The following is a 57,671-nucleotide window of genomic DNA, read 5'->3' as shown; positions in this document are numbered from 1 at the left end:
CGCCACGGCCCAGCCGGGGACCTCGTTGCGCGCTAGCACGGCGCCCGTCGCCGGGTCGACGAGCAGCAGGGTCGACGTCTCGTCCTGGGGGTCCGGGCCGCGGTCCGACGGGGGGACGGGGCCCACCACGCACGCGAGCCGCTCGTCGAGCGGACGGCAGAGCACCCGTTCCGGGTCGGGCACCGCGTCGAGCGCCACCGCCCAGCGTCGAGCGCCGGAGACGACGTCGAGCCCGACCAGCCCGCGCGCGGTCGACGGCGTGCCCGACACCGCCACGACCACGTCCCCGGCCAGGACCGGTACGACCGACCCGTCGACCTCGGCCGACCAGCGCACCTGCGGAACTGAGCCGAGCACGCGCACGGCCTCCGCGAACGGCGCCGGTCCCAGCACCGCGGCGCGCTCGCGGTCGTTGACCCACCGGGGCGTGGCGATCACGACCGTGGCCAGCACGGCGGTGGTGATCACGGCGACGACGACGGCCAGGACCGGCCGGCTCGCGGCCCAGGCGGCCAGCCGAGCCGAGGTGGCGCGGAGCCGCTGAGGACCCGACGGGACGGTGTCGTCCGCCTGCGCGTCGTCGTCGTCGAGACCCACACGCTGCATCGGAGGCCGCAGGCCGCCCGTGACCATGGCAGTCAGCCGTAGACGACGAGGGTGTTCTCGGTGCGGACGACGAGGTGACCACCCACGGCGTCGACCCGCCGCACGTCCTGGGGCAGCGGGACCGACCAGTACCGGACGCCGTCGTCGAGCCCCCGGCCCCACAGCTCCTGCCCACCGTCGGGCGACTCCCCCGGACCGATGACCAACGTGCCGTCCGACAACGGGTTCCACGGCAGCAGCGCCCCGGTGTCGACCTCCCACAGCACGGCTCCGTCGCGGACGTCGAGCACGCCGTACGTGCTCGCGCCCGACACGACGAGACGGTCCGACACGAGCACCCGGGGGTCCAGGACGGACCGGGTCCGCCACAGCTCCGCGCCCGTGGTGATGTCGAGTGCGGACACCTCCGGCCCCTCGTCGACGAGCAGCGTCCCGGACTGCGAGCCGTCGTCGGCCGACAGCGAGGCGGGCAGACCCTCGAGGGGGTACAGCGGCGACCCGTCGACGTCGTGCACCCGCCCCCCGCCCACGGGCGCCCACGTGGCGAACCGCTCACCGAGCGCGGCGACCTGGAGACCGCTGTACCGCGCGCGGGTCAGGATGGTGCGTCCGTCGTCGACGTCCAGGACGATCGTGGAACCCCCCTCGAGCACGACGACCGGCGGCAGCACCCGCATCGAGGCCGCGATGACGGTGGCCTGCTGCTCCATGACGTCGGGGGTGACCATCGACCACACCACGTCACCCGTGCGGCCGTCGCGCCGCTCCACCACCAGGTGGCTGTCCGCGTCCAGCGTGCCGACCACGAGGTCGTCCTCGACCCGGTCGATGCCCACGATCGCGCCGCGCAGGTCCCACGCCCCGACCCGCTCGCCGTCCCGCGCGGACAGCGGGACGACAGCGATGCGCGGCGGCTCCTGGATCGAGGCGTCGTCGGAGTACAGGACGCGCGGCTGCAGGACGAGACAGAGGATCAGCGACCCCACGTCCTCGCGCAGCGCCGGGCACGTCGCGGCCGACGACTCGAACCCCGCGCGGGACGCCGGCGCCACGGCGGTGGTCCAGCGCTCGGCGCCCGACGCCGGGTCGTGCGCCGTGACCGTCCACTCGTCGGTCCCTGCCGCGAGGACCACCAGGGCGCCGTCGGCCGCGAGCACGGTGCCCGGCAGCGGCGAGCCGGCGGTCTCCCACAGCGGGACCGGTGCCGAGTCGAGGGGGCGCACGAGACCGGGAACCGCGGCGATCCGCGCGACGAAGGCACGGTCCCTGGCGGACGCCACGAGCGCGGACGCCACGAGCCCGACGACGACCAGCACCGCGACGGGCCACCAGCGGCGCAGCATCCGGGCGGTCGTGCCGCGGCTCTCCGGCTCCGGCACAGCCGGCACGTGGTTGTCCGGCGCGCTCGACACACTCGTCGCGGTCGGGGCGTCCTCGACCTCGACGAGCTGCATCCGTGCAGCAAGGCGCCGGTCCGCCATGTCCCGACTCTAGGACACGGGGTCCGATCCTGGTGCGCGTACCAGCCGCAGGGAGCAGTCGCCGAACGAGACCGTCGACCCCACCCGCAGACGGACCTGCTGGTCCACGCGGCACACCACCTGCGCGCCGTCCGGCAAGGTCACGACCGTGCCGTTGGTCGATCCGCGGTCCGCCACCCAGACGCCACCGGGTTCGACGCCGATCTGGAGGTGGGTCTTGGAGACCGAGCGCGCCGGGTCCACGACGCGCACCAGCTGGACGTCGGCGTCGGACGCGGGGTTGCGACCGACCAGCGCCGTGCGCGCGATCAGGACGCGGCGACCGTCGGCGAGCTCGACCTCGGCGACGGTCCGGTCGACGGCCACCGAGTCCGCCGGCTGGGCGACGAGGTCGTCCCGCGGTCCCGCAGGACGGGTCATCTCGAGCTCGGGGGCGAGGCCGTAGCTGAGCGCGACCTGACGGACGACGGGGGTGGCGCGCGTGTCCAGGTCCGGCCCGCTGCGCTGCGGGGAGATCGGCGCGAGGACCAGCGCGGCAGGGCGGCCCTCGTCGAGCAGGACGTCCAGGAGCTCGGTCCCGCGGTTCGCCGCCGACGGCTCCGCGACGGCCCAGCCCGGCACGCTCACCGGGCGGCGCTCCTGTCGCACCGGCGCCGCCTCCGGGAGTCGCACCGGGCTCGGCGGTGCCTGCACCAGCGCGCGCGACCGGACGTCGAGCACCTCGTCCCGCGCGGCCAGGTCGTGCCAGCCGCGGCGGCGGCCGGTCCGGTCGAACGACGGCGACGCGAGGACGACGAGCGCACCCACCACGAACGCGAGCAGCCCGGCGGCCACCACCGCGCCGCGCAGCAGCACGCGGAGCATGCCGATCGGGCGGCGCGACTCGACGTCGAGCGTCCGGATCCCCGTCGCGAACCGTCCGACGGTCGCGCCGGTGCGACCGTGCAGCACCCACTGGACCACCACGACGACCAGGACGAGCGACGCGCCGAGCAGCGCGAGCCACGCGGTGTCCCGGATGCGCGCGGCGGGGATCAGCCAGCCGCCCAGCACGAGCAGCAGGCCCGCGTCGAGGGCGCCCGCGGACAGGCGGCGGGCCAGGGTGGCGGGCGACAGCTCGTCGACCGCCCGGTACGGGGCGTGCATCAGGGAACCCTGCTCTCTCATGACGTGCCCTTCGGGCGTCGGCTCCGGCGGTCTCTCAGGGAGGCGGTGGACACGCGCGCCCGCATGCGCCGGCGCCATCCCACGCTGTGCGTCATCGCCTCGACGGTCTCGTGGACGTCGGTCCAGTAGGCGGTCGCGTGCGCTCCGCTCGGCTCGCCGTCGCTGAACACCGCGTGATCGGCGGTCCGTGCGAGCGCGCCCACGCGCGCCGCGACGAGCGCACCGCCGGGCGCGTCCGCGAAGGACGCCGCGAGGGTGCGCGCCGACTCGTTGCGCGTGGCCAGGGAGCCGGCGGGCCGGCGCAGGTCGCGGGCCGTGTCCAGCACCTCGTCCCAGCCGCCGGCCACGCGGACCACCGGGTCCGGGCTGCGGCGCCGCCGCCGTCGTCGGCGGGCCTTGAGCGCGACGATGACCAGCAGCGGCGCGGCCAGGACCAGCAGCGGGACCGCGACGATGCCCGCGACGCGCGCGATCCGCCACAGGAGCGCGTTGCCGTCGTCCTCGGCGTCGGGGTCGTCCGTCTGCGGCTGCTCGGTGTCCTCGTCGGGCGGGGTCACCGCGGCCGGCGGGGGCGGCGGCGGCTGCACCACCTGCGGGTTGGGCTCCGACGGCTTCTCCTGGTCCTCTTCCTGGGGCGTCTGCTCCGGGGGCGGCGTCGGGTCGAACGGCACCCAGCCGTACCCCTGGAACGCGACCTCGACCCAGGCCTGGACGTCGTTGCCGGTGATCTCGACGGGCCCCTCGGGCGCCCCGTCCTCGGGGATGAACCCCAGGACGACCCGCGCCGGCAGGCCCATCTCCCGCGCCATCAGCGCCATCGCCGCGGCGTACTGCTCACCGTCGCCCACCATGAGGTCGCCGCCGAGCAGCGTGGTGATCCGGTCGGCTCCGTGGCCGGACAGCGACTCCGTGCCCGACACGTCGACCCCGTGACTGAAAAACCCCTGCTCGGAGAGCCACGTGGCGAGCGCCGAGCTGATCTGCACCGGGTTGCCGGCGTCGCGCGCCACGTCCGCCGCGGTCGCGGCGACGATGTCGGGCACGCCGGCGAGCGGCGGCTGCGCGACGTCGGACTCGGGCGAGCTGCCGACCTCGGTGTCGTCGGGCTCGCGCGGCACCACCACGTCGACGCCGTACTCGAGCCCCTCGCGGAGCCCGCCGGTGAGCACCGCGGCACCCGTCGCGTCGTTGTACCGCAGCGCGCCCGCGTCGTCAGGGTCGGCGAGCTCGATCGACGTGGCCTGGCCGACGGTCGGGAGCCAGACGCCTCCCAGCGAGCCGATCGCGATGTCGACGTGCGCCCGGTCGCCGCGCACGTTCGTCTCGATCTCGGCGCCGACCCGACGGAACTCGCCCGACGCCTGCGCGGACCCGTCGCCCGCGACGTTCCACACCACACCGTCGTAGCGGTCCATCGTGGCCAGCCGGACGCGGGCGCTCTCCGGCAGGCCGGTGACCGTGAACAGGACCGCGTCGGCGTCCTCCTTGACGAACTCGCGGAAGGCCGACAGCGGGCTCGGGTAGTCCCGCGGGTCGAACGGCGGCACCAGCTCGTCGCGCACCACGAGCCGCTCTGTCCCCCCGGCCACCAGCGGTGCGCCGAGCACGCCCGCCCCCACGGCGACCGCCGTCAGCACGCCGGTCGCCACGATGCGCCGCGCACGCAGGAGCCCCGCCCGCCACGAGGCCCACGGCAGCAGCACGAGCACGAGGACCAGGCCCGTGACCAGCGGGGCGACCGTGGGGCGGCGCGTGCCCAGGACGATCACGGCGATCGTCACCACGACCGGCACGACGGCCGCCGAGGCCGCCGCGGCACCCGTGCGGGCCCGCAGCGCGACGGACACGGCGATCGCCGACCCCACGAGCGCCAGGACGTACATCGCGACCAGGAGCGTGCCGTCGGTCCCGATCGGCGGCTGGAGCGTCAGGACCTGCTTCCACGTCGACGCGGCGGCGCGCGTCAGGTCGAGCGCCGTCTGCGGGGTCGGCACCACCCCGGCGACCGTCGTGCCGGGAGCGGCGAGCGCGCCACCGGCCAGCACGTACACGACGAGGAGCACGGCGACGACGGTGATCGCGGACCACCCGCGGACCGCCCCCAGCGCCGCGACAGCCGTGCCCAGCAGGAGGCCGCCGACGAGCGCGGGCAGTGCGGTGAGGCCGCCGTACACCTCGAGCAGGGGCACCAGGGCGAGAGCCAGGGTGCCGACGAGGCACAGGACGTCGACGACCGCGCGGCCGACAGGGCGAGGGGTCACGCGGTCACCCGCCGGAGCAGGCGCGGCAGGTCGTCGAGCCGACCGATCGTCGCGAGGCTGAGCGAGCCCTGCGTGCGCACCGACACCTCGGCACCCCGCTCGCAGCGCACGACCACGGTCCGCGTACCGGTGGGAACGTGCCGGGCGCCGAGCCGCAGGTCGGCGTCGCCGGGCACCGAGCCGGTCACGAGCATCGCGACGGAGGCCTCCGGCGCCTCCCGGACGACGCGGCGTCCCAGGAGCGTCACGCCCGCGCCACCGCTCGCCAGCACGATCCCCGAGCAGTCGTCGAGCAGCAGCGGCGGCGTCTCCACCCGGAGCCTGCCCGGTCCGGCGAGCACGACCAGGTCGCGCTCCTCCCGGATCGTCTGCACGCCCACCGACGCCAGGACGGAGACCGCCAGCTCGAGCTCGTCGTCGTCCGCGTAGTCGCGCGGGTCCGTGGCCAGGGCGAGCGCGGTCGTCGTCCGACGGGTGTCCTCGAACTGCTTGACCATGAGGCTGCCGCGGCGCGCCGTCGTCCGCCAGTGGATGTACCGCCGGTCGTCGCCCGCCACGTAGTCGCGCAGGGCGTGGAAGGACAGGTCCGAGTCGGACAGGTCCCGCGTCGACTGGCCCTCGAGGTCGCGCAGCAGCCCGGAGCTGGCCCCCGCCAGCGACACGAGCAGCGGGTGGACGAACAGCTCCACCGGCCGCGTCCAGCGCACGCTGCGGCGGACCAGCCCGAACGGGTCGCCGCGAACGGAGCGGACCGGTCCGACGACGATGACCGCGCGCCGGGCCGTCGGGATCGCGAACAGGTCGTCGTGGGCGTGGTCCGGGCCCAGCGCGGGCACGGCGAACTCGGCGACCGCGGAGCCCACGGGGAGCTCGACGCGGGACGGGAGGGACGGACGACGGGCGATGTTGCGCACCTCGACCCGCCCGAGGGCCCGCTCCCCCACCTTCACGCGGCGGTCGGCCATGTCGAGCGTGACGGCGTAGCGGGCCCGCCCGGCGGTCATGAGCAGGGACACGACGAGCACGGCGGTCAGCGCGGCGCCGACCGTCGCGAGCTCCAGCCACCCGAACCACCTGCCCAGCACGAGGCCGAGGACGGCGACGACCGCCACCCCCCACCCCACCGGCGAGACCCGCAGACCCACGATCAGACCGCCCGCAGCGCCGGCGGTGCCGTCGTCTCGAGGATCCGGGCGAGGATCTCGATGGCCGTGACGCCCGCGAACTCCGCCTCGGTGTCGAGCAGCAGGCGGTGCGCCAGCACGGGCTGCGCGAGGTCCTTCACGTCGTCGGGGATCACGTACTCACGGCCCGCTGCCGCCGCCCACACCTTGGCGGTGCGCACGAGCGCGAGGCCGCCGCGCACGCTGGCGCCGATCGCCGTCTGCGAGTCGTCGCGGGTGGCCTCCGTCAGGCGGGCGACGTAGTCGAGCACCACGTCGTCGATGTGCACGGTCTGCGCGAGGTCCGCCATGGTGCCGACGGCCTGCGTGGTGATCCGCGGGGTGAGGTTGGTGGTGCGGTCCTTGGCGCCGGCGAGGATCTCGATCGTGGACGCGCGGTCCGGGTACCCCAGCGAGGTCTTGATGAGGAACCGGTCCAGCTGCGCCTCCGGCAGGCGGTAGGTGCCGGCCTGTTCGATCGGGTTCTGCGTCGCGATCACCATGAACGGCCGGCCCACCGGGTGCGTCACGCCGTCGACGGTGATGTGCCCCTCCTCCATCACCTCGAGGAGTGCTGCCTGCGTCTTGGGCGAGGCGCGGTTGATCTCGTCCGCCAGCACCACCGACGCGAAGATCGGTCCCGGGTGGAACTCGAACCGGTGCGTGCTCTGGTCGTAGATGGTCACGCCAGTGACGTCCGACGGCAGCAGGTCCGGCGTGAACTGGATGCGGTGGTGGCTGCCCTGCACGGTCGCGGCGAGCGCCTTGGCGAGTGACGTCTTTCCGGTGCCCGGCGCGTCCTCGAGCAGCAGGTGGCCCTCCGCGACCATGGCGGTGAGCGCCAGGCGGACCGTGTGCTCCTTGCCGAGCAGCGCGAGACCGACGTTGGCGACCAGCGCGTCGAACGTCTCGGCGAACCAGATGCTCTGCTCGGGGGTCATCGGGTGGTACTCCTCAGGTGTCGGGGCTCGGGGCCCGGCGGGAACAGGTGTGTCATGGGGTGGCGCCGACAGTGAACGAGGCCGAGGCCTCGGGCCCGGTGCCGCGGAAGTTGGTCGCGGTGACGACGACGGTCACCACGTCGCCCGTCGTCGTCGGGCCGACGCGGTCGAGGCGCTCCTCGTACGGCGAGCCGGTGGTCGTCTCGCACCGTTGAGGGCCGCCGTTGATGCTGAAGCACAGCCGGTAGGAGTCGATCCCGATCCCGCCGTCGGTCGGCGCCCCCCACGCCACGACGGCGCGCGTGGGTGCGACCGGGTCGTCCGGGGTCATCGTGAGACCGGTCACCGCGCCCGGCGCCTGGCCCCAGGCCACGTCCGCGGAGCCCACGCCCTCGGTCCAGCCGATGCCGGTGCTGGCTCTGACGGTCGCGGTCACCCGTGCGCCTCGGAAGGGCAGGTTCCAGCCCGAGACGTCCACGGGCTGCGTGCGGCCGGAGAACGACCCGGCCACCCTGTCACCGCGGTCGCTGGTCAGCACCCACGTGTACGTGACCGCGCCACCACCACCGTCGGAGACGTCGCTCCGGGTGATCGTGATCTCGGTGGGCCGCCCGCCCGTCGCGTTGTCGGTCACGGCGACCGAGACGTCCGGCCGACCTGGCGCGGTCGTCGCCCGCGCGGACGCGGCGGCGCTCCAGCCGCTGGAACCCGCCCCGTTCACGGAACGCACCTGGTACGTGTACGTCGCGCCACCGGTGAGGTTCTCGAACGTGTACGAGGTCCGGTTGCCCACGTCGAGCTCTCCCCCGTCGGGCAGCCGGATGACGTACGCCTGGATCGGGGTGCCGTTGTCGTCGGCACCGGACCAGCGCAGGTCGATCCGCCCTGCGCCGACGACGGGGGTGGCCGTCACAGAGGTGGGCGCGGTGGGGAGCCCGAAGGTCGACGCCGTGGTGGTCCCGGCCTCGCCCCAGCCCACCTTGTTCCGCGCCCGCACCGAGACGCGGTACGGGTACTTGGTCTGGGCCTGCTCGAACGTCATCTGCTGCGTGCCGGCCGCCTGCGGGAAGGTGCCGCCGTTGGGCCCGTCCACCACCACCTCGTACTGCGCGACCGCGTCGCCGTTGTCCGCCGGCGCCGTCCACGTGATCGCGATCACCCGGCCGAGCGTCGAGTCGGTCGGCGTCGCGGTCACCTCCGGGGCGTCGGGGGCGCGGGCGGGGACCATCGGCTGCGACGACGCCGACCACGCGCTCGGCTCCGGCGCGCGGTTGTGGGCGCGCACGCGGACCGAGTAGGCGGTCCCGTTCCTCAGTCCGCTGAACGTGTAGCTGGTCGTCGCGGAGGAGACCGAGGCCGGACCGGCGGGCGGGGCGGGCGAGATCTCGAGCGTGTAGCTGCTCACGGGCGACCCGGCGGAGGGCGGCGCCGTCCAGGTGGCGCGGACGGAGCCGTCACCGAACTCGAGCGTCGGCGCGGCGGGTGCGTCGGGGACCGCGTCGGGCCGGGCCGTCGCGGACGGCGGGCTGGGCTCCGACCAGTCGACGGCGTTCTGCGCGGCGACCGTGAATGTGTACTCCACGTCGTTGGTGAGGTTGTCGATGGTGCAGGTGGTGCTCGCGCACTGCCGGACGATGTTCCCCGGGCTCGCCACGACGCGGTACCCGGTGATCACGGCGCCGCGGTTGTCCGGCGCGTCCCACGAGAGGACGACCGTGCGGTCCCGCACCTCGCCGACCCGCGGTGCCGTCGGCGTGGCAGGCTTCCCGCGGACGATGACGACGATGCGGCCCTCGACCTCCCTGTCCGGGTCGCCGGTGACGTCCCGGACGCGGAACCGCGTGACCATCTGGCCGATGAAGCCCTCGGCGGGCCGCACGCTCACGGTGCTCGACGACGACCCGGCCGTGCCGGCACCCGGCGTCTCGACGGACGCACCGACGACGGTCATCGGCGAGTCCGGGAACGGGTTGAACGCGCCCGCGAGCACGTCGACCGTGGTCTGCCGGCCCTCCACGCCGTCCTCGATGGTGTGCGTCAGGAGCCGGACCGTGGGCCGGGTGCTCGCGATGACCCGGACGTCGATCGTCGCGTCGAACGACCCGGCCCTGCCGTACCCGATGCGCACCGGCAGCTGTTCGGTGGTGCCCTTCTGGGTGGTCTCGTCGGCCGCGATGCTGAGGATGCCGTTGGTGATGCCGCCGGTGAAGCCGACGGGGACCGCGGAGGTGAGCGTGTAGGAGTACCGGCCGTCGGTCGGGCTGGCGCCCTCGGGTCCGGTGGTGAACGCGCGCAGGTCCACCGCGACGGCGGCCTCCCCGGGCGCGACGTCGATGACGGACGGCGCGAACGTCGGAGGGTGGTCGTCGACGGCGTAGACCGTGATCTGCAGGGTGATGACCGAGGTCCGCGCGGACGTGTCTCCAGGGCCGGACGAGTCCGTGACGGGCACGGTGATCGACGCCGGGCCGGCGTACCCGGGCGCCGAGGTGAACCGGAGGGTCTTCAGGTCCACGACGGGGTCGGACTGGTCCGACCGGACGGCCGTGACGCCGAGCGGGTCGGCGATGGTCGCCTCGCGGCCGGGGGCCACCTGCACCTGCTCGCCCAGCGGGATCGTCAGGGTCTCACCGGAGGCGACCCGGAGCTCGGGCGCCTTGGGCCGGGGCGTGGGCGGGAAGAAGCCGAGGGCCGGCACGGTGATGAACGCGTACGAGGAGGCGGTGCCGGCGGGCGCCGTGGTGTTGGTGAGCAGGTACGGGATCGTCTGGGCGTGGTCGACGAGGGTCACGACGACGTTGCCCCGCTCGGTCACCCGCGCCACGTCCGCCTGCGATCCGGGGACCGACACCCGCAGGTCGCTCAGCGGGCCGCTGGGGTTCTGCGCGACCGCGAGGACGTCGACCGAGACCTCCGTGCGACCGAGGGTGTCCAGCGCGGGGACGACGACGTCGCGGGCGATCGGCGGCAGCACCGGGGCGTCGTCGGCGACTGTCACGGTCAGCACCGCCGTGTCCCGCCCGCCGCGCTCGTTGGTGGCCGTGTACGCGATCTGCAGGACCGTGGGGGCGTCCGGCGCCTGGACGACGATCCGGCGGCCCTGCACCTCCGCACCGGTGTCGGCGGGCTCGAGGTCTCGTTCGAGCGACAGCTCGCCGCCGCTCGAGTCCACGTCGTTGGCCAGCACCCGCACCTCGACGCGCTGGCCGGGCCGGACGGTCACCGCGTCGTCGCGTGCCACGACGGGCGCCGCGCCGGTCGGACGCGGGCTGATGCCGACCCGCACGGTCGCGACCGCGCGCTGCCCCACCCAGTCCTCGACCGCGTAGGTGAACTCGTCGGTGCCGAGCTCGTCGGACAGGGCCGTGTACTCGAGCCAGTCCGGCCCGACCGCCGTGATCGACCCGCGGACGGGCGCCATGGCGGCGCCGAGGAGCGTCACGCCGTCGCCGTCGGGATCGATGCCGACCAGCGGGACGGGGATGCGGACCGTGTCGCCCTGGAACACGCGCGCGACCAGGTCGAGCGGTCGCGGCGGGGCCTTCGTGCTCGCGTCCGACTCGTGCACCCGGACCGTGACGGTCGCTGCGGTGACGTTGCCGGTCGCGTCCTGCACCGCGAACGTCGCGTGCGCGGTGAGCGCGGTCGCCGGGGCCTGGTACCGGAGCACGTCTCCCGAGACGAACAGGAGGCCTTCGCCCTCACCGAGCGGCTCCGCCAGCTCCGTCAGCAGCGTGAGGCGGTCCCCGTCCGGGTCGGAGGCCTTCTCGAGCACCGGGATCGTCACGACGCCGCCCGTCCGGACGCTCACCTCGACGTTGGGCACGACCGGCGGCTGGGAGACCGTCGACGGCGGGATCGGGTGCACCACGATCTCGCCCGTCGCGGTGCCCTGTCCGTTGGAGATCAGGTAGCGCAGCGCCACCGGTCCGTCGAGGGTGCGGTCGGACCGGATCTGGACCAGGTGGTGCTCCAGGACCGCGACGCTCAGGCCCGACCCGTCGGGCACCTCGACCGACTGGAGCACGAGCACCTTGCCCGCGGGGTCGCTGTCGTTCTCCAGCGGGTCGATCGTCACCTCGCCGCCCGCGGGGAGGAAGGCCTTGTCCCTGACCGCCACCGGCGGCTCGGGGGTCTCCGGCCAGGCGCGGACGTCGATCCGGGCCAGCCCCGTGGCCTGCTGCGGAGGCGCCGAGACGAGGAACTGCACGTAGTAGCTTCCCGGCCGGGCCGAGCTGAACGTGAACGTCCCCCCCTGCAGGTCACTGGTGATCGTGGCGCCGACGACGTCGTCCACACCCGCCAGCCGCGCAGGCTCGGCCGACGAGCTGCGCACCGCGTCGAGCGGGTGGAGGGTCACGGGCTGGTCCACGTACGTCACCGCGTGCACCGGGTCGATCTGCGGCGGCAGCGAGCCCGCCGGGCGCACGTCGACGTCGAGGGTGCCCTCGGTGGTCGTCGTGCCGTCGGACACCAGGAGGGTCACCGTGGTCCGGCCCAGCTGGGTGCCGTCGGCCTTGAACGTCACCGAGCCGTCCTGCCGGAAGCGCACCGAGCCCGACGTCGGGTCGGAGGTCGCCCCGACCAGCAGCAGGTCGTCGCCGTCGGGGTCGGTGAAGTCGGCGAGCGCCTGATGGTCCGCCTGGCCGCCCTGCTCGACCTGCAGCGCCCCGGTCCGCAGCTGCACCGGGGCCGAGTCGGTGGCGGCGTCGTGGACCGTGAGCAGCACCGTCGCGGTCGACGGCGCCGTGGTGCCCTGGCCGTCGGTGATCGTGTACGTCAGCTGCGCCGATCCCGTCGCGCCCGCGGCGACGGCCACCTGCAGGGCGCGACCACCGTGGATCGCCTCGATGCGGCCGAACTCCGCGGGCAGCGGGTCGAACTCCGAGACGACGAGGATGCCGCAGTCGGCGGACGAGTCGTTGTCGATGACCGGCAGGATCGTCGTCCGGCCGGCTCGCACGCCGAACTCGTCGTCCGCAGCCGTGGGCGGCGTCGGCTCGGTGGAGCACTCCGTCACGAGGTCCTGGGTGGTGTCGGAGGTCTCGGTCTCCTCCTGCGCCTCGTCGGGCTGCTCCTCGGGCTCCACCTGCGTCCAGTCCGGCACGCGCAGGTCGGTGTCCTGCAGGGGCATCCACAGGCGACCCCGCAGCGTGTCGTTGAGCACCACGACCTGGCGGTTCACCCGGAACGCGAGGACGTCCGCGCTCGACATGCCTTCGAGGTTGCTGACCTCCGCCTCCCCGCCCTCGCACAGCTGGACGTAGGAGCCGACCGGTGAGGCCCAGGCGCCGTGGGCGCACCGGCCCACCTGCACCGGGGCCGCGGGCAGGCCCGACCCGTCGGTCTCGTGCGCGACCGCGTCGCCGCCGCCGAGCGGCACCTCCAGCAGCGCCGTGCGGCTGGCCACCAGCGCGCGCGACGACTGCGGCCCGGCGAGCTGGAGGGTCAGGTCGTCGCCGTCGAGCTCGGTCGTGCCCTCCAGCGTGCGGACGGTGGAACCCGACAGGACCACCGGCTCGTCGCCGACGGCGGTGAAGGCGTCCACGGGGCCGGCGCCGACCTCACCCAGCGCGGACACGCGCGGGGTGCCGTCGACGAGGTCGATCCGGCTCACGGCACCGTTCTCGGGGGCGACCGCGAGCACCGCGCCGCTGCGCGCGACCACGACCGCTCCGCCCTCACCGAGCTCGACGTCCGGGGTGTCGGTGGCGATCCGGAGCGACTCCAGCCCGGCGATCGATCGCACGAAGGCGTTCCCGTCGCCGTCGACGACGGCGACCACTCCCGCCGCCATCGACACGTCTGCGCCCGGCACGGCGACCTGCGTGGTGAGCGTGACGGACGCGGGGTCGACGACCGCGAGCGAGCCCGGCTCGACGAGCAGCACGTCGCCGGCGTCCTGCAGCACGTCGAACGTGCTCCCCGACGCGGCCAGCCCGCCGTTGAGCTCCTCGACCTGCGCGTTGTAGCGGCCGAGCTGCAGCTTGCTCGTCGCGGTGAGCCAGACGCCCCCGTCGTTGAGCTCCAGCCGGGCCAGCGGGAAGCCCTGGTCGAACAGCGCGAGCACGAGGACGAGCACGGGGACGGTGACGACCGCCGCCGCCGTCGTCGCCCGCCCACGCATCGATGCCCACCTCACGGTGCGCACACCTGGGCGGGGTCGGCCGAGACCCGGCGGTCCGCGCGCACGATCGCCACCTCGACGCAGACCTGCCCCGCCGCCTGGTCCGCCGGGACGGTCGCCATGGCGGCGTCGACCAGCGCGGGGTCGGGCTCGCCCGTCACCTGCAGCACGCTCCAGAGGTACTGGTCGCCGACCTGCGGGTCGGGGTTCTCCCAGGTGAACACGACCGAGCCGTCCCCCTGGCGCGTGCCCTGCAGCCCGGCGGGAGCCGGGACGGCGTCTGCGATCCGGGTGGGGTCCGTGCCCTGCGAGAAGTCCGACGTCGCCGACGGGCCGTCGTCGGGAGCCCCGCGCAGCGCCACGGCGCCGATCGCAACCACCGCCGCCAGCACGACGACCCCGGACGCGATGCCCGCCACCAGGCGCGCCCGACCTCGCTGCTCGGTCTCGACCTGCTCGACGACCTGCGGCTCGGGCGGCGCGACGAACACCGGACCCGGGCGCACCGGCGCGGGCTCGGGAGCCACGGCGGTGACCCCGCGCATCCGCGTCGGCTCGTCCGCCCCGGGTGCGGCCACCGGGGCGGACGGCGCCTGCGGTGCCACGCTCACGATCGAGCGCAATCGCGTCGCGTCCTCCCGGCCACCGTCCGGGGACTCCGTCGGCTGCTCACGGTCCTGGACGGGGTCGGGCTCGTCGGTCAGGTCCAGCGGCGTGATCGGCAGGCGCAGGTCCGCCTCGACCTGCTGCAGCGCTCGCGCGACCGCCGCCGCGGACGCGAACCGGCGTGCCGGGTGCTTGGCCATCGCGCGCTCGAGGACGTCCTGCAGGCCCCAGGGCACGTCGACCCGACCGGTGGGGGGCAGCGGCGTCCGCTCGATGCGGGAGACCAGCTGCTGCGCGGTGTTCTGCCCCCCGGGCACCTCGAACGGGGTGCGGCCCGCGAGCAGCGAGTAGATCGTGGCGGCCAGCGAGTACACGTCCGAGCGCTCGTCGCCGGTCGGGTGCTCGCCGAGCAGCTCGGGGGGCGACCACGGGATCGACATGCCGACCGTGGCGCCGGCGCCGTGGCCGGTCGTCGCGGCGATGCCGAAGTCGGTCAGCGCCGGCCATCCGAAGTCGGTGGTGAGCACGTTCGCCGGCTTGATGTCGCGGTGCAGGATGCCCGCCCGGTGCGCGGTCTCGACCGCCGACGCCAGCCGGATGCCGATCCGCAGCGCCTCGGCCACCGAGATCCGCTCCTGCCGGTACCGCTCGGCCAGACCGGGCCGCGAGCAGTACTCCATGACGAGGAACGGGCGGCCGTCCGCGGCGATGGCCGCGTGGTAGATCGTGACGATCGAGGGGTGGTGCGACAGCTGGGCCATGAGGTTGGCCTCCTGCTGGAACCGCGCGCGCACCTCGTCGTCCAGGCTGCCGGCCAGCAGCACCTTGACCGCCACCTCACGCCGCGGGAGCTCCTGCTGGTACAGGAAGACGTCCGCGAAGCCCCCGAGGCCGAGGACCCGGAGGTACTCGTAGCCCGGCAGGCGAGGCGGCGTCGATGCTTCGCGGCGTGCGGTCACGAACCCCGCTCCACCGAGAACGTCACGCCGTCTCCGAGGTCGACGACCTCGTCGACGCCGACGACGCTGGGCTCCCCCGGGTGCAGCCGGCGCGCACCCTCTCCGGCGCGCGCGACGTGGATGCCGTTGGTCGAGTCGAGGTCGGTGACGACGACGTGGTCGCCCTCCACCCGGACCTCGGCGTGCGTGCGAGAGATGTCCTGCTGCGGGCTCGGCACGGTGATGAGCCGCGGCAGCTCGCGGTTGGTGACCCGGGCGACCTGCGGGGCACGCCCCAGCAGGACGGCACGGTCGAGCGGGACGACGAGACCCGTGGACAGGACCAGTCGTGCCGCGACGGGCGCCGGCTCGGGCACCCGGAACGGCCCGGGGACCTCGTCGGACGCCCAGGACGGCAGCTGGTCCCGGATCTCGGCGAGGTCGGTGGACAGGATCGTCAGGCCGTCGTGGTCGTCGAGGGACGCGCCGCCGACGGCGACGGGAGTCCCCGCAGCCGCGCTCGGCGTCGGCGTCGCGAGGAACGACTCCGCCTCGGCGACGACGCCGGCGGGGTCGGTGTGCTCCTCGTCCTGCCTGGTCAGGGGCGCGAGCTCGACCTGCGTGGGCTCGTCCCACACGACGGCGTCGATGATCTCGGTCGCGGCCGCGTGGGCGTCGACCGCGGGGACGGCCTGCGGCTCGTCGTCGGCCGCCTGGTCGAGCACGGGCAGCGGGTCCTCGGCGACAGGCTCGGCCACGGCCGGCTCGTCGACCGCGGGGGTGTCGGTGTGCGCCTCGGCCTCGACGACGGGCTCGACCTCGGCCGCGACCGGCTCCGGCTCCAGCACCGCGGCCGGTTCCGTGGTCGGCTCCACGGACCGCGGGGCGGCGTCGGTGCGCGCGGTCAGCCCGACGTGCACCCGAGCGGCACGGACGACCCCGTCGGCGAGCGGGAGGCTGTCCGCACCGGCCGTCGCACCGTCCACCTGCACGACCACGTCGGCCACGCCCTCGAGCACACGCTCGGTCCACGTGCTCACCTCACCCGAGCGCCACACGTCCTGCCGGCCGCCCACCTCGACGACCACCTCGACGTCGCCGCGCAGCGCCGCGTGCACGCGCTGCCCGTCGACGGACACCACGGCGAACGGCGGGAGCCCCCCGAACCCGTCGCGGGCGAGCAGGGCGAGCGCGGAGAACACGCCCTCCCCGGCGTCCTGCCAGAGCGCGCGGACGGTCGACTCGGCCGCACCGGGGCCGAGCAGCGCCACGAAGCCGGGGCGCACGACGGCCGTCCAGGTGCCGGCGGTGTACTCGGGCACGCTCATGACGGCATCTCCTCGTTCGATGTGGCCTCGTTCGATGTGGCCGTGTCCGGGGTGGGCGCCTCCGGGCGGACGCGCGGGATCGGCTGGGTCGCCGAGCGCGACCGACGCGGGACCGTGACGCCGTTGAGCATCTCGTCCCAGACGTGGGTCCCCAGGTCCGCCCCGGTGCGGGGCACGGTGATGTGGACGTCGTCGTGGGCGCCGGACGCGGTGGCGACGTCGACGACGACCGCGCTGACGTTGTCCCGCGCGCCGTGCTCGAGCGCCAGCCGGACCAGGAGCGCCGCGGCGTCCTGCGGGTCGCCCGTCTCGGCGAGGACGCGCGCGAGGTCCTCGTCGCCCACCTCGCGCGTGAGGCCGTCCGTGCAGATGAGGAGCCGGTCGTGCAGCCCGGCGGGCAGCAGCCAGTACTCGGGCTCCGGCGGGTCACCGGTGCCGAGAGCGCGCGTCAGGACGTGCCGGTCCGGGTGCGTCGCGGCCTCGGCCGGGTCGATCTCGCCGAGGTCCAGCAGCTCCTGGACCACCGAGTGGTCCACGCTCACCTGCTCCAGCTCGTCGGCGGACCACAGGTACACGCGCGAGTCGCCGACGTTGAACACGAGCCAGTACGACCCGCCGTCGTGCTCCGTCACGGCCACCCCGGCGACGGTGGTGCCACCCTGACGTCCGCCGGTGAACTCGGTGCGGATCCGCGCGGCCGTCCGGTCGAAGCACGCGTGCACGTCGTCGGCGGTGGCCGCAGCCTGTCCGGCGAGCTGGGCGAACTCCTCGACGGCGATCCTGCTCGCCAGGTCGCCCGCGTCGTGCCCACCCATGCCGTCCGCGACGAGGAACACCGGCGGGTAGGCGAGCAGAGCGTCCTCGTTGACCTCACGGACCAGGCCGCGATCGGTCGCCGACCCCCACGACGTGCGCACGTGACCCCCTCGTCCTCCGGTCGGCCCCGACGGGTGCCCGTTCAGATCATCGGCGCACATCGTGCCCCACGTGAGCGCCTTGCACACAACTTCGACCGATTTGTGGTCAGATCCCCAGCTGGAAGACGCCCCAGTAGGCCAGGACCACGAGCAGCACGACCGAGCCGATCACCCCTGCCCACAGGATCGCGGTCCGCACCACGCCCGGCGCCGGGTGCCCGCCGTCGTGCCGGACCCGGCGGCAGCGCCGCAGCAGCAGGACGCCGACGACGACCACCACGATGCCCAGCACCCGCACGGCCACCCAGCCGCCCTGCACCACGAGGTCGTTCCGCTCGTAGTCGAGCGCGAGCCGGGCGACCGCGACGATGTACCAGACGAGGCCGACGACCGTGAGGATCGCGCCGAGCCCGAGGGCGAGCAGCAGCGGGAGCACCCCGGGCGCGAACCGGGGTCCGGCAGCCGTCGCGACCGCGCCACGCTGCCGCCGCACCCGGTCCGTCGCCTCCTCGACCGCGCGTGCGACCAGCAGCGCCAGCGGCCCGAGCACGATGAGGGCGACGGCGGCCAGCGCCAGCGCCAGGACGACGTCGCCGTCCCCCAGCCACCGCGGCTCCGGGACCGGGGCCGCGACGTACGTCTGCACCGGTTGGGCCCCCGCGATGCGCGGCGGAGTGTCGCCGGTGCCGGGCAGACCGAGCACCCAGCCCTCGAGGTCTCGCAGGAACACCGCGTCCACGTCGCCGTCGACGCGGATGCCGTGGTTGGCGCCCTCGTAGTAGCGCACCGTGACGTCGTCGTTCCCGGCGACCGCAGTGTCCCGCAGGATCTGCTCGGCGCCCTGGATCGTGGGCATCGAGGCGTCGCCGGTGCCGTAGACGACGAACACCGGCTGCGTCATCTCCCGCTGGTACGGCGTCACGTCGAAGTCGGCGTACTCGAAACCGCCCCCGGGCAGGGACATGCCGACCGCCCGCGGGATCGCCCGGAAGACGCCGTGCGGCACCCCCGTGTTGCGCAGGTACGCGTCCACGGCGAACGCTGCCTGCTCCCGCGGCGGCACCACCGGCGAGGACACCAGCACGACAAACGCGATCGTCGGGTCCTGCGCGGCCATGATCGGGGCGATCCAGCCACCCTCGCTCTCGGCGTAGATGCCCACGCCGTCGGGGTCGACCCCCGGGTACGACTGCAGCACCGCGACCGAGGCGTCGTAGTCCGCCGCCATCAGCACGTAGTCGCGGTGGCGCGTGGTGTACGTGTCGAGCCGCTTGTTGGGCACCATTGCGACGATCCCCGACGCGGCCAGCGCGTGCGCCTGCTCGAGGAACGCGGTGTCGTAGCGGCCGGTCCCCGCGCCGTGCACGAACACGACCCCGCGCTTGGGGCCGTCGACCCCGACCGGTTCGCTGATCTGCGCGTCGATCGTGGCGCCGTCGAGCTGCACGGTCACCACGCTGGTCCGGACGTCGTAGGTCTGCACGGGCGCGGCGTCGCCGATCGCCGTCGACGTCGTCGCGACGGTCAGCGGGTCGGCCAGCGGGACCGGGTCCCACTGGGGGCCCATGACGGCACCCAGGATCGCCAGGACCACGATGCCCAGCGCCGTGCTCGCCAGCAGGCGGTACGACCGGCCGACCTTGCGGTCGACCGGTGCGTCGGTGCGCGGCTCAGTGCGCTCGTCCGAGCTCAGCATGGTCAGAAGCCCAGCTTGCCGAGCTGCTTGGGGTCACGCTGCCAGTCCTTGGCCACCTTGACGTGCAGGTCCAGGTACACCCGCGCGCCGAGCAGCGCCTCGATCCCCCGGCGCGCCTGGCTGCCGACGTCGCGCAGCCGGGCCCCGCCCTTGCCGATGATGATGGCCTTCTGGCTGTCCCGCTCCACGAACAGGTGCACCCGCACGTCCAGCATCGGCACACCGTTCGCGGCCGGCTCGTCGCGCGCCACGATCTCGTCGACCACCACGGCCAGCGAGTGCGGCAGCTCGTCGCGCACGCCCTCGAGCGCCGCCTCCCGGACCAGCTCCGCGACCATGACGGCCTCGGGCTCGTCGGTCAGCTCGCCCTCGGCGTACAGCGGGGTGCCCTCCGGCAGGTGCCCGATCAGCACGTTCTCCAGCACGTCCACGTTGTACCCCGAGGTGGCCGAGACGGGCACGATGTCGGCCCACTCCCCCAGCGCCTGCACGGCCATCAGGTGCTCGGCGAGCTTGCCCTTGCCCACGAGGTCGGCCTTGGTGACCACGGCGACGACGGGGGTGCCGCGGCCGTCGCGGGCGAGCTCGCTCATCTGCTCGGCGATGAACCGGTCGCCGGGGCCCACGCGCTGGTCGGCTGGCAGGCAGAAGCCGACCACGTCGACCTCGGTGAGCGTGTCCTTGACCAGGGCGTTGAGGCGCTCGCCCAGCAGCGTCCGCGGGCGGTGCAGCCCGGGGGTGTCGACGAGGATCAGCTGCGCGTCCGGGCGGTGCACGATGCCGCGGACGGTGTGGCGCGTCGTCTGCGGTCGGCCGGACGTGATGGCGACCTTCTGGCCGACCAGCGCGTTGGTCAGCGTCGACTTGCCGGCGTTCGGGCGCCCGACGAAGCAGGCGAACCCGGAGTGGAAGGTGGTCATCGGGTGGCTCCGTGGGTGTCGGTCGGGGCGCGGCCCGGGGTGGGGGTGTCGGCGTCGACGACGCTGGCCAGCACGGTCGCGAGCCGGCGGCGCCGGCCCTCGACCCGCTCGGCGACGAGGTGCAGTCCGTGGATGTCGCCGGCGGAGCCGGGCAGCGGCACCTTGCCGAGCGCCTTGGCGAGCAGGCCGCCCGCGGTGTCGACGTCCTCGTCGTCCACCTCGAGGTCGAACAGCTCGCCCAGCTCGTCCCGGCCGAGCCGTGCGGGGACGCGGAACACGCCGTCTCCGAGGTCCTCCACGACGGGCGCCGTCGGGTCGTGCTCGTCGGTCAGCTCGCCGACGATCTCCTCGATCGCGTCCTCGATGGTCACCAGACCGGCGATGCCGCCGTACTCGTCGACCACCATGGCCATGTGCGACGAGCCGTCCTGGAGCTCGCGCAGCAGCTCGTCGACCGGCTTCGACTCCGGCACGAAGACCGCCGGGCGTGCCAGCGACGACGCCGGGGCGTTGAGCATCGCCTCCTGCTCGCGGCGGTCCGACCCGCCCACGGGCCCGATCGGGAGGCGACCGACGACGTCCTTGAGGTAGAGCACCCCGCGCAGGTCGTCCACCGAGTCGCCGACCAGCGGCACCCGGGAGAAGCCGGACCGCAGCAGCAGGGCGAGCGCCTTGCGCAGCGGCGTGTCGGCCGAGGCGGTGACCATGTCCGTGCGGGGCACCATGACCTCGCGGGTGAGGGTGTCGCCCAGCTCGAGCACCGAGCGGAACATCTCCCGCTCCTCGTCCTCGATCACGTCCGACTCGCTCACGCGCTGCACCATGTCGCGCAGCTCGCTCTCCTCGGCGGCGGCCGACGACGCACCCGGTCGACCGACGGCGCCCAGCCGGCCGGCGACCGCCGTCACGGCCACCAGCACGTGGGACAGCCGGGTGAGCGTGGGGACGGGGTGCTGTCGACCGATGGTCCGGGGGCTCGCCCGCACCAGCAGGAACGCCACGAGCCCGCACACCGCGACCGAGACCAGCAGCACCGCCCACCACGCCAGACCGGCCGCGGCGACCACCAGCGCGATGCACACGGTGGCGGTCATCTCCGCGATCAGCCGCACGAACGCCGCTGCTGACGCGACCTGGGCGGGGTGCTCGGTGAGCGCCCGCACGCGGCCGGCGGCGGGGTGGCGCTCGGCCAGGAGCTCGGTCACCGCGGCACGCGAGATGCGCACGACCGCCACCTCGCCCGCGGAGAGCGCTGCGGCGGCGGCGAAGCCGAGCACGGCCACGACGACGAGCAGCGCGGCGGGGATGTCCGTCATCGCGAGGCCAGGAACGTCAGCAGCAGCCGGCGCTGGAGCGCGAACATCTCCTTCTCCTCCTCCGGCTCCGCGTGGTCGTACCCGAGCAGGTGCAGGATCCCGTGCGTGGTCAGGAGCAGGAGCTCCTCCGCGGTCGAGTGGCCCGCCGCGCGCGCCTGCTGCGCCGCGACCTCCGGGCACAGGACGACGTCGCCGAGCAGCCCCGCGGGCGTCGGGTCACCCTCGCGGCCGGGCCGGAGCTCGTCCATGGGGAACGACAGCACGTCCGTGGGACCGGGCTCGTCCATCCACTTCACGTGCAGGTCCGTCATCACGTCGGTGCCGACCAGCAGGATCGACACGTCCGTCTGCGGGTGCACGTGCATCTCGTCGAGCACGTACCGCGCCAGGGCGGCGAACTCCGCCTCGTCGACGTCGTACCCGGACTCGTTGTTCACCTCGACGCTCACGGCCGCCTCAGCTCCTGTCCCAGCGCGCGTACGCGTCGATGATGTCGCTGACCAGGCGGTGCCGGACCACGTCCGACGACGTCAGCCGGCAGAACGAGACGTCCTCGACCCCGGAGAGGATCTGCTCGACGACGCGCAGGCCGGACGTCTGCGACGACGGCAGGTCGACCTGCGTGATGTCCCCGGTGACGACGACCTTGGACCCGAACCCGAGCCGCGTGAGGAACATCTTCATCTGCTCGACCGAGGTGTTCTGCGCCTCGTCGAGGATGATGAACGCGTCGTTCAGGGTGCGCCCGCGCATGTACGCCAGCGGAGCCACCTCGATGGTCCCGGCCTCCATGAGCCGCGGGATGGACTCGGCGTCCACCATGTCGTGCAGCGCGTCGTACAGCGGGCGCAGGTACGGGTCGATCTTGTCCGACAGGCTGCCCGGCAGGAAGCCCAGGCGCTCGCCCGCCTCGACGGCCGGTCGCGTGAGGATGATGCGGTGCACCTTGCGGTCCTGCAGGGCCTGCACGGCCTTGGCCATGGCCAGGTACGTCTTGCCGGTGCCCGCCGGTCCGATGCCGAACGTCACGGTGTGCCGGTCGATCGCGTCGACGTAGTCCTTCTGCCCCGACGTCTTGGCGCGGATGGTCCGCCCGCGGCCGGTGAGGATGTTGAACGACAGCACGTCCGCCGGGCGGGCGGCCGACGCCGCGGTGAGCATCGCGACCGAGCGGGTCACGACGTCGGGGGTGAGCGGCGTGCCACCCGCCGCCATCTCGACCAGCTCGTCGACGAGCCGCGACACGAGGGCCACGTCGCCGACCGGGCCGGCGAGGCGCACCTCGTTGCCGCGGACGTGGATGTCGACGGTGGTGAACCCGGACTCGATGGTGCGCAGCACCTCGTCCCTCAGCCCGAGCAGCTCGACCATCGAGACCTCGGACGGGACGCTGATCCGGTGCTCGACGCGCGCGGGTGCGCCGGAGGGACGCGCTGCGGATGTGGACTCGGCCATGTGCTCGGCGGGCGCCGTGCGCTCCTTAGGTCGGTGCGGGTGCGAAGAACGTCCTCAGTCTACGAGGCTGTGCCCACAGCATTCCCCGCGAGGGCGGATCAGCTCCAGCGACCCAGCCGCTCGGCGAGTACAGCGAGGGCGACCGGGCCGGCCGTCGATGTCCGCAGCACGTGCGGACCGAGGCGCACGGCGCGCGCTCCGGCGTCGACGAGACGGCCCAGCTCGCCGTCGCCGATGCCGCCCTCGGGGCCGACGACGACCAGGCACTCGCCCGCGTCGGGAAGCGGCGTGGCGGCGATCGGCTCCGTGGCCTCCTCGTGCAGCACGAGCACGACGCCGCCGGCCGCGACCACGGCGCGCACGCGGTCGACGAGCCCCCGTGCGTCGAGCGCGACCTCGACCGCGGGCACCCGCGCTCGTCGCGACTGCTTCGCGGCGGCCCGGACGGTGCCCAGCCAGCGGGCCCGGCTCTTCGCGGCACGCTCGCCGCGCCAGACGACGATCGACCGCTCCGCCTGCCACGGCACCACGGCGTCGACCCCCACCTCGGTGGCTGCCTCGATCGCCATCTCGTCGCGGTCCCCCTTGGCGAGGGCCTGCACGAGCACCAGCGCGACCGCGGGCGCGGGCTCGACGACGCGCTGCTGCACGTGCACGAGCACGCCCTCGGCGGTCACCTCGCCGACCACGCCGACGAGCCGGACACCGGAACCGTCGACCACGTCGACCCGCTCCCCCGGGCTGCGGCGCTGGACGACCCCGGCGTGGCGACCCTCGGTGCCGTCGAGCAGGTACGTGGCGCCGTCGGCCACGGCGTCCAGCGATCCGGGCTCGGCCAGGAACACGGGCGCGCTCATGACGCGGCCGTCACCGTCACGCTCACCGACCGGAGAGCTTGTCGCGCAGCTTGGCGAACACGCCGGAGCTCGACGCCGCGAGCCGTGCCTCCGGACGCTCCTCGCCGCGCAGGGTCGCGAGCCGGCGCAGCAGCTCCGCCTGCTCGTCGTCCATGGCGGTCGGGACGTGCACCTCGACGTGGACATGCAGGTCACCGCGGCCGGGGGCGTGCAGGTGACCGACGCCGAGCCCCTTGATCGAGACGATCTGGGACGGCTGCGTGCCGGGACGCAGATCGACCTCCTGCGGCCCGTCCAGCGTGTCCAGCGTGAGCACGGTGCCCAGGGCGGCCGCGGTCATCGGCACCTCGAGCGTCGCGTGCAGGTCGTCGCCGCGCCGCACGAACGTGTCGTGCTTGCGCTCGCGCACCTCGAGGTAGACGTCGCCGGCAGGGCCGCCGGCCGGGCCGACCTCGCCCTGGCCGGTGAGCTTGATCCGCGTCCCGGTGTCCACACCCGCGGGCACGTCCACGGCCAGCGTGCGGCGCGAGCGGACCCGGCCCTCACCCGAGCACTCGGTGCACGGTTCGGGGATGACGGTGCCGAAGCCGTGGCACGCGGCGCAGGGCTGCGTGGTCATGACCTGGCCGAGGAACGAGCGCGCGACGCGCTGCACCGACCCGCGGCCGCCGCAGACCTCGCAGGTGCGCGGCGACGTCCCCGGACGGCAGCACGACCCGTTGCAGGTCGGGCAGATCACCGCGGTGTCCACCGGGACCTCGCGGTGCACGCCGAACGTGACCTCGGCGAGGTCGAGGTCCAGCCGCACGAGGGCGTCCTGGCCGCGCCGGGCGCGCGGGATCGGACCGCGCTGGGCGGCCGCTCCCGTGGCGGCACCGAAGAACGTCTCGAAGATGTCCTGGAAGCCGAAGCCGCCCCCCATGCCGCCACCGGGCGACGACGGGTCCCCGCCCAGGTCGTAGGCGCGGCGCTTCTCGGGGTTGCCCAGCACGTCGTACGCGCGTGAGACGTCCTTGAACGTGTCCTCGGAGCCGGCGTCCGTCCCCGCGACGTCGGGGTGGTGCTCGCGGGCGAGCTTGCGGTACGCCTTCTTGATCTGCTCCGGCGTCGCGTCACGCGGCACGCCGAGGATCTCGTAGTAGTCGGTCACAGGAGGGTCTGCTCGCTTCCAGCGGTCGTGGAACAGGTCTCAGGTCGAACGTGTGCGTGCGTCATTGCGCGAGGATGCGCGTCAGGTACCGGGCCACCGCACGGACCGCGGACATGGTGCCGGGGTAGTCCATCCGGAGTGGTCCGATCGAGCCGATGCGCGCCACCGACCCACCGCCCTCGTCGCCGTAGCCGGTGGTCACGAAGCTCGTCTCGAACAGCCCGTCGTGCTGGGTCTCGCGGCCGATGCGCACCGCGACCGTCGCGGAGTCCTCGGCCATCTCGGACAGCAGCCGCAGGAGCACCACCTGCTCCTCGAGCGCCTCGAGCACGGGGCCGATCGCGCGCACGTCCGTGCTGCCGACGCGCGCGAGGTTGGCGGTGCCGGCCAGCACCACCCGCTCCTCCGACTCCTGCGCCAGCGTCTCCTCGAGGACGGCTACGACGGCGTTGACGAGTGCCTGGTCCGCGGGCGCGAACGCGTCGGTCAGCTCGCCCAGCGCGACCGGCAGCTCGGACAGCCGCCGACCCGCCGCGCTCACGTTCAGGCGGGACCGCAGCCGCGCGACCACGGACTCGTCGAGGTCGGTGACCAGCTCGAGCGTGCGCTGCTCGACGCGACCCGTGTCGGTGATGAGGACCACCAGCAGGTGCCGGGCGCCGACGGGCACGAGCTCCACGTGCCGCAGCGCCGAGCGCCGCAGCGACGGGTACTGGACGACGGCGACCTGGTGCGTCAGCTGCGCGATGAGCCGCACGGCCCGGTCGACGACGTCGTCGAGGTCCTGCGCGTTCTCCAGGAACGTGCCGATGGCGCGGCGCTCCGGGCTGGACAGCGGCTTCACGGTCGAGAGCTGGTCGACGAACAGCCGGTAGCCCTTGTCCGTCGGCACCCGGCCGGCCGAGGTGTGCGGCTGGGCGATGTACCCGCCCTCCTCGAGGGCTGCCATGTCGTTGCGGATGGTCGCGGGCGAGACGCCGAGCGAGTGCCGCTCGACGAGCGCGCGGGAGCCCACCGGCTCCTTGGTGGCGACGTAGTCCTCGACGATCGCGCGCAGCACGTCCAGCCGCCGGTCCTCGCTCATGTCGCCTCCTCCGTCGTCGCTCGAGCAGTCCGTGGGTAGCACTCCCCGCACAGGAGTGCCAATGCTACGCCGGGGGCGCGACACTCACGGGGTGGCGTCCGGGGACGGCGCGACCGCGGCCCCTAGGCTGCCCGGGTGAACGACGACCGCTACGGCTCGGACGTGCTCGGGGGCTCCGGCTCGACGCACCACCGGCCCACCCGCACCAGCCGCCCCCAGCCCGCCGAGACCGGCCTCGTCGTCGAGGAGGTCACCACCGGGTGGGTCGGCGCCGTCGTCCGGGTGGAAAAGTCGGGCGGCCAGCACGTCGTCGTCCTCGAGGACCGGCGCGGTCGCACCCGCACCTTCCCGCTGGGTCGGGGCTTCTGGCTGGACGGCGAGCCCGTGGCGCTCACCGCTCCCGTGCGCGCCCCGGCACCCGCGAAGCCCACCCGCACGGCCTCGGGGTCCGTCGCCGTGCACGACGCCCGCGCTCGCGTGGCCCGCGGCAGCCGGATCTGGGTGGAGGGCAAGCACGACGCCGAGCTGGTGGAGAAGGTCTGGGGCGACGACCTGCGGCTCGAGGGCGTGGTCGTCGAGCTGCTCGACGGCGTCGACAACCTCGCCGACGCCCTGCGGGACTTCTCCCCCGGCCCCGGGCGCCGCGTGGGGGTGCTGGTGGACCACCTGGTGTCCGGGTCGAAGGAGAGCCGGATCGCCGCCGACGCCGTCCGCGGTCACCCCGCCGGATCCGTCCTCGTGCTCGGGCACCCGTACGTCGACGTGTGGCAGGCCGTCCGGCCCGAGCGGATCGGCCTGACCGCATGGCCCGTCATCGAGCGCGGCACCGAGTGGAAGCACGGGATCCTGCGCGAGCTCGGCTGGCCCGCCGACGAGCAGGCGGACGTCGCCCGCGCGTGGCAGCGCATCCTGCGCTCGGTGCGCAGCTACGCCGACCTGGAGCCGAGCCTGCTGGGCCGTGTCGAGGAGCTCATCGACTTCGTCACGGCATGACGGTGCCCGGCCGACCGGGGGCCGACCGGGCACCGCACGTGCAGACGATCAGGCCGCGATCGGGTCCCCGAGCAGCCGCTTGAACAGGAACGCCGTCGCGAGCAGGACGACGGGCACGGCGACCAGGAGGCCGACGCCGCAGAGGATCGCGCCGCCGATGAAGATCGCGATGCTGAGCAGGTAGAACAGGATCGTCGTCGACAGGTTCGCCGTGACGAGCTGGTAGCTGGCCTTCATGGCGTCGATCGGTGCCAGCCGCTTGTCGATGACGAACCAGAAGGTGAACAGCAGCAGGAAGTTCACCGCGAGCGCGATCAGCCCGCCGAAGAACGGGACGACGTTGAGGACCGCGTTCACCACGGCGAGGATCAGGGCGGTGAGGATCACCGGGCCCGGCTCGACGATCTTGAAGAAGTCGCCGAAGCTCAGCTGCCGCCCCTCGGTCACGTCCAGGGCGGCCCGGATGAAGGCCGCCTGGATGAGGTAGCCGGCGATCGCGGCCACGGCGGAGAACACGAACGTCCCCAGCGAGAACCCGAGCTGGATGCCCGCGGACATGTCGCCGTCCGGGTAGAACAGCGCACCGAAGCCGCCGAAGATGGCGCCGACGATGGACAGCAGGATGATCGCGGCGACGAACCACACCAGCGCGGCGAGGATGAACAGGCCGCCCGACTGCGTGAACTTCCTCCAGCCGTACGAGTAGGCCTCACCGATCGGCGACGCCTGGACGGGTGGCCCGTACCCGCCGACAGGGGGCGGGTAGGCACCCGGGGCCCCCTGGCCGTAGCCGGGCGGCGGCGGGGGCGGCGGGTAGCCGCCGGGCGCGGGCTGACCGTACGGGGACGCCTGCGGCGGGTACCCGGCGGGCGGCTGGCCGTAGGCCGGTGCCGGCGGGGGTCCCGCGGGGGGCTGGCCGTAGGACGGTGCGGGCGGCGCCGGTGGTGCGGGAGGGACGGGTGGCACCGGCGGTGCGGGCGGGGCCGCGGGAGCGGGGTCGGGCACGGGCGGCGCGACGGGGTCCGGCGCCGTCGGCTCGACTGGCTCGGCCGCCTTCGCAGGCTCGTCGTCGCGCGGCGGGGTACCGCCGGGGTTCTCGCTCATGCGTGGCCTCCCTGGTCACAGGGCGATCGTCGCCCAGGCGTCAGCGAACCGGGGCCGGAGGGCGCATGTCAAGGAACCCGGCCTTCCGGGCATGTCGGCGAGACGACGGACCACCCGGCGCGGGTGTGCACGCGTCGGTAGGCTGCGCGTGCCGTCACGCCGACGACCACCGACGAGGAGCGCGCCGCGATGTCGTACGAGCCCTACCAGAGCCCGCCGCCGAGCGGTGCCGACCAGGACCGCACGTGGGCCATGCTCGCGCACCTCGGCGGCATCCTCGCCTACGTCTGGGTGGGCTGGATCCCCGCCCTGGTCATCTGGCTGGTCCACCGCGAGAAGGGCGGCCCGGCGGCGGCGGAGGCCCGGGTGGCGCTCAACTTCCAGCTCACGGTCCTGATCGGTCTGGTCATCTGCCGGGTCGTGCAGTCGATCCCCGTGATCGGCGTGGTCGGCTGGCTGGGCTTCATCGCCCTGAGCATCATCAGCCTGGTCCTGAGCATCCTCGCGGCGATCGCGGTCCAGCGCGGCGGCTCGTACCGGTACCCGTTCAGCCTCGAGCTGGTCCGCTGACGCGTCAGCCCACCAGCGTGCGGACCACGGCGTCCGCGAGCAGCCGTCCGCGCCGCGTCAGCACCAGCCGCCGCCCGCCGACCGCCTCGTGCCCGTCGACCAGCCCGTCGGCGACGAGCCCCGCCACGGACGGGCGCGCGTCCGCGGGCAGCGCGTCGAGCGGCAGACCGGCGGCGAGCCGCACCCCCAGCATCAGCCGCTCGAGCACCGCACCGTCGCCCGTGACGGTCTCGCGCCCGGCCGCCGGGCTCAGGCCACGGTCGAGGCGGTCGGCGTACGCCCGCGGGTGCTTGACGTTCCACCAGCGCACGCCGCCGACGTGGCTGTGCGCGCCGGGTCCGATGCCCCACCAGTCGTCGCCCCGCCAGTAGCTGAGGTTGTGCCGGCAGGCGTCGGCGGGCGTCCGCGCCCAGTTGCTCACCTCGTACCACCGCAGCCCCGCGGCCTCGAACAGGTCGTCCGCCAGCTCGTACTTCGCGGCCTGGTCGTCGCCGTCAGGGAGCTCGAGCTCGCCCCGACGCACCTGCACCGCCATCCGCGTGCCCGCCTCGACCACGAGGGCGTACGCGGACACGTGGTCGACGCCCGTCGCGAGCGCCGCCTCGACGCTGGTGCGCCAGTCGTCGAGCGACTCCCCCGGCGTGCCGTAGATGAGGTCGAGCGACACGGCCAGGCCGGCGTCGCGGGCCCAGCGCACGACGTCCGGGATCCGACGAGGGTCGTGCGTGCGGTCGAGCGTGGCCAGCACGTGCGGCACCGCCGACTGCATCCCGAACGAGACGCGCGTGAACCCGGCCTCCGCCAGGGCAGCCAGGGACTCCGGAGTGACCGAGTCGGGGTTGGCCTCCGTGGTGACCTCGACGTCGTCGGCGAACCCCCACGCGTCGCGCACACCACCGAGCATGCGGGAGAGGTCCGGGACCGACAGGACGGTCGGGGTGCCTCCGCCCACGAAGACCGTGCTGACGGGCCGGGGCGGGACGATCCGAGAAGCGAGCGCGATCTCCTTCAGCGCCGTGTCCGCGTAGGCATGCTGGCTCGCGCCGCCGCCCAGCTCGGTCGCGGTGTACGTGTTGAAGTCGCAGTACCCGCAGCGCACGGTGCAGAACGGCACGTGCAGGTAGACGGCGAACGCGCGCTCGTCGGCACCCTCGACCGCCGAGGCCGGCAGCCGGCCGTCGTCGGGCGCCACGTCTCCCTCGGGGAGAGCGGGACTCACTTCTTCTTCGCGTCCTTGCCGCCGGCGGACCCCGCGGGCTCACTGGACAGCGCGGCGATGAAGGCCTCCTGCGGCACGTCGACCCGGCCGATCGTCTTCATGCGCTTCTTGCCCTCCTTCTGCTTCTCCAGGAGCTTGCGCTTGCGGGTGATGTCGCCGCCGTAGCACTTGGCCAGGACGTCCTTGCGGATGGCCCGGATGGTCTCGCGCGCGATGATCCGGGCACCGATCGCGGCCTGGATGGGCACCTCGAACTGCTGGCGCGGGATGAGGTCCTTGAGCTTGGCGGTCATCATCACGCCGTACGCGTAGGCCTTGTCCTTGTGCACGATCGCGCTGAACGCGTCGACCGTCTCGCCCTGCAGCAGGATGTCGACCTTCACCAGGTCCGCCACCTGGTCACCGATGCGCTCGTAGTCGAGGCTGGCGTACCCGCGCGTCTTGGACTTCAGCTGGTCGAAGAAGTCGAACACGATCTCCGCCATCGGCAGGACGTACCGCAGCTCGACGCGCTCCTCGGACAGGTAGTCCATGCCCTGCAGCTCGCCGCGCTTGGTCTGGCAGAGCTCCATGATCGCGCCGATGAACTCGGACGGGGACAGGATCGTCGCCTTGACCATCGGCTCGTTGACGTCGCCGATCTTGCCCGCGGGGAACTCGCTCGGGTTGGTCACCGTGACCACGGTCTTGTCCTCGAGGGTGACCTCGTAGACCACGTTCGGCGCGGTCGAGATGAGGTCCAGGTCGAACTCGCGCTCGAGCCGCTCGCGCACGATCTCGAGGTGCAGGAGGCCGAGGAAGCCGACGCGGAACCCGAACCCGAGCGCCACCGACGTCTCCGGCTCGTAGTTCAGCGCCGCGTCGTTGAGCTTGAGCTTGTCGAGGGCGTCCCGCAGGATCGGGTAGTCGGTGCCGTCGATCGGGTACAGGCCCGAGAACACCATCGGCTTCGGGTCGGAGTACCCGCCCAAGGCGTGCGCGGCCGGCTTGCTCGCGTTGGTGACCGTGTCGCCGACCTTGGACTGGCGCACGTCCTTCACGCCCGTGATCAGGTAGCCGACCTCGCCGACGCCGAGGCCCTTCGTGGGCACCGGCTCCGGGGAGATGACCCCGATCTCGAGCAGCTCGTGCGTCGCGCGCGTCGACATCATGACGATCTTCTCGCGCGGGTTGAGGTTGCCGTCGATGACCCGCACGTAGGTGACGACGCCGCGGTACGTGTCGTAGACCGAGTCGAAGATCATCGCGCGGGCCGGGGCGTCCGCGTTCCCGGTGGGCGGGGGCACCAGCTCGACGATGCGGTCCAGCAGCTCGACCACTCCCGCGCCCGTCTTGCCGGACACGCGCAGGCAGTCCTCGGGCTCGCCGCCGATGAGCTTGGCCAGCTCCTCCGCGTACTTCTCGGGCTGGGCGGCCGGCAGGTCGATCTTGTTCAGCACCGGGATGATCGTCAGGTCGTTCTCGAGCGCCAGGTACAGGTTGGCCAGCGTCTGGGCCTCGATGCCCTGCGCGGCGTCGACCAGCAGCACGGCACCCTCGCAGGCGGCCAGCGAGCGGGACACCTCGTACGTGAAGTCGACGTGCCCGGGGGTGTCGATCATGTTCAGCGCGAACGCCTTGTCGTCCACGCCCCACGGCATGCGCACGGCCTGCGACTTGATGGTGATCCCGCGCTCGCGCTCGATGTCCATCCGGTCCAGGTACTGCGCGCGCATGGCCCGCGAGTCGACGACGCCCGTGAGCTGCAGCATGCGGTCGGCCAGCGTGGACTTGCCGTGGTCGATGTGCGCGATGATGCAGAAGTTGCGCAGCAGCTCGGGCGCCGTCGCCGCAGGGTGGATGCGCGACGCGAGGGCTGCACTCGGGATCGGGGACAAGCGGACTGCTCCTGGCGCTGGAGTCGGTGGCGCGCGTGGTGGCGCCTTCCCGACGGACGGTGACCGGTGCCAGCCTGTCGGCTGTCGGTGGTCGGTCCCACCATGGTCCCATGACGTCGACCCGGAACTCTCCCGACCTGCTCGCGGTGCTCGGCGGGCTGCAGGACGACTTCCTCGCGACGATCCCCCTCGTCGACCCCGCCACGCGCGTGCCCTGGTGCGGCCGCTGGCGGGTCAAGGACCTCGTCGTCCACCTCGCCCGCATCCACCACTGGGCCGCCGGCCAGGCCCGTCGTCGGCAGGAGACACCGCTCGGCCGCGGCCCGTTCGTGCTCGAGGAGCTCTACGCCACCTGCGCCGCGGAGCTGCGCGAGACGCTGACCGAGCTGGGCCCGGACGCCGAGGCCTGGACGCTGCTCGAGAACGGGCCGGCGTCGTTCTGGCACCGCCGCCAGACGCACGAGACCCTCGTCCACCTGTGGGACCTGCGCACCGCGGGCGGGCTGGACCTGACGGTCGACGCCTGGCTCTGGGCGGACACGGTCGACGAGGTCGTGACCGTGATGCAGCCCCGTCAGGAGCGCATGGGCCGGATGGAGCCGCTCGCCGCACCGATCGAGCTCGTCGCGGACGACGCCGGGCGCACGTGGCTGCTCGGCGGGACCACGCACCCCGCCGCCACCGTGACCGGTCCGGCCGACGCCCTCGCGCTGCTGCTGTGGGGACGCGCCACCCCCGACCACCCGCGCCTCACGGTCGACGGCGACGCCGGCGCGCTGGACGACGCGCTCGGTCGCCGGCTGACACCCTGATCGTCAAGCCTCGCGCGTGATCTGCACCTGGACCTCGGCGTCCTGGGTGCCCGCCCCCGCGTAGATCCCCCGCAGGGGCGGCACGTCGTCGTAGGACCTGCCTCGCGCGAGCACCACGTGGTGGTCCCCCGCGATCACCCGGTTGGTCACGTCGTAGGCGAACCACTCGCCCACCCACCACTCCACCCACGCGTGCGAGTCGCCGAGCACCGTCGAGCCCACCGGCGCCGCCGAGTCCGGGTGCAGGTAGCCCGACACGTACCGCGCCGGGATCCCGATCGACCGCAGCGCTCCGGTGACCAGGTGCGCGATGTCCTGGCACACCCCCGCGCGCGCGGTCCACGCCTCCGACGCCGGCGTGTGCACCGTGGTGACGCCGGGGATGTACTCCATCTCGTCGCGCAGCGCCGCGGACACCGCCAGGGCCGCCTCGGCCGGCTCGAGGTCGCCCGCCACGCGACGCGCGAGCTCGACCACGTCCTCCGGCGGCGCCGTGGTCGGGGTGTCGGACAGGAACTCGGCCAGTCGGTCGCGCAGCTCGCCCCCGCGCAGCGTGTCCCACCCGGCCGGGCTGCGCAGCGGACCGCGCTCCGCCACCTCGACGAGGTGCTCCGCGGTGATCACCATCGACTCGTGCGGTGTGAGCACCTCGAAGGCGGTCACCGCCGTGCCCCAGTAGTCGCGGTACTCGGACCAGCCGGTGTGCGGCTGCACCTCGATCTTCGTCTCGAGCACCGTCTGTCCCTGCTGGGAGAACGGCGTCATCCGCGCCTCGTTGTACGACGCCAGCACGGCGCTGGTGTACCGGAACGTCGACGTGTGCACGACCCGCAACCGGCTCACAGTGCTTCTCCCACCCAGTTGGTCGAGGACGCGCTCGGGAAGTACCGGCCGCGGATCGCGTCGGAGGCCGCCGAACACGCTCGTTGCACGCGTTCCATCTCCTTGGGCAGCGCGTCCAGCACCTCGATCAGCGGCCGGTACTCGAGATTCGTGCGCACGTAGCCGATGTGGCGCCGTGCGTCGTCGACCGCGGCCCGGTCCGACGCGCCCTCGAGGTTGGCCAGGCACGCCTCCGCCTGGTTCAGCGCGAACACGATGGAGCGCGGGAACAGCCGGTCGGTCAGCAGGAACCCGGCGGCGCGCTCGTCGGACGCCGCCCCGCGGTACATCCGCAGGAACGCCTCGTGGGCACCGCAGGAGCGCAGCAGGGTGGTCCAGCTGGGACCGGCCGAGCCGGCGAGCGCCCGGGTGGTCAGCAGCCGCGCGGTCATGTCCGCCCGCTCGATCGAGCGCCCGAGCACCATGAAGTTCCAGGTGTCGTCGCGCGAGGTCGCGGAGTCCATGATCCCGGCGACGATGGCCGCCCGCTCCCGCACCCAGGTGAAGTAGTCGTGCGGACGCGCCGGCCGCATGTGCGACGGCAGCTGGTTCCAGGTCGCGTTCAGGCACTCCCACAGCTCGGTCGAGATGATCTCGCGGGCGCGCCGGGCGTTCTCCCGCGCGGACACCAGCGACCCGGCGATCGACGACGGGGCGAACCGGTCGTACGCGAGCATGTCGAGCACGTACTCGCGGCCGACCTCGACGTGCGCGGGCGGAGGCTCGCGATCCATGACGGACAGCAGCGACCGGCAGGCCAGGTCCTCCTCCGCCCACGGGTCCTCGAGCAGGATCTGCACGTGCACGTCGAGCAGGCGGGCGGTGTCGTCCGCGCGCTCGACGTAGCGTCCGATCCAGAACAGCGACTCCGCGATCCGGCTCAGCACGAGACACCTCCTGCGGTCGACGTCCGGCCCTGCTGCTGCTGCATCACCTGGGCGCGCACGTCGTTGGGGTTGGAGTCGATGGGGACCGCCGAGTCCTGCGCGACGGCCTGCGGGAGGTCGGTCTCGCGGCGCACCGCCCGGCGCGGGACCGCGCCGCCGAGCACCCACGTGTCCTTGGACCCACCACCCTGCGACGAGTTGACCACCAGCTCGCCCTCCGGGAGAGCGACCCGGGTCAGCCCGCCGGGGAGCACGAAGACCGACTCGCCGTCGTTCACCGCGAACGGGCGCAGGTCCGTGTGCCGCGGGCGCAGGCCGTCCTCGACGAGGGTCGGCACGGTCGACAGCTGCACCACCGGCTGCGCGATCCACCCGCGCGGGTCGTCCCGGAGCCGGACCTTCAGCGTGGCCAGCTCGGCCGCGGAGGCACGTGGCCCGACCACCAGCCCCTTGCCGCCTGAGCCGTCCACCGGCTTGACCACGAGCTCGTCGAGCCGGTCCAGCACCTCCTCGAGCGCGTCGGGCTCCTCCAGCCGCCACGTGTCCACGTTGCGCAGGATGGGCTGCTCGCTCAGGTAGTACCGGATGAGGTCGGGGACGTAGGTGTAGACGAGCTTGTCGTCGGCCACGCCGTTGCCGACGGCGTTCGCGATCGTCACGGTCCCGTTGCGCGCGCACGTCATCAGGCCCGGGCTGCCGAGGTAGGAGTCGTTGCGGAAGACGACCGGGTCGAGGTAGTCGTCGTCGACGCGCCGGTAGATGACGTCCACCCGCCGCCGACCCTCGGTGGTCCTCATCCAGACGCGCCCGCCGGAGCAGAACAGGTCGCGTCCCTCCACCAGCTCGACGCCCATCATCCGGGCGAGCAGCGAGTGCTCGTAATAGGCGCTGTTGAACACGCCCGGCGTCAGTACGACGACAGTCGGCTCGTCGACCCCGGACGGAGCCGCCGCCGTGAGCGCCGCGAGGAGCCGGCGGGGGTAGTCGGCGACGGGCCGGATCCGCAGGGCCGCGAACAGCTCGGGGAACGTCTGCGCCATCGCGCGCCGGTTGGACAGCACGTAGCTGACGCCGCTGGGCACCCGGACGTTGTCCTCCAGGACGCGCCAGCCGCCGAGGCTGTCCCGCACCAGGTCGATGCCGGAGACGTGCACGCGGACACCGTTCGGCGGGTTGATGCCGCGGGCGGCGCGCAGGAAGTTGGTCGACGACACGACGACGCTGCGCGGGATCACCCCGTCGGCGATGGCGCGCTGCGGACCGTAGACGTCCGCGAGGAACGCCTCCAGCGCGCGCACGCGCTGCGCCACGCCGGGCGCCACGTGCTCCCACTCGTCGCCCGCCAGCACGCGCGGCACCACGTCGAGCGGGAAGGGCCGTTCCTCACCCGCGAAGTCGAAGGTGACGCCCTGCGCCAGGTACGACCGGGCCAACGTCTCGGCCCGCGCCCGCAGCTCTCCGGCGCTCAGCTGGGCGAGTGCGCGGTGCAGCCCCTTGTAGGCCGCGCGTGAGCCGCCGCCGTCGGGGTCGATCATCTCGTCCCACGCCGGGCCGGTCGGGTAGTCGTCGAACAGGTCCGCCATGATCCGGACAGTAACCGCCCGGTGATAACGCCGCGTTTCGTGGAGGGTCCTCGGCGAGCCGACCGACGCGCCGGTACCGTCGTCCCGTGACCACGACCTCTGGCTGGACCCGGGTGCGCGGCATCCTGCGCGACGCCGTCGCCGGCCTGACGCGCACCTCGCGCACACCGACGCGAACCCCGCTCCCCGGCGGTCTGGAGTACTCGCCCCGGCTGGACGGCGACGCCGACCCGGGCGAGATCGTGTGGGCGTGGGTCCCCTACGAGGACGACCCGAGCAAGGGCAAGGACCGCCCGGTGCTGGTCATCGGGCGGGACGGGACGCGGCTCCGGGGCCTCATGCTCACGAGCAAGGACCACTCGCGCGACGCCGCCCTGGAGGCGCGGCGGGGTCGGGTGTGGATGGACATCGGCAGCGGCGCCTGGGACTCCCAGCGTCGTCCGAGCGAGGTCCGCCTCGACCGTGTTCTCAGCCTGGACGCGTCGGCGGTCCGCCGCGAGGGCGCGATCGTGGACCGTGCCCTGTTCGACCGGGTGGCCGCGGAGCTGCGCAGGACGCAGCCCTGACCCGACCGCGGCGAGCCCTGTCAGGCCCGTCACAGCGTTCAGCCACGGGGCTCTCGCCTGCTAACATGGTCACTCGCGTGTCCGCCCGGGTCGGCGGGCACAAGCCCAGTTCCTCTCCGCGGGTGTCCCCACGCCCTAGTCCCGGAGCTGTGCGCCGCCCTCTAGACCTGTCAGATCGCTTCGGCGAACGCACAAGAGAGTCCACACGTGGCCAACATCAAGTCCCAGATCAAGCGCATCACCACCAACGAGAAGGCGCGCCTGCGCAACAAGGCGGTGAAGTCCGAGCTCAAGACGCACATCCGTCGCGTCCGCGAGGCTGTCGCCGGTGGCAACAAGGAGGCCGCTTCGACGGCCCTCGTCGAGGCGTCGCGCAAGCTCGACAAGGCCGTCTCGAAGGGTGTCATCCACGAGAACCAGGCCGCCAACAAGAAGTCGGCGCTGGCGAAGTCGGTCGGCGCGCTCTGACCATCCGTTGAGCTGGTCGGGCCTGGTCACGCACCAGGTCTGACCGCCGGCCGGGTGGCGTCAGCCGCCCAGAGCAACAGTGAAGGCGTCACCCCCCCTGCGGGGTGACGCCTTCACTGTTCTCCGACCGTCGATCAGGTCAGCGACCAGGTCTCCCAGGAGCTGAGCGGGATCGTCGGACGGAAGCCTGCCTCGCGCAGCGCGCGGTCGTACGCCTGCGCAGCCGCCGCGCTGTCACCGTGCATGGCGTACCGGTCGCCCAGGTCACGCCACGCCGACGCGGACTGACGGGACGCGGACATCATCCCGAGCAGGTCCGCCGCCGACTCGTACGCGCGCGCCGCACCCACGACGTCACCCCGAGCGTGCAGGGCGTCGCCACGGGAGAGCTGCGCGAACGCGGTCTCCAGACGCGGCGGGTCACCCAGGCGCTCGAGAGCCGCGACCGCGAACCGCTCGGCGGAGTCGATGTCACCGAGGAGCAGGTGCGCACGGGACCGCTCGACGTCGGTCCGCGACAGGTCGAGCTCGGAACCGAGGACCGCGAGACCGGGAGCAGCCCGCTCGATCTGGTCCAGAGCCCCGCGCGGGTCCACCGGGTCGGAGCGCAGCAGGAGCCACGCGTAGTTGAGCCGGAGCCGCGGCAGGTCACGGTCGGCCTCGCCCTCGGACAGCAGGGCGAGCGCGCGCTCCGTGTAGCGCTGCGCGAGCTCGTAGTCGCGACGCTGCTCGGCCACGAGCGCGGCGTTCCAGTAGACGCTGCCGCGCCCCCGGGGGGTGCCCAACGACTCCGCGAGCCGCACCAGCTCGGCCGCCCGGTGGGTGGCGTAGAGCAGGTCACCACGCTCGACGTATGCCCACAGGACGGTCGACGCGAGGCGCAGGTGCTCGTCGGTCCCGCTCAGGTCCGCGGCCTCGAGCTCGTCGAGCGTCCGCTCACCCACCTCGACGCTGCGGTGCAGGTCACCGGCCTCGAGGTACGACGCCACCAGCTCGTTGGCCAGCTTGGCCGACTCCACGTGGTGGGTCCGCGCCCGCGAGTCAGCGAGGAGCGGCTCCAGGATGGCCACGGACGACTCGAGGTCGCCGAGCACCTCGAAGGCGTGTGCCAACGTGGTCAGGGCCTCGACGCGGACGGCCGGCGACACGATGTCGAGGTCCAGCGACTCCAGCCGGCGCCTGGCCCCGGCGGCGTCGCCCTGGGTCATGTCCAGCTTGGCGTAGTCGATCTCCAGGCGCGTGCGCGCCTCGTTGGGACCGTCCTCACCGTGCTTCAGGTATTCGAGGGTCGTGCCCAGGCGGGTGGCCAGCACGGCGAGCGCGGAGTCGGTCGGTTCACGATGACCCGCCTCGATCAAGGAGATGTAGCTGGGGGAGAACGCGGACCCCGCGAGCGAGGTCTGGGACAACCCAGCAGCGATCCGGGCCTCGCGTACCCGGTCAGCAATCGTGGTCATGGTCAGTCATTGTATGTGTGACGTCCCCCGGTTGCACCACCCCCCGCGGAAGGCGGCGTGTCTGTGCCTCCGCTGTGCACCCGGGGCGACGGTCAGTTGAGCGTGATCCTGCAGCAGCCGCTGGCGCCTCCCGAGTTCGTCGAGTCGCTGCCGTCAGCGATCGCCGACGTCGGTGCGAGTGCGAATGACCCGATCACCGCGAGGATCACGAGAGCGGTCTTGATCGGTCTGGGCATGAGGGGTGCTCCTTCTTCTCTGGACGACGGTTCGGGTGGTGCCCATGATGACGTGCGGATTGCCGGGTGTCTCCCACTACCCACCGGTCCGGCCCTGAACGGGTGAATGTTCGTGGGCCGGACAACCCTGCGAGCAGCGGTGGGAGGACGCCTCCAAAATTCCACCCGCACATCATCGGTTCACAGCGTAGATCTTGTGGTGTCATAGATCCCATGACACCGGACGACGCCGACGGGCGGCTCGCGCATCTTGCGGCTGCGGTGGAGGACGCCATCCCTCTTGCCCTTCGGCACGAGTGGGCACAGCGGATCTCCCAGGAGCCGGTGCTGGTCGCGCGGCAGGGGATCTTCTCCGAGCACGGACGGCCGTTCGCCTACCAGCTGTCGTTCCGCTCCCCGGACCAGCACACCGCGGCGGCGATGTCATGGAGCTCCCACCAGCACGAGCGGGCCACGGCCCACGTGTTCGGAGCCACGTTCGGGAGGGCCGACCTCGAGCACGTCGCCAACGGCCGGCTGCTGTTCGTGCGGTGCCCGCGCGCCTACCTGGTGGGAGACCTGCCCATCCCCCGGCGCCCTGACCGCCTGGTGATCGAGGTGAACGACGCCGTCACGGTCGACGCCGCGGTGCTGTCGGGCATCCGTCGGCTGCGCGAGGAAGGCTTCCGCATCGCGGTCCCGTCCTTCGTGAGCAACCCGAACCAGCGGCGCCTGCTCCCCCACGCCGACTTCGTCAAGATCGACGTGCGGGACCTCGACGTCGAGGGCCCGCCGGTGGTCCATCTCGCCCGGTCGTACGGTGCCCTGCTCATCGCCGAGTACGTGGAGAGCCCCGACACCCTCCGGCACGCCCGCGACCTCGGCTTCACCCTGTTCCAGGGGAACCTGCTCGAGCGCGCCGGTGTGCTCGACCGTGCAGGCGCACGCCGCGTGAGCCTTTAGGCCCTTGCGCAACCCCGCCCGTGACAGCTCGTTGCTCCGGTCGGGTGAACGGCGTCATAGACCGCACCCGCGACGCTCTCATCCGGTGTGACCGCGCCCGTCGTCTCCCCCGCCGTCCCGTCTCGGCTCCCGATCGCGCGCCAGCCGATCTGGACCGCGGACGGTCAGCTGTTCGGCAACGAGTTCCTGTACCGGTCCCGTGACGGGCTGCCCGCGCAGGTCGACCGGTGGCACTCCGACCGCCAGGACGTGGCGACGGCATCCGTGCTCGACGTGCTCTTCGGCGACGGGCCTCCGGCGGCGACCTCGTTCGCCTTCGTGAACGTCACCCGCTCGTTCCTGGTCGACGACCGGCGGCTCCCGGCGCACGCCGGGCGGCTCGTGCTCGAGATCGTCGAGTCCGTGACTGTCGACGACGAGGTGCTCGCAGGTCTGCAGCGGTTGCGCTCGCGCGGGTACCGGATCGCGATCGACGACTTCTCCGCCGCACCGGACCAGGTCGCGATGATGCCCTACGCCGACTTCGTGAAGATCGACTGCCGGGACGTGCACCGCCAGGGGGCGGCGCTCGTGGAGCTCGGGCGTCGCCACGGGGCCATGCTCGTGGCCGAGCGGGTGGCCGACGCCGCCCTCGTCGACGAGTGTCGCGCGTGGGGGTTCGACCTGTTCCAGGGCGACGTGCTGGGTCCGGCGATCACGCTGGCCCTCTAGCGCCGACCCTCAGCTCCCGACCGCTCCCGCGACCCGCAGGACGGCGCGTTCGACGGCGAACTGCGGGTCACGCCCCTCGCCCTTGACCTCGGCGTCCGCCTGCGCGACGGCCGAGATCGCGCTCGCCAGCCCCTCGGGGGTCCACCGACGCAGCTCCGACATCGCGCGATCGGTCTGCCACGGTGCCAGCCCGAGGTCCCGGACCGCACCCGCTCCGCGACCACGCACGGCCGCGACCTTGGCCAGCACCCGCAGCTTGGCCGCGAGGGCAGCGACGATCGGCACGGGGTCCACGCCGGTCGCCAGAGCGTGCCGCAACAGGGACACGGCCTGCCCGGTCTGCCCCGCGACCGCTGCGTCGGCGACCCGGAACCCGGTCGCCTCGATGCGCCCGCCGTAGTAGCGCTCGACCACGTCGGGCCCGATCAGGCCGGTGGTGTCCGCGACGAGCTGCGCGCACGACGACGCGAGCTCGCGCAGGTCGCTCCCGACCGCGTCGACCAGGGCGCGCACCGCCTGGGCGTCCGCGCGGCGGCCCGCCCGCCGGAGCTCGGCGGTGACGAAGGCGCTCTTGTCGCCGTCGGACTTGATCACGTCGCACGCCACCGTGGGCACCCCCGAGGCGCGGAGCGCGTCCAGCAGCTTCTTGCCGCGTTGGCCACCGGCGTGGCGCAGGACCAGCACGACGTCGGCGGGGGGCGCGACGAGGTAGCCGGTGACGTCGCTGAGCAGGTCGTCCCCCGCGCGCTCGAGCCCGTCGATCACGAGCACCTTGTCCTCGGCGAACAGGGACGGGCTGGACACCACCCCGAGAGTGCCCACCGTGTAGTCGGCCGCGTCGATCCGCGTGACCTCGACCCCGGGGTCGGCGGCGCGGGCGAGGGCCACCACGCGGTCGACCGCACGGTCGGCGAGCAAGCCCTCGGAGCCACTGACCAGCAGGACCGGCGCCAGCTCGACCGCTTCCCACGAGACGCCGACCGTGCCCCGGGTGGCGCGGGACGCGGGACGACGGGTGGCGGGGGGCACGCGCACAGCCTGCCAGATGTCACCCACGCCCCGACGCGCGGCGGACCACGAGCAGCCGGAGGGCGCACCCGCCCGCCGCGATGAGCAGGGCGACACCGGCCCACCCCGGCACCCACGCCACCTGCGCCCCCGGCGCTGCGGCGGCCACCCTGGCGACCGCGCCGATCCACCAGCACGCCGCACCCGCCCCGAGGGACAGGACCTGAGCGCCGGCGCCCCACCACGGCGCGACGCAGCCGGCAGCCAGGCCGAGCACGGTGGCCGGCGCGATCGCCGGCGCCACCAGCACGTTCGCCGGGACGGCGTAGAGCGCGACGGTGGGCGTCAGCAGGAGGATGACCGGCGCACAGACCAGCTGCGCGGCGACCGGCAGGGCGAGTGCCGTGGCGACCGGGCGCCCGCACGTCGGTGTCCAGCGTTCGGCGAGCGGCCCGCCCAGCAGCACGAGACCGCCCGTGGCCAGCACGGAGAGCACGAAGCCGAGCTCTCCCGCCAGCCACGGGTCCGCGACGAGGAGCACCACGACGGTCGCCGCGAGGGCCGCCGGTGCTCGGTGCGGGCGGCCGAGCAGGATCCCGAGCACGGCCACCAGTCCCATCGTCGCGGCGCGGAGCACGCTCGGCGACGGGTGCACGACGAGGACCATGCAGGCCATCGCCGCGACCGTCAGTCCGACCCGGGCCGCCCGAGGGAGCCGCAGTGCGGACGCGAGCGCGAGCACCAGGGCGGCGACCAGTGAGAAGTGGGCGCCCGACACCGCGGTCACGTGCGTCAGGCCGGCGGTGCGCAGCGCGGCGGTCAGGTCGGCGGGGACCGTCGAGGTGTCGCCGACCGTCACCCCGGCGAGGAGCGCCCCGGCGTCGCCCGGGAGGCGGGCCGCGAGGGCGCCGATGCCGTCCCGGAACACGGCGGCGGCGACATCCGACCCGGCCGGCGGTCGGACCACCCCGGGCGCGCCACTGCTCAGCAGCACCGCCACGGTCCGGCTCCCGGGCTCCCCCGGATGCACCCGGCCGGCGCCGGAGACCCGCGCGCCGTACGGCACCGAGGCCCACGACGAGGGGCCGAGCACGAGGACCCTGCCCGTCGCGCCGGACGTCCGGCCGCCGGCGGTGATGCGGTCGACGGCGAGCAGGCACCGGACGCGTTCCGGGGCGCCGGGCCAGGCGGGCGGGACCACCGTCGGCTCGGCGACGACGATCCCCTGGACCGTCCCCACCGACCCCTCACGCGCGAGCACCGACAGCAGGCCGTCCGCGCGTGCGGCGGTCTGGCCGGCGCCCGCGCCCAGCACCGCCGATCCCGCGACCAGCGCGAGGGCGAGCACCGGACCGACCACCTGGAGCAACCGGGGCGCCCGACCCCGCGCACCAGCGCGACCGACCACGAGCGCGCCGAGCACGAGCACCAGCCCTGCGGCGGCGCCGGCCAGGGCCGCGTCCGGAGACACCCGGACGACCACCAGCGCGGCGATCCACGCGGCGACGGCGGCGGGGAGGAGCCGGACGTCGACGGTGAGTGGAGGGTCGCTGTCGTCGACCGGCTCGGGCGGTGTCACACCCGCACCAGCTCACGCAGCCGTTCGAGCAGCGTCGGGCCGATGCCGGCGACGTCGGCGAGCTCGTCGACCGAGGTGAACGGTCCCTTCTCCCTGTGCGCGACGATCCGCCCCGCCAGGACCGGGCCGATGCCGGGCAGCGCGTCGAGCGCGGCCTCGTCCGCGCCGTTGAGGTCGAGGAGCCCGTCCCCGCCCGCAGGCCCCGACGCCGTCGCGGCCTGCTCCCCCGGGCGCGGGACCGTGATCTGCTCGCCGTCGACGAGCAGCCGCGCCAGGTTGAGGGCGCTCAGCTGCGCGTCGGGGCCGGCACCACCGGCCGCAGCGATCGCGTCGACCACCCGCGACCCCTCCGCGAGCCGGACGACGCCCGGCGCGTTCACCGCCCCCACCACGTCGACGACCACCTCGGCCGGCGAGTCCGTCGGGCGGACGACCGTGCCGCTCGGCGCCGGGACCGGGAGCTCCACCGCGGGACCGGGCGCGACGGACGCCGCCCGGAGCGCCACCCCGCCCGCCACCAGGAGCACGACGACCCCTGCCGTGGCAGCGAGCTGCCACGAGACCGTCCAGCGCAGTCGGCGACGTGGTGTCGGGGTGCGAGCGATCGGGTCCCCGTGCGCGACCGCGTACCCGGCGGCGGCGACGTGCAGCGCGGCGGTCGTCCGCGCGGTCGGGTGTGGCGGTGCCGGGCCGGTCGGGGAGTCCGACATGGCGGGGACAGACGGGCCTGTGCGGTGCGCGGGATCCGGGGGCACCGGCCCGACGACACCCTCCACGCTCACCGCCCCCGGCGGACGCGGGACCCACCCGGACGACCGGGGTCGTGCAGCCACCTCGGGGAAGGCGGGCCGGCCCCTCGTGGTGGCCGGCGGCGGGCGTGGCGGCTCTGCCGTCGGACGAGGAGTGGTCAGTGCGGTCAGCCGACGCCGGGTGGTCCGGGTGAGGTCACGGTCACGGCGTCGCACCCGCCGAACCTAGGGTCGCCACCGCGCTCGGAGGCGCGGGGGCGCAGGGGTGTGCCCGCTCGGTCGTCGCGTCCGGGCTGTGGGCGGGTCGAGGAACGGGTCAGGCGTCGGCGACGACGATCGCCAGCAGACCGGGGCCCGCGTGCGCGGCGAGCACCGCGCCGGACTCGCACACGACCGTCTCCACGAGCCGTCCACCGCCTGCCGCAGCGAGCTCCTCGGCCAGCGTCGCGGCGATCTCGGGCTGCCCCAGGTGCTGCACCGCGACCCTGGCGTGCGGTCGGCGGGCGATGTCGGCGACGGCGAGCGCGACCAGCCGGTCCCGGGCGGCCCGTCGCGTCCGCACCTTCTCCAGCACCTCGAGGGCACCGTCCTGCAGCGAGAGGATCGGACGCAGGCCGAGCACGATGCCGAAGGCCGTCGCCGGCATGCTCAGCCGCCCTCCCCGGCGCAGGTGCTCGAGCGAGTCCACGAGGAACCAGACCCGCGTCGACGACGCGACCGACCGCCCGCGCTCGGCGACGTCGGCCCCGGTCGGCAGCGACGGCTCGGCGTGCCCACGGGAGTGCCACCACGCGCGCGCCGCGGCGAGCGGCCCGGTGGGTGCGACGGCGGCCGATCGCGGTGGACCGATGGAGAACCGCGCGGCGTCGAGCACCGCGAAGCCGAGCGCCATGGCGACCACTCCCGAGTCGACCACGTGGACCGTCACGGGAGCGGCCTCCGCGGCCAGCTGGGCGGCCCGGACGGTCCCCGACAGCTCGCCCGAGAGGTGCATCGACACGATCTCCCGTGCGCCGGACGCCGCCGCACGGTCGTAGGCCGCGGCGAACGCCGCGGGTGAGGGCTGGGAGGTCGACACCTTCGCGCCCCTGGTCAGCGCGGCGAGCAGCGCGTCAGGGGTCAGGTCGACGCCCTCGATGTGCCGCTCGCCGTCCACGACGACGTCCAGCGGGACGACGCCGATGCCCCACCGCTCGGCCGCGCCCTCGGGCAGCGTCGCCGTGGAGTCGGTGACGATCGCGACCGACGGCTGCTCGGGCGGGCGGCGGCCGGGCATGCCGGTCAGGCCGGGACGACGTTGACGAGCTTCGGCGCCCGGATGATCACGGTGCGGATGCCCCGGCCGTCGAGTGCGCGCTGGACACCGACGTCCGCCAGTGCCAGCTCCCGCAGCTCGTCGTCGGAGACGCCGGGTGCGACCTCGGCCCGACCGCGGACCTTGCCCTGCACCTGGAAGATGCAGGTGACCGTGTCCTCGACCAGGTACACCGGATCGGCCACCGGGAACGGCTCGTGGGCGAGCGAGCGGTCGTGACCCAGCCGCGACCACAGCTCCTCGGCGACGTGGGGCGCCACCGGCGCGGTCATGAGGACGAGCGGCTCGATCGCCGCGCGAGGCGTCGTCGGCAGCGTCGTCAGGTGGTTGTTGAGGACGATCAGGCGCGAGATGGCCGTGTTCACCCGCATGGCGGCCATGTCCGCGGTGACGTCCGCGATCGCGTGGTGCAGCACCCGCAGCGTCTCCTCGGAGGGCGCCTCCTCGGACACGACGGTGGCACCGGTGCCCTCGTCGACGACGTTGCGCCACAGCCGCTGCAGGAACCGCTGCGACCCGACGACCGCGCGGGTCTCCCACGGACGCGAGAGGTCCAGCGGGCCCATCGACATCTCGTACACGCGGAGGGTGTCGGCGCCGTACTCGGCGTACATGTCGTCGGGCGTCACCATGTTCTTCAGCGACTTGCCCATCTTCCCGTACTCGCGGTTCACCGGCTCGCCCTGCCAGCTGAACCCGGTCTCCGACGCGGTGTCCTCGACGACCTCGTCGGCGGGCACGTGCACGTCCCGGGCGTCGGTGTAGGCGTAGGCCTGGATGTAGCCCTGGTTGAACAGCTTGTGGAACGGCTCACCGCTGGCCACGTGCCCCAGGTCGTGCAGGACCTTGTGCCAGAACCGCGCGTACAGCAGGTGCAGGACCGCGTGCTCGACACCGCCGACGTACAGGTCGACGCCGCCGATCGAGTCGGGCTTCTGCTCCCCGTGGCCCGGTCCCATCCAGTACTGCTCGAGGGTCGGGTCCACCAGCCGCGTGTCGTTGGAAGGGTCCAGGTAGCGCAGGTAGTACCAGCAGGAGCCGGCCCAGTTCGGCATGGTGTTGGTGTCCCGGCGGTACTGCTTCGGGCCGTCGCCGAGGTCGAGCGTGACGTTCACCCAGTCCTCGTTGCGGCCCAGCGGCGGCTCCGGGGTGGAGTGCGCGTCGTCCGGGTCGAACGTGCGCGGCGAGTAGTCGGGCACCTCGGGCAGGTTCACGGGCAGGGCCGACTGCGGGACGGCCAGCGGCAGGTCGTGCTCGTCGTAGACGATCGGGAACGGCTCACCCCAGTAGCGCTGGCGGCTGAACAGCCAGTCGCGCAGGCGGTAGGTGATGGTGCCCTCGCCGACGCCCTTGGCGGTCAGCCAGTCGGTGATCGCGGACTTGGCCTCGGCCACGCCGAGCCCGTCCAGGCTGATCTCGTCGTTCGACGAGTTGATGGCGACGCCGTCGCCGGTGCGGGCGCCGGGCTCGGTGCCCTCGGGGGCGTCGATCGTGTAGACGATCGGCAGGTCGAAGGCCTCGGCGAACGCGAAGTCGCGCACGTCGCCCCCCGGGACCGCCATGATCGCGCCGGTGCCGTAGCCCATGAGGACGTAGTCCGCGGTGAACACGGGCAGCAGCTCGCCGTTCACCGGGTTCGCCGCCAGGTGGCCGGTGAACACCCCGGTCTTGCGGCCGGCGTCGGCCTGGCGCTCGACGGCCGTCTTGGCCGCGGTCTCGGCCCGGTAGGACGCGACGGCGTCGACGGGCGTGCGGTGCCCGCCGGTCCACAGGTCCTTGGTGCCGTCGGGCCACGCCGCGGGCACCTCGTCCAGCAGGGGGTGCTCCGGGGCGACGACGACGAACGTGGCACCGAACAGGGTGTCGGGGCGCGTGGTGAACACCTCGACCTGGTCACCGCCCTGCACCGCGAACCGGACGCGGGCCCCCGACGAGCGACCGATCCAGTTGCGCTGCATCGCCTTGACCTTGTCGGGCCAGTCGATGTGCTCCAGGTCGTCGATCAGCCGGTCCGCGTAGGACGTGATGCGCATGTTCCACTGCCGCAGGCTGCGCTGGAACACGGGGAAGTTGCCCCGCTCGGAGCGGCCGTCGGCGGTGACCTCCTCGTTGGCCAGCACCGTGCCCAGCCCGGGGCACCAGTTCACGGGTGTCTCGGAGACGTAGGCCAGCCGGTGCGTGTCCAGCACGCGCCGGCGCGCGACCTCGTCCAGACCCGCCCACTCGTCGCCGCGCGTCCCGGCGTCGTACTCCGCGACGAGCTCCGCGATCGGGCGCGCCCGGCCGACGCCGCCGTCGGGCCGCGGCGCGGTCTCGTCGTACCAGGAGTCGAAGATCTGCAGGAAGATCCACTGCGTCCAGCGCACGTAGGCCGGGTCGATGGTCGCGAACGACCGCCGCGGGTCGTGCGCCACGCCCAGGCGCCGCAGCTGCCGCTGCATGACCTCGATGTTCGCCTCGGTGGTCACGCGCGGGTGCTGGCCCGTCTGCACCGCGTACTGCTCGGCGGGCAGGCCGAAGGCGTCGAACCCCAGCGCGTGCAGCACGTTGTCGCCCTGCATGCGGCGGAACCGGCCGACCACGTCGGTGGCGATGTACCCGAGCGGGTGCCCCACGTGCAGCCCGGCGCCGGAGGGGTACGGGAACATGTCCATGACGAAGAACGCGGGCTGCGCGGGGTCCGCGTGCCGGCCCTCGCCGTCGGTGAGGTCGCCCGTGGGGTTGGCGGCGAAGAACGTGCCGCGGTCCGCCCACGTGTCCTGCCAGCTCAGCTCGATCTCGCGCGCGAGATCGGCGGTGTAGCGGAAGGGAACGTCGTCGGTGGGGGTCGGCGTGGGGGCGTCCTGCGAGGTCACCCGGCGAGTTTACCGACCACCCGTGATCCCGCGGGACGCAGGCCGGGTGCGCCCCGGCCTGCGGCCGTATGCTCCGGTCATGTCGGACAGCACGCCAGACGCCCCTGCCGATCTCGCCGCCCTCCGCGCCGCAGCAGCTCAGGCGGCCGCCGAGGCGGCGGAGGCGAAGGCGCTGGCCGCCGCGGCAGCGCTGGCCGCCGCCGAGGCCGCCGCCGGGCAGGTGATCGCGCCGGCCGAGCCCGTGCCGACGACGCTCTCCGAGCACGCCGCCCAGATCGCCGCCGGCTACACCTTCGCCGGCCCGATGCTCCCCCTCGGCGCACTGGTCGAGAACGACGCGGCCCGGCCGGACGTCCCGGTCGGGATCCCCCTGGCGATGATGAACCGGCACGGCCTCGTGGCCGGCGCCACCGGCACCGGCAAGACCAAGACGCTCCAGGTCCTCACCGAGGGCCTGTCCGCGGCCGGTGTCCCGGTGTTCGTCGCGGACATCAAGGGCGACCTGTCCGGGCTCGCCGTCCCGGGGACGTCGAGCGAGAAGCTCCTGGCCCGCACGTCCAGCCTCGGACAGGACTGGGTGGCCACCGCGTCGCCGGTCGAGTTCCTCAGCCTCGGCGGGATCGGGACGGGCTCGCCGGTCCGGACCACGGTCACGGACTTCGGGCCGCTGCTGCTGTCCAAGGTCCTGGGCCTGAACGCGACGCAGGAGTCGAGCCTGAGCCTGATCATGCACTGGGCCGACACCCAGGGGCTCGCGCTCCTGGACCTCAAGGACCTGCAGGCCACCATCGCGTACCTGGTCAGCGACGAGGGCAAGCCGCTGCTCAAGGGGATCGGCGGACTGTCCGCGGCGACCGCGGGGGTCATCCTGCGCGAGATCGTGTCGCTGCAGAGCCAGGGTGCCGACGCCTTCTTCGGGGAGCCGGCGTTCGACGTGTCGGAGCTGCTGACGACCACCCCCGACGGTCGCGGCGTCATCAGCGCGCTCGAGCTGCCCGCCGTGCAGGACCGGCCCGCCCTGTTCTCGACGTTCCTCATGTGGTTGCTGGCCGAGCTGTTCCAGGAGCTGCCCGAGGTGGGCGACCCCGACAAGCCGAAGCTCGTGTTCTTCTTCGACGAGGCGCACCTGCTGTTCACGGGCGCGTCGTCCGACTTCCTCACGCAGGTGACCCAGACGGTCCGGCTGATCCGGTCCAAGGGCGTCGGCGTCTTCTTCGTCACCCAGAGCCCCAAGGACGTGCCGGCGGACGTGCTGGGCCAGCTGGGCAACCGCGTGCAGCACGCCCTGCGCGCGTTCACCCCGGACGACGCGAAGGCGCTGCGCTCCGCCGCCCGCACGTTCCCGACCTCCCCCTACGACCTCGAGCAGCTGCTCCAGTCGCTGGGCACCGGCGAGGCCGTGGTCACGGTCCAGTCCGAGCGCGGGACCCCGACGCCGGTCGCCTGGACCCGGTTGCGGGCACCGCAGTCGTCGATGGAGCCGATGCCGGCGGCGACCATGACCGCCGCCGTCGCGGCGTCCCCGTTGTCGGGCCGGTACGCGGTGGCCGTGGACCGGGAGTCCGCGTACGAGCTGCTCGCGGTGCGCGCGCAGAAGGCGCAGGAGGCCGCGCGGCGCGAGCAGGAGGCCGAGGAGGCGCAGGACCGCGCCGACGAGGCCGCCCGCGAGGCGCGTCGCTCGGCGCCGCGGCGGTCGACCAGCCGGACGAGCCCGCTGGACAGCCTGCTGCGGTCAGCGGGAACTCAGCTCGGGCGTGAGATCACGCGCACGATCTTCGGCACCCGCCGGCGCTGACAGCACCGGAGCGGGTCCGCGCCCGAACACGAGCACGACGACCAGGCCCAGCGCGGTGAGCCCCGCGCCGACCCACGCCGGCGCCAGGTAGCCGAAGCCCCCGGCGATGACCAGGCCGCCGGCGAACGCGCCCGCCGCGTTGCCCAGGTTGAGGGCGGAGTGGCACAGGGCCGCGCCGAGCGACGGTGCCGCCGGTGACACATCCATCAGTCGCGTCTGGAGGGACAGACCGAGCACCTGGGACGTCACGCCCAGCAGGACGAGGGCCAGGACGGCGGGCACCGGAGACGTCCCGACGAGCGCGATGACGACGAGCACGACGATCGTCGCGACCATGCCCCCGATGACCGTCCCGAGCACCGACCGGTCGGCCAGCCGCCCGCCCAGCAGCGTGCCGAGCGTCATGCCGATCCCGTACAGGGCGAGCACCAGCGGGACGAGGGCGACGTCCAGCCCCGTCACCTCCGTGAGCATCGGCTTGACGTAGGAGTAGACCGCGAACATCCCGCCGAACCCGATCGCGCCCGCGCCGAACGCGATCCAGAGCCGGCTGTTGCGCAGGGCGGCCAGCTCGGTGCGGACCGTGGTGCCTTCCGCCGCGGGCAGCGACGGGGTCCAGGCGTTCAGGGCGGCGAGCGTGACCAGGCCGAGCACGCCGACGCCGACGAACGCCCAGCGCCAGCCGACGGCCTGACCCAGGATCGCGGAGAGCGGCACCCCGACCGCGCACGCGACGGTCAGCCCAGCCATCATCGCGGCGACCGCACGACCCCGCTTCTCCGGTCCGACGACTGCCGTGCCCAGCACCGCGCCGACCCCGAAGAACGCCCCGTGCGGCAGCCCGGCCAGGAACCGCGCGAGCACGAGCCAGCCCTGCGACGGCGCGAACGCGGACAGGACGTTGCCGACCGTGAAGGCGACCATGAGGAGCAGCAGGAGCCGCCGGCGGTCGAGCCGGGCACCCAGCGCCGCGAGGGTCGGCGCGCCGACGACCACGCCGAGCGCGTAGGCGGTGATCGCGTGGCCGGCCGTCGGGATCGAGACTGCGAGGTCGTCGGCGATCTCGGGCAGCAGGCCCATCGTCGCGAACTCGGTGGTGCCGATGCCGAACCCGCCGAGGGCGAGCGCGAACAGCGCGGCGCGCGAGCGCGCGGGCGTGAGGGTGACCAACGACGAGCCTCCGGACGAATCGATTCGATCTCGGTGCGGAGTGCGTCGTCGTCAGCTCCGGTGGATGTCGCCCAGCCTACGGGCTGTCAGGCGGCGGGGACCAGCCAGATGGCGCGGGCCGCCACCTCGCCGAGGTCGACCGTGCGCTCCCCCACCCGCACCGAGATGACGCCGGAGACCGTCCGGCGCTCCACGACGAGCAGCGGCGCGTCCAGCACCAGCCCGACCGACTCCAGGTAGCGCAGGAGCCCGCCGTCGGCGTCGGAGATCCGCGCGACCGCCCACCGGCCCGGCTCCACGTCCCACAGCACGCTGGCCGCCGGGATGTCGAGCGACCCGTCCACGCCCGGGATCGGGTCGCCGTGCGGGTCCCGGCGAGGGTGCCCGAGCTGCGCGGCGATGCGCTCGACGAACAGGTCCGAGACGGCGTGCTCGAGCACCTCGGCCTCGTCGTGCACCTCGTCCCAGCCGTACCCGAGCACCTCCACGAGGAACGTCTCGATCAGGCGGTGCCGGCGCACGACCGCGAGCGCGTGCCGCTCGCCGTCCGCCGTGAGCTCGACGGCACCGTACGGCTGATGGGTGACCAGCCCGCTGTCGGCGAGCCGCCGGACCGTCTCCGACACCGTGGACGCCCCGACCCCCAGACGCAGGGCCAGCATCTTGGTGGTCACGGGCTGGTCCGACCACTCGCGGGCCGACCACACAACCTTGAGATAGTCCTGCGTGACGGCGCTCAGCTCGGGGGTCGTCGGCGTGCTCACGCCCTCCAGCCTAGGGCGCCGACGCTCACCAGCCGTCGACGGACCAGTGCCAGGGCTCGCCGGGCAGGTTCTCGAGCCCGTAGTCGGCGGCGTGCTCGGACAGCCAACCGAAGGCGGCCGACCCGGACCGGAGCACCGACCCCCCGGTCGTGAAGTCGAGCGCCAGGCCGCGCTCGTGCCGGGACGTCCCGGGCGGTGCGGTCTGCGGCCGGCAGGCGACGACCGACGGGTCGGCCTCGGTCGGGCTGCAGTTCGCGGCGCGCAGCGCGATCTGCTGGCTCGAGCTGCGCCAGCCCCAGGCGTGCAGGTCGATGCCGTCGGCGCGCGCCGCGGTCATCAGCGCGTCGAGCGCGTCGGCGAGGCACGGGTGGACGCGGACACCGAGGCCCGTGACGACGGTGTCGGACTCAGGGACGGGCTTGGTGACGTCGTCGCAGTCGGTGGCCACCTCCGTCGCGGCCGTCAGCTCGGCCGGGACGTCGATGCGCCACAGCTCCTGCCCGGTCGACGCGCGCAGGAGCAGCGCACCCTCCTCGAGCTCGAGCGTCGCCCCGGGGCTGGCCTCCGTGAGGCTGGTCCACAGCACCGCACCGTCCGCCCCGGTCACCGCGACGGTCCCGTCGTCCCGGACGGCGAGCGCCGCCGCCCCGGGCACGGGCGCGGACCACACGACCGAGCCGTCGTAGCTCAGGGTGAGCCCGTCCGCCCCGAGCTCCAGTCGCAGGTGGCCGTCCGGCGAGCTCAGCTGCCGGCCGACCTCCAGGGGCGTGCCCGCCGCCAGCGACGGCGGCCCGAGCACGGTCCCCGTGCTCCACACGGGCGCGCCCGCGACGTCGTAGAGCACGAGGTCCCCGTCGTCCTGGAGCACGAGGGTGGCGCCCGGGTTGCCCGCGGTGCGGCTGCGCCAGGTCCGGTTGCCGTCCGTGTCCGCGACGACCACGTTGCCGTCCTCGCGCACGGTCAGGGTCGACCCCGGGGTGCCGGCCCCTGTGGACCAGCGGGTCGTCGCGTCCGGGCCGAGCAGGGCGACCGTGCCGTCGTCGAGCACGAGGAGGGTGTGCCGGCCGTCCGGCGAGGAGAGGGCGTCTCCGGGCGCCAGCACGCCGCCCGAGGGGAGGATCGACGGCTGCACGGCGGTGCCGGACTCCCAGACCTGAGCACCTTGCGCGTCGAGCACCACCAGGTCGCCGTCGTCCTGCAGCACCAACGTCGACCCCGCGCTCGCCGGTGCGTCCGGTTGCCAGCTGACCGTGCCGTCCGGCCTGGTCAGCGCGACGACGCCGTCCTCACCGACCCGCAGCAGCGACCCCGGGCTCGGGGGGCCGGACACCCAGCGCGGATCGGGCTCGGCAGCGAACAGGGCCAGGACGCCGTCGGGCTGGACCACCAGCGTCTGCGAGCCGTCCGCCGACACCAGTCCCTCGCCCGGCGCGAGCACCTCCCCCGGGCGCAGCTCGGCCTCGCCGGGGGCGGCCGACGCGCTCGGCGCCAGCACGACGATGCCCACGAGCACGCAGACGCCGGCCAGGGCGGCACGGAGGGCGGGGTGTGACCGCGCACCCCGCTCCCGGCCGATCGTCGTCGAAGCCCGGACCATGCACCCTCCCGCGCGCGTCCGAGGCTTCGCTCGCGCGCAACTCCACCCTAGGCCCGCGTGACGCGGATCACACGGGTGAAGGCGTCGCGCGGTTGCCCGGCTCTGTGGGCACCGCCGGGGTCACGGGCCACCGCAGGCGCGAGGTGACGGAGACCGTCGTGTCGGGGCGCACCTGCACCAGCTGGTAGTCGAGGAACCGTCGGGTGGCCGGGTCCCAGCGCAGCACGGTCAGCTCCGCGACGCCGTGCAGAGGGCCGACCGTGGCCTGCCCGAGAGTCGCGCCCGCGGTGCTCGAGCTCACGTACCGGACCCCCCGGCCGACGCGCTCCGGCCCGTAGCGGCGGTGCAGGTGGCCCGAGATCTGCGCCGGGACGCACCCGTTCTCGAGGGCATCCTGGCCCACGGCGGGGGTGTGGATCAGCAGCAGGTCGACCCCGTCGGAGTCGTCGCAGGCGACGTCCGCAAGACGGTCGGCCACGTCCGACGACGACTCCGTCCCCGCCTGTGCGGTCCCGCCGGCCCCGACGCGCGTCGCGTTCGCGTCGCTGTCGCCCAGGATGCGCAGGCCGTCCACCTCGACGACCTCGCCATCCAGCACCGTCGCGCCGGCGCGCGCGTAGTTCCTCGAGGTCTCCTGCGAGTCGTGGTTGCCGGGCGACGTCACCAGCTCCACGCCCGCCGGCACCGCGCGGGCGAACGTGGTGACGCAGTACTGCTCGACCGAGGTCCCGTTGATCGTGGTGTCGCCGGCGTCCAGGACGAGCTCGGCCCCCGAGCGCTCGACGAGCGTGCGGATCAGCGGTGCCATGCCGACGTTGCAGTGCAGGTCGGAGACCACCACGACGGTCAGCAGGCTCTCCTCGTCGGGTCCGGTCGGGCTCGTGCTGGGTGTCGGGTCCCCACTCTCCGACACGTCCTGGCGGTCGTCCCAGGCGGCCTCGAGCGAGGCGTTCGCCTCCGCGTAGAACTTCTCGTTCCGGCGCAGCTCGGCCACCACCTGCCCGCCGTACGTGTCGATCACACCGCCGAGCCGTCCGGTCACCCGCGCCCCTTCGAGCGGCGTGCCGTCGAAGACCGCGGACGCGGGTTGCGACACGGACGGCCGGTCCCTCCGGCCGAGGCTCGACGTGAGGACGGTGGCGACGAGCGCGATCACCGTCACCCCGACCACGGCGGACCGCAGGTGCGGACGCACGTGCTCGTGCAGCTCCGCCCGCCGCGCCCCACCGATCAGGAACCGCGCCAGGTACCAGCCGCCGACGAGGACCGCGAGCGCCAGCCCGGTCCGTTCGAGCGCCTGCACGCCCAGCGCGCGGGCGACGTCCTGCACGGTCGCCTGCGGGCCGGAGAAGAACTGCAGGTAGCTCTGCAGGTCTCCGCTCAACGCCTGCAGGGTCCGGGACTGGTCGAGCTCGGTGACCGACGCCGGGATCTCCTGCACGACGACGCGTACCCCGAGCGTCAACGGGAGCGGCGAGTCGATCTGGAGCGTCCCGAGAGGGCCGAGGTCGACGGTCACCGTGTCGTCCGTGGTCACGTCGTAGCGCGCCTCGTGCGGGCCGAGACTGCTCTCGACCGACGCGGTGGAGATCCCGAACGTGACCGCGACCAGGACGGCGCCGAGGACCAGGAGGGCACGCGGCCACCATCGTCGCTCGACACCCTGGTCGGGGCTGCTCGGGTGGCTCATCGCCCCCGAGCCTAGGGCGCGGGGGCCGACTCAGCCCTGCGCGTCGCGCCAGGCGACCCACTCCGCGGCGAGCGAGAGGTCGTAGTCCGGCCCGCTGGTGCCCACGGTGAACAGCGTGGCCCCGGCCGCGACGAGGGCGTCGGCGACCGCGCTCGGCGAGGACCCGACCCCGACCGAGCGCTCGACCAGGGCGGCGGTGTCCCGGCCGACCTCGACACCGTGCTCGTCGAGGATCGCGCTCTTGCGGCTCAGCGTGTCGACGTCCCCGAAGGAGTGCCACACGTCGGCGTGCTCGGCGACGACCCGCAGCGTCTTGCGCTCGCCGCCGCCGCCGATCATCACGGGGATCTCGCGCGTCGGGGTCGGGTTGGACGCCGCCCAGCGCGCCTTGATGCGCGGCATGGCCTGCGCCAGGTCCGCGATCCGCGAACCGGCCGTGCCGAACTCGTAGCCGAACTGGTCGTAGTCCTTCTCGAACCAGCCCGCGCCGATGCCGAGGATGAGCCGGCCGCCGCTGATGTGGTCGACCGTGCGGGCCATGTCCGCCAGAAGCTCGGGGTTCCGATAGGAGTTGCACGTGACCAGCGCGCCGATCTGCACGCGGCTGGTCTGCTCCGCCCACGCACCGAGCATCGTCCAGCACTCGAAGTGCTTGCCGTCCGGGTCCCCCGACAGCGGGAAGAAGTGGTCCCAGTTGAAGAGGACGTCGACCCCCAGGTCCTCCGCGCGGCTCACCGCGTCGCGGAGCTGGGCGTAGTCGGCGTGCTGGGGCTGGAGCTGGACTCCGATGCGGATGGGGTGGGTCATGGTGTCGAGCCTACGGACGACACGAGGATCGGACCGTCCGAGCAGCGGACAGCGGCTGACCGCTACTGCGAGGAGGCTTCTCTCATGACCTCTCGAAAGGAGTCGCACCGATGGACATGAAGCTGGAGCTCGTCTCGGTCCCCGTGACGGACATCGACCGTGCACAGGCGTTCTATGTCGACCAGGTCGGGTTCGTGGCCGACCACGACATCCCGGTCGACGAGAACCTGCGGTTCGTGCAGCTCACTCCCCCGGGCTCGGCCTGCTCGATCGTCCTGGACGTGAACATGACGACGATGTCCGCGGGCTCGCAGCAGGGGCTTCAGGTGGTGGTCGCCGACGCCGACGCCGCGTACGAGTACCTGGTGGGCCGCGGGGTCGCCGCCGAGCCGGTGGTCGACTTCCCGTGGGGGCGGTTCACGTTCTTCGCCGACCCCGACGGCAACCGGTGGGCCGTGCAGCAGATCATGCGGGGGTAGGCGTCGTCGCCGCGATCAGCAGCTCCGCCGCCGCGCGGATCTGCTCGATCTGCTCGGGCGTGAGACCCAGGCCCTCGACCATCGCGGCCGGGATCCCGACGGCGGTGACCCGCATCGCGCGGCCGGCGTCGGTCACGACGATGTCGAGCGCGCGCTCGTCGTCCGCGGCCCGCTCGCGCCGGACGAGCCCCATGGCCTCCAGCCGCTTGACCAGCGGCGACGCGGTGGCGGGCTCGAGGTGGAGCAGGGCGGCGAGGTCCTTGAGCGAGAGGCGGCCGTACTGCCACAGGGCGAGCATCGTGAGGTACTGCGGGTGCGTCAGCCCGAGCGGCTCGAGCAGCGGACGGTAGAACGCGACCAGGCTGCGGGCTGCGGCGGACATGGTCAGGCAGACCTGGGCCTCGACGGCGAGTGGATCGTCCATGCGGCCCACCCTAGATCGTGCGCATATAGTTAGGGCACGAACTACCGAGGAGCGCTCGTGCCGAAGAAGCGGCGTCGTGACATGACCGAGTGGTGGCTGACCTACCTGGGCCCCGCGCAGGTGGGCAACATCCGCGGGCCGCGCAAGCAGCTGACCGAGGACGAGGTCGCCCGCGACACCGAGCTGCGGGCCGGGTTCGAGCGCGTGGTCGACGCCACCGGCCGCACGTTCCTGGTGGAGCGCCCGGCTACTGGTAGCTGACCAGGTCCGGCACCGGCTGCACCTGGTACGTCTGCGTTGGGTCCAGCATCGGCACGTCCTCGTCGAAGAAGTTCTTCCACCCCCAGTGCACCGGCGGCGCGTCCGTGCGCAGCGCGTTCCAGGTGCCCGCCTTCGCCGGCTGCGAGCCCTGCCCGTCGACGTGGATCACCAGCGCCAGCTCGTCGCGTGAGGTGTCCAGCCGTGCCCGGTCGGTGATCATCCGGCCCGCGAACTGGTGCAGGACCAGCATCTTCTGCGGCAGCGCGTGCTGGGCGGTGAAGTCCGAGAGCCACGCCACGACCCCGTTCACCTCGTCGATGCCGACGGAGCCGATCTGGCGCAGGTGCACCTGGTCCGGGGCGAGACGCCACTCGGGGTCGAGGGCGAGCCCGACGTAGGGCAGGGCGAGCAGGTCGGCGTACTGCTGGGCCTGCGTGAGGAAGTCGGTCCGACCGGGCTGAAGGTCCAGGACGACCGCCATGCCCGCCGCCCCCGCGGCCTCGACCAGCGGACGCAGCTCCTCGACGGACCGCTCCTGCGAGTAGTTGCCGTCGTCCCCGGGGCCGGCCGAGGCGATGGTCGCGATGATCTCGACCATCGGCACCACGGCGTCGGTGGTGAGCGTGCGGTAGGGAGCCGCGGTGGCGTCGGCGCGAGCGAGTGTCGCAGGCACGTCCTGCTCCCCCAGCACGCCGAGCGCCGCGGACCCGGGGGTGCCGTACAGGGCGACGTACTTCTTGCCCGGCACACCCGGGACCTGCGGGAACACGAGCTGCCCCCCACCGCCGAGCAGTGCACCGGTCCGTGCGGCGGCCAGCCGCTTCGCCAGCAGCTCGGGTGGGCCGAACGCGGCGCCGA

General features: G+C 73.7%; 48 protein-coding genes (2 of these 48 cut by a window edge). 10 read left to right on the top strand and 38 right to left on the bottom strand.

The window, feature by feature from the left end; genetic code table 11:
• The 18 genes from ASD18_RS10355 to hrcA all read right to left on the bottom strand — a co-directional run.
• Positions 1–597, bottom strand: partial view of a PQQ-binding-like beta-propeller repeat protein gene (locus ASD18_RS10355; protein ID WP_162251736.1) — the 5' end (the start) only. It extends 831 nt beyond the left edge of the window; the window shows 597 of its 1,428 coding nt (coding positions 1–597); it begins with the start codon at positions 595–597; the stop codon falls past the left edge of the window.
• Positions 598–638: 41 nt separating this feature from the next.
• Entirely contained in the window at positions 639–2,087 is a 1,449-nt protein-coding gene (locus ASD18_RS10350; RefSeq protein ID WP_156387932.1) for a PQQ-binding-like beta-propeller repeat protein, read from the bottom strand.
• A 9-nt stretch (positions 2,088–2,096) separates the two neighbouring features.
• Positions 2,097–3,233, bottom strand: coding sequence for an RDD family protein (locus ASD18_RS10345; protein WP_056090239.1), 1,137 nt, complete (start codon positions 3,231–3,233; stop codon positions 2,097–2,099).
• A gap of 17 nt (positions 3,234–3,250) precedes the next feature.
• The gene (locus ASD18_RS10340) at positions 3,251–5,515 is read right to left on the bottom strand and encodes a transglutaminase domain-containing protein (protein WP_082573749.1); all 2,265 of its coding nucleotides are present in this window, start codon (positions 5,513–5,515) and stop codon (positions 3,251–3,253) included.
• Complete coding sequence (locus ASD18_RS10335; RefSeq protein ID WP_056090236.1) at positions 5,512–6,660, bottom strand: DUF58 domain-containing protein; 1,149 nt, start codon at positions 6,658–6,660, stop codon at positions 5,512–5,514. The genes ASD18_RS10340 and ASD18_RS10335 overlap by 4 nt, the downstream gene beginning before the upstream one ends.
• Positions 6,661–6,662: 2 nt before the next feature.
• Complete coding sequence (locus ASD18_RS10330; RefSeq protein WP_056090234.1) at positions 6,663–7,619, bottom strand: MoxR family ATPase; 957 nt, start codon at positions 7,617–7,619, stop codon at positions 6,663–6,665.
• A gap of 52 nt (positions 7,620–7,671) precedes the next feature.
• Positions 7,672–13,746: a fibronectin type III domain-containing protein gene (locus ASD18_RS10325; RefSeq protein ID WP_082573747.1), complete on the bottom strand. Its 6,075-nt coding sequence runs from the start codon at positions 13,744–13,746 to the stop codon at positions 7,672–7,674.
• 11 nt (positions 13,747–13,757) lie between these two features.
• Positions 13,758–15,311 (bottom strand): serine/threonine-protein kinase, encoded by a 1,554-nt coding sequence (locus ASD18_RS10320; RefSeq protein ID WP_056090230.1) that lies wholly within the window; start codon positions 15,309–15,311, stop codon positions 13,758–13,760.
• The gene (locus tag ASD18_RS10315; RefSeq protein WP_056090227.1) at positions 15,308–16,618 is read right to left on the bottom strand and encodes an FHA domain-containing protein; all 1,311 of its coding nucleotides are present in this window, start codon (positions 16,616–16,618) and stop codon (positions 15,308–15,310) included. Before ASD18_RS10315 ends, ASD18_RS10320 begins: the two co-directional genes overlap by 4 nt.
• A complete protein-coding gene (locus ASD18_RS10310; RefSeq protein WP_056090223.1) occupies positions 16,615–17,535 on the bottom strand; it encodes a PP2C family serine/threonine-protein phosphatase in 921 nt (306 codons plus the stop codon). Before ASD18_RS10310 ends, ASD18_RS10315 begins: the two co-directional genes overlap by 4 nt.
• Before the next feature lie 106 nt (positions 17,536–17,641).
• Complete coding sequence (locus ASD18_RS10305; RefSeq protein ID WP_082573745.1) at positions 17,642–19,231, bottom strand: S9 family peptidase; 1,590 nt, start codon at positions 19,229–19,231, stop codon at positions 17,642–17,644.
• A gap of 2 nt (positions 19,232–19,233) precedes the next feature.
• Positions 19,234–20,151 carry a GTPase Era gene (era, locus tag ASD18_RS10300; RefSeq protein ID WP_056090219.1) on the bottom strand — a complete coding sequence of 306 codons (918 nt, stop codon included), beginning with the start codon at positions 20,149–20,151 and terminating at the stop codon, positions 19,234–19,236.
• Positions 20,148–21,467 carry a hemolysin family protein gene (locus ASD18_RS10295; protein ID WP_056090216.1) on the bottom strand — a complete coding sequence of 440 codons (1,320 nt, stop codon included), beginning with the start codon at positions 21,465–21,467 and terminating at the stop codon, positions 20,148–20,150. The genes era and ASD18_RS10295 overlap by 4 nt, the downstream gene beginning before the upstream one ends.
• A complete protein-coding gene (gene ybeY, locus ASD18_RS10290; RefSeq protein WP_056090211.1) occupies positions 21,464–21,916 on the bottom strand; it encodes an rRNA maturation RNase YbeY in 453 nt (150 codons plus the stop codon). Before ybeY ends, ASD18_RS10295 begins: the two co-directional genes overlap by 4 nt.
• Before the next feature lie 7 nt (positions 21,917–21,923).
• On the bottom strand, positions 21,924–22,922 hold the full coding sequence (locus ASD18_RS10285) for a PhoH family protein (protein WP_056090210.1): 999 nt from the start codon (positions 22,920–22,922) through the stop codon (positions 21,924–21,926).
• A 98-nt stretch (positions 22,923–23,020) separates the two neighbouring features.
• On the bottom strand, positions 23,021–23,779 hold the full coding sequence (locus tag ASD18_RS10280) for a 16S rRNA (uracil(1498)-N(3))-methyltransferase (protein WP_056090207.1): 759 nt from the start codon (positions 23,777–23,779) through the stop codon (positions 23,021–23,023).
• A 22-nt stretch (positions 23,780–23,801) separates the two neighbouring features.
• Positions 23,802–24,929, bottom strand: a complete 1,128-nt coding sequence (dnaJ, locus tag ASD18_RS10275; RefSeq protein WP_056090204.1) for a molecular chaperone DnaJ — start codon at positions 24,927–24,929, stop codon at positions 23,802–23,804.
• Between the two features lie 61 nt (positions 24,930–24,990).
• Positions 24,991–26,013, bottom strand: coding sequence for a heat-inducible transcriptional repressor HrcA (gene hrcA, locus ASD18_RS10270; protein WP_056090201.1), 1,023 nt, complete (start codon positions 26,011–26,013; stop codon positions 24,991–24,993).
• A 135-nt stretch (positions 26,014–26,148) separates the two neighbouring features.
• On the opposite strand from hrcA, the gene ASD18_RS10265 reads away from it, so the two are divergent.
• Positions 26,149–27,006: a DUF3097 domain-containing protein gene (locus ASD18_RS10265; RefSeq protein WP_056090198.1), complete on the top strand. Its 858-nt coding sequence runs from the start codon at positions 26,149–26,151 to the stop codon at positions 27,004–27,006.
• 48 nt (positions 27,007–27,054) lie between these two features.
• Here ASD18_RS10265 and ASD18_RS21180 read toward each other — a convergent pair whose 3' ends face one another.
• Positions 27,055–28,110, bottom strand: a complete 1,056-nt coding sequence (locus ASD18_RS21180) for a hypothetical protein (RefSeq protein WP_056090195.1) — start codon at positions 28,108–28,110, stop codon at positions 27,055–27,057.
• Positions 28,111–28,299: 189 nt separating this feature from the next.
• On the opposite strand from ASD18_RS21180, the gene ASD18_RS10255 reads away from it, so the two are divergent.
• Positions 28,300–28,680, top strand: a complete 381-nt coding sequence (locus ASD18_RS10255; RefSeq protein ID WP_056090192.1) for a DUF4870 domain-containing protein — start codon at positions 28,300–28,302, stop codon at positions 28,678–28,680.
• Positions 28,681–28,684: 4 nt separating this feature from the next.
• On the opposite strand, the gene hemW is transcribed toward ASD18_RS10255, so the two are convergent.
• Entirely contained in the window at positions 28,685–29,899 is a 1,215-nt protein-coding gene (hemW, locus tag ASD18_RS10250; RefSeq protein ID WP_056090189.1) for a radical SAM family heme chaperone HemW, read from the bottom strand.
• Positions 29,896–31,776, bottom strand: coding sequence for a translation elongation factor 4 (lepA, locus tag ASD18_RS10245; protein WP_056090187.1), 1,881 nt, complete (start codon positions 31,774–31,776; stop codon positions 29,896–29,898). Before lepA ends, hemW begins: the two co-directional genes overlap by 4 nt.
• A gap of 110 nt (positions 31,777–31,886) precedes the next feature.
• On the opposite strand from lepA, the gene ASD18_RS10240 reads away from it, so the two are divergent.
• A complete protein-coding gene (locus ASD18_RS10240; protein ID WP_056090184.1) occupies positions 31,887–32,588 on the top strand; it encodes a maleylpyruvate isomerase family mycothiol-dependent enzyme in 702 nt (233 codons plus the stop codon).
• Between the two features lie 3 nt (positions 32,589–32,591).
• On the opposite strand, the gene ASD18_RS10235 is transcribed toward ASD18_RS10240, so the two are convergent.
• From ASD18_RS10235 to ASD18_RS10225, 3 genes are read right to left on the bottom strand one after another with little or no spacing between them, the layout of a single operon-like run.
• Positions 32,592–33,431 carry a transglutaminase family protein gene (locus tag ASD18_RS10235; RefSeq protein WP_056090181.1) on the bottom strand — a complete coding sequence of 280 codons (840 nt, stop codon included), beginning with the start codon at positions 33,429–33,431 and terminating at the stop codon, positions 32,592–32,594.
• Positions 33,428–34,357 carry an alpha-E domain-containing protein gene (locus ASD18_RS10230; RefSeq protein ID WP_056090179.1) on the bottom strand — a complete coding sequence of 310 codons (930 nt, stop codon included), beginning with the start codon at positions 34,355–34,357 and terminating at the stop codon, positions 33,428–33,430. The genes ASD18_RS10235 and ASD18_RS10230 overlap by 4 nt, the downstream gene beginning before the upstream one ends.
• Entirely contained in the window at positions 34,351–35,940 is a 1,590-nt protein-coding gene (locus ASD18_RS10225; protein ID WP_056090177.1) for a circularly permuted type 2 ATP-grasp protein, read from the bottom strand. Before ASD18_RS10225 ends, ASD18_RS10230 begins: the two co-directional genes overlap by 7 nt.
• 86 nt (positions 35,941–36,026) lie before the next feature.
• Here ASD18_RS10225 and ASD18_RS10220 point away from each other — a divergent pair, with 86 nt between their 5' ends.
• Together ASD18_RS10220 and rpsT are read left to right on the top strand one after the other, a co-directional pair.
• Complete coding sequence (locus tag ASD18_RS10220; RefSeq protein ID WP_200938517.1) at positions 36,027–36,506, top strand: type II toxin-antitoxin system PemK/MazF family toxin; 480 nt, start codon at positions 36,027–36,029, stop codon at positions 36,504–36,506.
• A 207-nt stretch (positions 36,507–36,713) separates the two neighbouring features.
• Positions 36,714–36,974 (top strand): 30S ribosomal protein S20, encoded by a 261-nt coding sequence (gene rpsT, locus ASD18_RS10215; protein ID WP_056090174.1) that lies wholly within the window; start codon positions 36,714–36,716, stop codon positions 36,972–36,974.
• Between the two features lie 134 nt (positions 36,975–37,108).
• Here the strand turns inward: rpsT and ASD18_RS10210 are convergent, their stop codons facing one another.
• Both ASD18_RS10210 and ASD18_RS21035 read right to left on the bottom strand, forming a co-directional pair.
• Positions 37,109–38,431 (bottom strand): helix-turn-helix domain-containing protein, encoded by a 1,323-nt coding sequence (locus ASD18_RS10210; RefSeq protein WP_056090171.1) that lies wholly within the window; start codon positions 38,429–38,431, stop codon positions 37,109–37,111.
• 92 nt (positions 38,432–38,523) lie between these two features.
• Entirely contained in the window at positions 38,524–38,667 is a 144-nt protein-coding gene (locus ASD18_RS21035; RefSeq protein ID WP_156387930.1) for a hypothetical protein, read from the bottom strand.
• A 213-nt stretch (positions 38,668–38,880) separates the two neighbouring features.
• On the opposite strand from ASD18_RS21035, the gene ASD18_RS10205 reads away from it, so the two are divergent.
• Complete coding sequence (locus ASD18_RS10205) at positions 38,881–39,609, top strand: EAL and HDOD domain-containing protein (protein ID WP_056090168.1); 729 nt, start codon at positions 38,881–38,883, stop codon at positions 39,607–39,609.
• A gap of 87 nt (positions 39,610–39,696) precedes the next feature.
• A complete protein-coding gene (locus ASD18_RS10200; RefSeq protein WP_056090165.1) occupies positions 39,697–40,320 on the top strand; it encodes an EAL domain-containing protein in 624 nt (207 codons plus the stop codon).
• A gap of 9 nt (positions 40,321–40,329) precedes the next feature.
• On the opposite strand, the gene holA is transcribed toward ASD18_RS10200, so the two are convergent.
• The 5 genes from holA to leuS form a co-directional block, all read right to left on the bottom strand.
• On the bottom strand, positions 40,330–41,349 hold the full coding sequence (gene holA / locus ASD18_RS10195) for a DNA polymerase III subunit delta (protein ID WP_056092010.1): 1,020 nt from the start codon (positions 41,347–41,349) through the stop codon (positions 40,330–40,332).
• 19 nt (positions 41,350–41,368) lie between these two features.
• Complete coding sequence (locus ASD18_RS10190; protein WP_056090163.1) at positions 41,369–42,907, bottom strand: ComEC/Rec2 family competence protein; 1,539 nt, start codon at positions 42,905–42,907, stop codon at positions 41,369–41,371.
• On the bottom strand, positions 42,904–43,617 hold the full coding sequence (locus ASD18_RS10185; RefSeq protein ID WP_082573743.1) for a ComEA family DNA-binding protein: 714 nt from the start codon (positions 43,615–43,617) through the stop codon (positions 42,904–42,906). The genes ASD18_RS10190 and ASD18_RS10185 overlap by 4 nt, the downstream gene beginning before the upstream one ends.
• Positions 43,618–43,972: 355 nt before the next feature.
• Positions 43,973–44,932 carry a DegV family protein gene (locus ASD18_RS10180; RefSeq protein WP_082573741.1) on the bottom strand — a complete coding sequence of 320 codons (960 nt, stop codon included), beginning with the start codon at positions 44,930–44,932 and terminating at the stop codon, positions 43,973–43,975.
• 5 nt (positions 44,933–44,937) lie between these two features.
• Positions 44,938–47,826, bottom strand: coding sequence for a leucine--tRNA ligase (gene leuS / locus ASD18_RS10175; protein ID WP_056090162.1), 2,889 nt, complete (start codon positions 47,824–47,826; stop codon positions 44,938–44,940).
• A gap of 79 nt (positions 47,827–47,905) precedes the next feature.
• On the opposite strand from leuS, the gene ASD18_RS10170 reads away from it, so the two are divergent.
• The gene (locus tag ASD18_RS10170) at positions 47,906–49,621 is read left to right on the top strand and encodes a helicase HerA-like domain-containing protein (RefSeq protein WP_056092001.1); all 1,716 of its coding nucleotides are present in this window, start codon (positions 47,906–47,908) and stop codon (positions 49,619–49,621) included.
• Here ASD18_RS10170 and ASD18_RS10165 read toward each other — a convergent pair.
• The 5 genes from ASD18_RS10165 to ASD18_RS10145 form a co-directional block, all read right to left on the bottom strand.
• Positions 49,559–50,791, bottom strand: a complete 1,233-nt coding sequence (locus ASD18_RS10165; protein ID WP_056090159.1) for an MFS transporter — start codon at positions 50,789–50,791, stop codon at positions 49,559–49,561. The two genes, ASD18_RS10170 and ASD18_RS10165, sit on opposite strands and share 63 nt — an antisense overlap.
• An 86-nt stretch (positions 50,792–50,877) precedes the next feature.
• Entirely contained in the window at positions 50,878–51,555 is a 678-nt protein-coding gene (locus ASD18_RS10160; protein ID WP_056090156.1) for a metal-dependent transcriptional regulator, read from the bottom strand.
• A gap of 25 nt (positions 51,556–51,580) precedes the next feature.
• Positions 51,581–53,152: a D-alanyl-D-alanine carboxypeptidase family protein gene (locus ASD18_RS10155; RefSeq protein ID WP_056090151.1), complete on the bottom strand. Its 1,572-nt coding sequence runs from the start codon at positions 53,150–53,152 to the stop codon at positions 51,581–51,583.
• 67 nt (positions 53,153–53,219) lie between these two features.
• A complete protein-coding gene (locus ASD18_RS10150) occupies positions 53,220–54,842 on the bottom strand; it encodes a metallophosphoesterase (protein WP_082573739.1) in 1,623 nt (540 codons plus the stop codon).
• Between the two features lie 30 nt (positions 54,843–54,872).
• On the bottom strand, positions 54,873–55,649 hold the full coding sequence (locus ASD18_RS10145; protein ID WP_056090148.1) for an LLM class F420-dependent oxidoreductase: 777 nt from the start codon (positions 55,647–55,649) through the stop codon (positions 54,873–54,875).
• 110 nt (positions 55,650–55,759) lie between these two features.
• On the opposite strand from ASD18_RS10145, the gene ASD18_RS10140 reads away from it, so the two are divergent.
• Positions 55,760–56,128 (top strand): VOC family protein, encoded by a 369-nt coding sequence (locus tag ASD18_RS10140; RefSeq protein WP_056090144.1) that lies wholly within the window; start codon positions 55,760–55,762, stop codon positions 56,126–56,128.
• Here the strand turns inward: ASD18_RS10140 and ASD18_RS10135 are convergent.
• Positions 56,115–56,552: a MarR family winged helix-turn-helix transcriptional regulator gene (locus ASD18_RS10135; protein WP_056090141.1), complete on the bottom strand. Its 438-nt coding sequence runs from the start codon at positions 56,550–56,552 to the stop codon at positions 56,115–56,117. The genes ASD18_RS10140 and ASD18_RS10135 overlap by 14 nt on opposite strands.
• Before the next feature lie 57 nt (positions 56,553–56,609).
• Here ASD18_RS10135 and ASD18_RS10130 point away from each other — a divergent pair, with 57 nt between their 5' ends.
• The gene (locus ASD18_RS10130; protein WP_235522318.1) at positions 56,610–56,813 is read left to right on the top strand and encodes a hypothetical protein; all 204 of its coding nucleotides are present in this window, start codon (positions 56,610–56,612) and stop codon (positions 56,811–56,813) included.
• Here ASD18_RS10130 and ASD18_RS10125 read toward each other — a convergent pair.
• Positions 56,800–57,671, bottom strand: partial view of a hypothetical protein gene (locus tag ASD18_RS10125; protein WP_235522317.1) — the 3' portion only. Its footprint extends 859 nt past the window's final position; 872 of the gene's 1,731 nt are visible here — the last part of the coding sequence; its start codon lies beyond the right edge, outside the window; the stop codon is at positions 56,800–56,802. The two genes, ASD18_RS10130 and ASD18_RS10125, sit on opposite strands and share 14 nt — an antisense overlap.

Source organism: Cellulomonas sp. Root137, from assembly GCF_001426725.1.
GTDB lineage: Bacteria > Actinomycetota > Actinomycetes > Actinomycetales > Cellulomonadaceae > Cellulomonas.
Note: the sequence above shows the minus strand (reverse complement) of the source record. Positions and strands in the feature narration are given on the sequence as shown.

Excerpts from the sequence above, each read along its gene's own strand:
- ASD18_RS10150 (WP_082573739.1), bottom strand. The coding sequence starts at position 54,842 with ATGAGCCACCCGAGCAGCCCCGACCAGGGTGTCGAGCGACGATGGTGG.
- ASD18_RS10135 (WP_056090141.1), bottom strand. The coding sequence starts at position 56,552 with ATGGACGATCCACTCGCCGTCGAGGCCCAGGTCTGCCTGACCATGTCC.
- ASD18_RS10305 (WP_082573745.1), bottom strand. The coding sequence starts at position 19,231 with ATGCTGAGCTCGGACGAGCGCACTGAGCCGCGCACCGACGCACCGGTC.
- ASD18_RS10180 (WP_082573741.1), bottom strand. The coding sequence starts at position 44,932 with ATGCCCGGCCGCCGCCCGCCCGAGCAGCCGTCGGTCGCGATCGTCACC.
- ASD18_RS10185 (WP_082573743.1), bottom strand. The coding sequence starts at position 43,617 with ATGTCGGACTCCCCGACCGGCCCGGCACCGCCACACCCGACCGCGCGG.
- ASD18_RS10295 (WP_056090216.1), bottom strand. The coding sequence starts at position 21,467 with ATGACGGACATCCCCGCCGCGCTGCTCGTCGTCGTGGCCGTGCTCGGC.
- ASD18_RS10210 (WP_056090171.1), bottom strand. The coding sequence starts at position 38,431 with ATGACCACGATTGCTGACCGGGTACGCGAGGCCCGGATCGCTGCTGGG.
- ASD18_RS10280 (WP_056090207.1), bottom strand. The coding sequence starts at position 23,779 with ATGAGCGCGCCCGTGTTCCTGGCCGAGCCCGGATCGCTGGACGCCGTG.
- ASD18_RS10240 (WP_056090184.1), top strand. The coding sequence starts at position 31,887 with ATGACGTCGACCCGGAACTCTCCCGACCTGCTCGCGGTGCTCGGCGGG.
- ASD18_RS10170 (WP_056092001.1), top strand. The coding sequence starts at position 47,906 with ATGTCGGACAGCACGCCAGACGCCCCTGCCGATCTCGCCGCCCTCCGC.
- ASD18_RS10155 (WP_056090151.1), bottom strand. The coding sequence starts at position 53,152 with ATGGTCCGGGCTTCGACGACGATCGGCCGGGAGCGGGGTGCGCGGTCA.
- ASD18_RS10285 (WP_056090210.1), bottom strand. The coding sequence starts at position 22,922 with ATGGCCGAGTCCACATCCGCAGCGCGTCCCTCCGGCGCACCCGCGCGC.
- ASD18_RS10315 (WP_056090227.1), bottom strand. The coding sequence starts at position 16,618 with ATGAGCGTGCCCGAGTACACCGCCGGCACCTGGACGGCCGTCGTGCGC.
- ASD18_RS10225 (WP_056090177.1), bottom strand. The coding sequence starts at position 35,940 with ATGGCGGACCTGTTCGACGACTACCCGACCGGCCCGGCGTGGGACGAG.
- era (WP_056090219.1), bottom strand. The coding sequence starts at position 20,151 with ATGACCACCTTCCACTCCGGGTTCGCCTGCTTCGTCGGGCGCCCGAAC.
- ASD18_RS10330 (WP_056090234.1), bottom strand. The coding sequence starts at position 7,619 with ATGACCCCCGAGCAGAGCATCTGGTTCGCCGAGACGTTCGACGCGCTG.
- ASD18_RS10255 (WP_056090192.1), top strand. The coding sequence starts at position 28,300 with ATGTCGTACGAGCCCTACCAGAGCCCGCCGCCGAGCGGTGCCGACCAG.
- ASD18_RS10145 (WP_056090148.1), bottom strand. The coding sequence starts at position 55,649 with ATGACCCACCCCATCCGCATCGGAGTCCAGCTCCAGCCCCAGCACGCC.
- ASD18_RS21180 (WP_056090195.1), bottom strand. The coding sequence starts at position 28,110 with ATGAGCGAGAACCCCGGCGGTACCCCGCCGCGCGACGACGAGCCTGCG.
- hrcA (WP_056090201.1), bottom strand. The coding sequence starts at position 26,013 with ATGAGCGAGGACCGGCGGCTGGACGTGCTGCGCGCGATCGTCGAGGAC.
- ASD18_RS10140 (WP_056090144.1), top strand. The coding sequence starts at position 55,760 with ATGGACATGAAGCTGGAGCTCGTCTCGGTCCCCGTGACGGACATCGAC.
- ASD18_RS21035 (WP_156387930.1), bottom strand. The coding sequence starts at position 38,667 with ATGCCCAGACCGATCAAGACCGCTCTCGTGATCCTCGCGGTGATCGGG.
- ASD18_RS10325 (WP_082573747.1), bottom strand. The coding sequence starts at position 13,746 with ATGCGTGGGCGGGCGACGACGGCGGCGGCGGTCGTCACCGTCCCCGTG.
- ASD18_RS10205 (WP_056090168.1), top strand. The coding sequence starts at position 38,881 with ATGACACCGGACGACGCCGACGGGCGGCTCGCGCATCTTGCGGCTGCG.
- ASD18_RS10345 (WP_056090239.1), bottom strand. The coding sequence starts at position 3,233 with ATGCACGCCCCGTACCGGGCGGTCGACGAGCTGTCGCCCGCCACCCTG.
- ASD18_RS10350 (WP_156387932.1), bottom strand. The coding sequence starts at position 2,087 with ATGGCGGACCGGCGCCTTGCTGCACGGATGCAGCTCGTCGAGGTCGAG.